We start from the raw sequence: 54,538 nt of genomic DNA on the forward strand, positions 1-54,538 counted from the left end.
GGTGCTGCACGAGCCACACCCAGCCCGAGCCGAACAGGCCCAGCGCGGTGCGGTTGAACTCCTCGCGCAGGCGCTGTGCGTCACCGAACTGGCGCTTCACCAGCTCGCCCAGCCGGCCCTGCGGTTCGCCGCCGCCGCGCGGGCGCAGGCACTGCCAGTAGAAACCATGGTTCCAGGCCTGGGCGGAGGCATCGAACAGCGAGCCCTGGGCGTGGCGCACGATCTCTTCCAGTGACGCTTCCTCCCACTCGGTGCCGAGGATGCCGGCGTTGACGGCATCCACATAGGCGCGATGGTGGTGGCCGTGATGCAGTTCCACGGTCTGTGCGGACAGGTGTGGCTGCAGGGAGCCGGGAAGGTAGGGCAGGGCGGGCAATTCGACGGGCATGGACAGGTTCGTGGCCAAGGGGACGGCGGCAGCCGGTTCCATCCGCTTACAATGGCGGCTACCGTGGGCAGTCTAGCCGACCATCACGGTCGGTTTGTCCGGCGAAGCAAGGAGTGTGGTTGTGGCGGTAATGCAGCAAATCCAGGCCGAGGTCGATCGTTACCCGCTCGTGCTGTTCATGAAGGGCACCCCGCAGTACCCGATGTGCGGCTTTTCCAGCCGCGCCGTGCAGGCGTTGATGGCCGCCGGCGCCGTCACCCTGCGCACCGTCAACGTGCTCGAGGAGCCGGAGATCCGCGCCAACCTGCCGCGCTTCTCCAACCTGCCGACCTTTCCGCAGCTGTTCATCAACGGTGAGTTGATCGGCGGCTGCGACATCGTCATGGAACTGTTTGAATCCGGCGAGCTCAAGCGCATCGTCGAAGAGGCGACCCAGGGATGAGTGCCTGGCCGTCGACGTCACCCACTGACGGGGCGCTCGATGGCCGTCCGTTGCAGGACCGCGTGGTGCTGGTCGCTGGCGCCGGGGGAGGGCTGGGCAGCGCTGCGGCGGTCGCCGCCGCAGCGGCCGGGGCCACCGTGGTCCTGCTGGGGCGCAAGCCGCGCCGGCTGGATCGGGTCTATGCCCAGGTCCAGGCGGTCGGCCCGGAACCCTTGCTGTACCCGCTGGACCTGGAAGGCGCCGGCCCGGATGACTATGCCGAACTGGCCCAGGCCGTCCAGCGCGAGCTGGGGCGGCTGGACGGCCTGCTGGTCTGCGCCGCGCATTTCCCCGGCCTGACCCCGTTCGAACTGGCCGATCCGGCAAGTTTCGCCCGCGCGCTCCATGTCACCCTGACCGCCCCGGCCTGGCTGGCCCAGGCCTGCCTGCCGCTGCTGCGGCAGCGCGAGGACGCCGCCCTGGTGTTCGCGGTCGATGCCCCCGAACGGGTGGGGCAGGCCTACTGGGGTGGGTACGGTGTGGCCCAGCATGGCCTGCGCGGTCTGATCGGCAGCCTGCACGATGAGCTGGGCCGCAGCCCGGTGCGGGTCAGTGGTCTGTACCCGGGTCCGCTGCGCACGGCGCTGCGGGCCCGTGCCTATTCCGTCGATCAGGATCCGGCTGCCCGAACGCCGGAAGCCGCGGCGGCGGCGGCGGTGACCCTGCTTTCCGCTGCCGGCAGCGACTGGCGGGGCCGCATCCTGGATGCGAGCGAGCCATCCGGCGACGCGTGAAGGCCGCCGTAAGGTGGAATGAAGATCCCGTCACGATTGCGTTGCGATCCCCTGCCGTTTGTCGCACAACCGTCACATTGATGGCGTAGCGTGTTAATCTAGTGTTAACCGTTATGGCTGCCTTCAGCCAAGCGGTAGGGAACCCCAGATAACTCTCCGAGCAGCCACCCGCAGGGCTGTTTGGATGCGCTTTTTTTCCGCCATCGCCAACTCGCATCGAGGCTACCGAAAAATGACCCACCCACTCCGGATGTCCAAGCTTACCCTTGGTCTCGTGGCTGCACTTGCCGCCGCTCCCGCCTTCGCCCAGAGCACCTCTGCCGGTGTCGGCGGCCAGGTGATGTCCGCCGCAGGCCAGCCTGTCGCCGGCGCTGAAGTCACCATCACCCACACCGAGTCGGGCACTGTTTCGCGTGCCACCACCGATGCGTCGGGCCGCTACAACGCGCGCGGCCTGCGCGTGGGTGGTCCGTACACCATCACCATCACCAAGTCCGGTGAAGGCACCAAGACCGAAGAAGGTGTCTACCTGAACCTGAACCAGGTCAACACCGTCAACGCCAGCCTGGGCGGTGACCTGGCTGCGACCAACCTGGACGCGGTGAACGTTGTCGCCACCGCCGGCGGCCTGGACCTGTTCAGCGCCAACAAGATGGGCACCGGTACCAACGTCACCCGCGAAACGATGGATGCGCTGCCGTCGGCCAACCGCAACATCCAGGACTACGTCCGTCTCGACCCGCGCATCTCGCAGGTCAGCAAGGCGGACGGCGCGATCTCGGCGGGCGGCCAGAACACCCGTTACAACGCCATCCGCATCGACGGCATCAGCGCCTCCGATCCGTTCGGCCTGGGCTCCAACAACCTGCCGACCGAGCGTCAGCCGGTGTCGATGGATGCCATCCAGGAAATCAACATTGACCTGGCCAACTACGACACCACCATCGCCGGTGGCACCGGTGCGGTGATCAATGCCGTGACCAAGTCGGGTACCAATGAATTCCACGGTACCGTGTACGGCTCCTACCGCGACAAGGACATGGTCCGTTCGCGCCTGGAAGGTGACCGCCAGGACTTCAACGGCTTCGAGGACGAGAAGACCTATGGCATGACCTTCGGCGGCCCGATCGTCAAGGACAAGCTGTTCTTCTTCACCAACTATGAAAAGTACGAGCGTTCGGCTGCGGGCGTCGCCCTGAGCGACACGCCGATCGGCCGTGGCACGATCACCCAGGATCAGATCACCAGCGTCCAGAACTTCCTGGGCAATCTGGGCTATGACCCGGGCAGCCTGTCGGCACCGAACAGCAAGACCGAGATCGAAGAGTACGCGGTCAAGCTGGACTGGAACATCAACGAGAACCACCGTGCCGCCCTGCGCTACAACAAGATGGAGCAGAACGTCGTTCGCTTCCCGCAGGTCAGCAGCAGCGCCATCTCGCTGAGCAACTTCTGGTACCAGCAGCCGACTGAATACGAAACCTGGATGGGCGAACTGTTCAGTGACTGGTCCGAGAACTTCTCGACCGAGTTCAAGGTCTCGCACAAGGACTACTCGGCCAACCGCGTTCCGCTGGTCGACATGCCGCAGATCCGCATCAAGTCGGGCAACGATTCCCTGTACGTCGGTACCGAGCAGAACACCCACGTCAACATCGTCGAGTCGAAGGAACTGAGCGCCTTTGGTGCCGGTACCTGGTACATCGGTGACCACACCGTCAAGTTCGGCTTCGATTACTCGAAGAATGACCTGATGAACTTCTACGGCCGCAACCTCAACGGCGTGTACGAATTCAACAGCGTCAACGATTTCCTGGCGGGCAATGCCTCGCGCTACCAGCTGCGTGCGCCGCGTGCCGATGGCAGCCGCAGCGACATCCCGGCTGACTTCACCCTGAAGAACACCGGCGTGTTCGTGCAGGACACCTGGGCGATCAACTACAACCTGAGCCTGATGTTCGGCGTCCGCGTCGACATGCCTGACTTCAGCAGCCAGCGCCTGTACAACCCGCGCATCGAGCAGCTGTACGGCTTCAACAACACCAAGCTGGTCGACAAGAACCTGGTGCAGCCGCGTGTTGGCTTCAACTACACCTTCGACAGCGAGCGTCCGACCCAGCTGCGCGGCGGCGTGGGCCTGTTCGGCGGCGCTGCCCCGAACGTGTGGCTGGCAGGTGCCTACCAGAACACCGGCCTGAACTACATCGAGTACGACGAGCGCAGCATCCCGGCCGGCGCCTTCACGCCGGACGGCAACAACCCGTACATCCCGGCCGGTGGCCCGGCGTCGGCCCGTCAGAACGTGGACATCATCGCGCCGGGCACCCGCCTGCCGTCGGTGTGGAAGGCCAACCTGGCCTTCGACCATGAGCTGCCGTGGTACGGCATCGTGGCGTCGGCCGAACTGCTGGTGACCAAGGTCAAGGACGGCATCTACTTCGACCGCCTGGACGTTGGCGCGCCGACCACGATCGGTCCGGATGGCCGTGCGATCTACTGGAATGCTGCCGGCCGCAATCCGGCCAATACCCGAGTCGACAAGGGCGTCGACTACGGCATGTCGACCGGTACCAATCGCGCTGGTGACCGTGCCAACCGCCCGAGCGACATCGGCGATGTGCTGGTCATGCGCAACACCGACAAGGGCCGCGGCACCCAGGCCACCTTCTCGCTGGCCAAGCCGCTGACCGAGAACTGGGGCTGGTCGCTGGGTTATACCTATACCCAGTCGAAGGAAGTCAGCCCGCTGTCCAGCTCGCAGAACACCTCGAACTGGAACAACACGCTGATCTTCAACTCCAACGAGGATGTGGCCTACAACTCGCGTTACGCGATCAAGGACCGCATCACCGGCACCCTGGAGTGGAAGCACAACTTCTTCGGTGACAACGCCACCCGCGTCGGCCTGTTCTATGAAGGTCGCTCGGGCCGTCCGTACAGCTACATCTTCTACAACGATGCCAACGGCGACGGTGCTGCCACCAACGACCTGTTCTACGTGCCGAAGGGTCCGGGCGACGTGCTGTTCAAGGGCGGTGCCGCGATGGAGAAGCAGTTCTTCGATTGGCTGGCGCAGAACCCGGAACTCGATGCCTACCGTGGCAGCGTGGTCCCGGCCAATCGCCACCGTGCTTCGTGGGTCAACAGCTTCGACGTCCGCGTCAGCCAGGAATTCCCGGGCTTCATGAAGGGTCACAAGGGTGAAGTTGCCCTGGACATCATGAATGTCGGCAACCTGCTGAACAAGAAGTGGGGCCTGATCGACGACTACGGCTTCTACTCGACCCGCCGCGTTGCCAACTACGCGGGTATCGATCCGGCCACCGGCAAGTACGTGTACTCGTTCACCGGTGCGACCGACAACTCGCAGATCCAGGAAAACAACAACGACAAGGGCAACACCGCCGTGTCGCGCTGGTCGATGCAGCTGACCCTGAAGTACAAGTTCTGATCCGTCAGAGCCTGAAGCAGTGAGTGAAAACGGCCGGGGAAACCCGGCCGTTTTCCGTTCAGGCGAAAGTCCTTGCAGGCCACTCTGCATCGGCGTAGCATCTTTGAACGTGCGCGGTGACAACGCCGCCGATGCGGTCCCGGAAAGGCGAACGCGGGCAGCACACATCCAACGGTCGGGCTTCCCGGCCGTTTTGCTTTTTAAGGGGGCGGCAGTACAGTCGGAAACCTTGAAGGAAGCGAAAAATTGGATATGACCACGAACGAAAAATCGGCCCGTGCACTGCCGGTGCAGGATGCGCGGATCTATCCGCGCGGTGGGCTGGATGTGCTGTCGCGGGCCGAGGTGGCACGCCTGCGCGATGCCTCCGCGGGCGGCATGCATGAGCTGCTGCGCCGCTGCGCGCTGGCCGTGCTGACCAGCGGCAGCGCCTCGGACGATCCGCGCGCCGCGCGCGATCTCTACCCTGATTTCGACATCCAGGTGGCGCAGCAGGACCGCGGCGTGCGCATCGACCTGGTCAACGCACCGGCGATGGCCTTCGTCGACGGCGAGATCATCCGCGGTGTCGCCGAACTGCTGTTCGCCGTTGTGCGTGACCTGGCCTACATGGCCATCGAGATGGGCCCGGCCTACGCGGCCGAGCTGGAATCGTCCGAGGGCATCACCAACGCGGTATTCGGCCTGCTGCGCAACGCGCGCATCCTCAACCCGGGCGACCCGAACCTGGTGGTGTGCTGGGGCGGACACTCGATCTCGCGCGACGAATACCTGTACACCAAGCAGGTCGGCTACGAGCTGGGCCTGCGCGGCCTGGACATCTGCACCGGCTGCGGCCCGGGTGCGATGAAGGGCCCGATGAAGGGTGCCACCATCGCCCATGCCAAGCAGCGCAAGACGGTCACCCGCTACATCGGCCTGACCGAGCCGGGCATCATCGCCGCCGAGTCGCCGAACCCCATCGTCAACCACCTGGTGATCATGCCGGACATCGAGAAGCGCCTCGAGGCCTTCGTCCGCATCGGTCACGGCATCATCGTGTTCGCCGGCGGCGTCGGCACCGCCGAAGAGATCCTGTACCTGCTGGGCATCCTGCTGCGCGAGGAGAACAAGGACCTGCCGTTCCCGCTGATCCTGACCGGCCCGACCGTGGCGGCGCCGTACTTCGAGCAGATCGACCGCTTCATCCGCCTGACCCTGGGCGACGAGGCCGCCGAGCGCTACGAGATCATCATCGGTGACCCGGTGGCGGTGGCCAGGAAAATGGCCAGCGGCATCAAGCGCGTTCGCGAGCATCGCCTGGCGCAGAAGGATTCGTTCTTCTTCAACTGGTCCATCGAGATACCGTGGGAGTACCAGCAGCCGTTCGTGCCGACCCATGAAGCGATGGCGGCGCTGGACCTGCACCACGGCCGCGCGCCGCACGCGCTGGCGGCCGACCTGCGCCGGGCGTTCTCGGGCATCGTGGCCGGCAACGTGAAGGAAGACGGCATGCGCCGCATCGAGCAGTTCGGGCCGTTCCAGATCCACGGTGACCCGGACATGATGCAGGCGCTGGATGCGCTGCTGCGCGCGTTCGTCGAGCAGCGCCGGATGAAGATCTCCGGCGAATACCAGCCCTGCTACCAGGTGCTGGCCTGAGTACGGGCCGGCGCGATGGGGATCGCGCCGGCACCGGCAGGGGAGGGTGGGTCGTCAAGCCTTTGACGCCCGTCGCCCCGGATTGACCGTTCATCCTGCCACCGCTTGCCGGTGGCGGGGCGATGGCCCATCGTGGCCACCAACACGCTGGGGAGCGTCCAATGTCTTTGCGCCGGCAAAACGGGTTCACACTGGTTGAACTGATGGTCACGCTGGCCGTCTTCGTGATCCTGGCGTCGATCGCCTATCCGAGTTTCCGCGGGATGATCCGCTCGAACCGGCTGGCGACCGCCAACAATGAACTGATCGCGCTGGCCAACCTGGCCCGCAGCGAAGGCATCCGCAACAGCAGCGGTGGCGGTGTCTGTGGCAGCGCCGATGGCAAGGCCTGTGATGGCGACTGGTCCAAGGGCGTACTGGCCTGGTCGGACCTTGATGGCGACGGCCAGATGGGCAGTAATGACGTCGCGCTGCGGTTTTCGCAGGGCAACCCGCAGCTCAGCGTGGTGGGTCCGCCGGGCGCGGTCATCGCCTTCGACGGGCGCGGCCGGCGCCGGGCGGTTGCTGACCAGACGCTGGTGCTGTCGCCGGATGCGTGCAAGGCCGGTGAATCGAAAAGCACGCTGACGATCAACCAATCCGGCCAGGTCCGGGTGACCAAGGGAACCTGCTCATGAGCCGCCGCAACCTGGCCCGCCCACGCTCTTCGCAGGGCGGCTTCAGCCTGATCGAAGTGATGGTGGCGGTACTGATCCTGGCATTCGGGCTGCTGGGCTTCGCCCTGCTGCAGACCACCAATGTCCGCTTCGTGCAGAGCGCGAACTACCGCACCCAGGCCACCAACCTGGCCAACGACCTGATCGAGCTGATGCGCGCCCAGCGTGCCGACACGCTGGCCGGTGGCGCCTATTCCTCGGCCTCGTTCTCCGCAGGCTCGGTGAAGCCCAGCGGCGCCTGCACCTGGCCGACCGGCGCCGCGGTGACGCCGAAGACGAACGTGGCACGCTGGCAATGCGAGGTTGCGCGGACGCTGGGTGAAAAGGCCAGTGCACAGGTGACCTTCGTGCAGAGTACCGGCCAGGTCACCGTTGCCATCAGCTGGGGTGACCAGCGCTGGGATCCGAAGGATCCCGACAGCCTTACCACCTTCGGCCTGACGACCTTCCTGTGAACGCGCCCATGAGTCCAATTTCGCGAGCCCGAGGCCTGTCGCTGATCGAACTGATGATCGCCATGGTCATCGGCCTGGTCCTGATGCTGGGCGTCACCCAGATCTTCATCGCCTCGCGTGCGGCGTCACGCCTGTCCGAAGGCGCGGCCCGTACCCAGGAGAACGCGCGCTTCGCGCTGGATTTCCTGCAGCATGACCTTCGCATGGCCGGCCACTTTGGCTGCGTCAACGACCAGGCCCACGTGGTCAAGAACACCGGCGATGTCGGCTACCACCTGGGCATCAGCTCGGGCAGTGGCGACCCGCAGGATTTCTCTGTTCCGGTGCAGGGATATGAGGCTGCAGGTACGGCGCCGGGCGCCACGCTGACGCTGGGCCGTGCGTGGAGCGCGGCGCAGTCGGTTCCAAAGAGCATCGCCAACCTCAAGCCGGCACCGTTGCCGGGCAGTGACATCCTGGTGCTGCGCGTGATGAGTCCGGAAGGGGCCGTCGTGACCGGCATATCCGTGGCCGCGGGTGCAACCACCCTGACCGTTTCCAATGAAGGCATGGCCCGACTGAAGGCCAACGCCGCAGGCACGCCGACGGTCTTCGGCGTGGCCGACTGCACCCGTGCCGACGTATTCCCCGCCACCATCACCGGTTCGACCGTGAAGGTCGACAAGGTCGACCTGAGCAACTATTCGATCAACAACGCGATGACCATGCTGTATCGCGCCGATGGCATGGCGTACTACATCGCGACCAATCCCAATGGCGAGCCGGCGCTTTACCGGGCGCGCGCCAATGGCGCCGGCGGCTACGCCGATGGCGAGGAGCTGGTGGAAGGCATCGAGAACATGCAGTTCCTGTACGGCCTGGATGCCACCACGAACATCGCCCTGCCCACGCCGCCGACCGGTCGTATCGTCGACCAGCGCGTGGCCAGTGCGGTCAGCACCGGCACCGATGCCGCCGCCGCAGGGCAGTGGCGGCGCGTGGGGATGGTGCAGGTGGGCCTGCTGGCGCGCAGTCCGCAGCGTGCGTCGGCCGAAGCACCGGGCAGTGCGGCCACCTATCCGGCCATCCTGGGGGTGGGCTTTGCCCCGGCCGATCCTTACGACCAGCGCCATCGTGGCGCCTATGAAGCGTCGGTTGCGCTTCGCAACCGCTTGTTCGGGAACTGACGACCATGCGCACTCATCCTTCCTCCCGACGCCGTCCCTTGGTTGCCCGGGCACGACAGCAGGGTGCCGTTCTCTATGTCGCGCTGATCATGCTGGTGCTGCTGGCCCTGCTGGGGGTGATCGGCATGCAGGTGGCCGGCATGCAGGAGCGCATGGCGGCTGGCTACCGGGCGACCAACATGGCATTCCAGAACGCCGAAGGCGCGGCACGCAGCGCCGAGAACGCGGTGGAGAACATCGCCAACCGGAAGGATGCCGGTAGCAATCCGGCCGTGGTGTCCTCCGACATCAGCCAGCAGTGCGATGACGGCTTCGATCCTTCGGCCTGGGTCGCGAAAACCAAGCTGGGCAGCAAGCCGGCGATCTATGTCCGCGAGATCCAGGGCTGCATCCAGGGGGAGGGTGCGCTGGACATGGGCAAGTCGGTGGAGAAGCCAACGCCGGTCTACCAGATCACAACCTATGCCGGTGATACCACCAGTGATGCGACGTCGCGTGCGGCGATCGATACCGTATTCAAGCTGTGAGGCTGGGGAGCCCATGAACACTCGCAACCGCAGGATCCTGGCAGGCGCAGGCCTTGCTGTCTTGGCCGCTGGCGGCTATCTGGCACATACCCTGTTTGCCGCACAGGCACAGGGCGTGCTGGCGCAGGAGCCGATGAACGTGCAGACACGCGCGACGCCGGCCTTCATCATGGCGGTGGACGATTCGGGTTCGATGAACTTCGAACGCATGTTCCCCGGTGGTGATGGCCGCATGCGCTGGAACAGCAGCACCGGCAGCTTCTTCAACAATAATGGGAGCTTCTTCAGCGTGGGCTCGGCGTGCGCCAACAACTCGCTGGACTGCTACCTGTACCTGTACCCGCACGCGGAGTTCAACAAGGAATATTCACCGGGCCGGGCCATCCCGCCGCTGGATATCTATGGCTTCGCCCGTTCGCATGTCTATAACGCCAGCTACTTCAACCCGGCAGTGACCTATCGGCCGTGGACCAATGCCGATGGCACGCTGTGGCCAAATGCGTCGATCACCCAGACCCGCGCCGATCCACGGTCCGACCAGCGCGGCTACAAGGCCGTGTACAACATGACCGTCAACCGTGCCGAGACGTCGGAGAAGTTCCAGTTCGTCAACGGCATGCGGATTCCCGACCTTTCCGGCAGCGGCAATGAGTACTACGTCGACAGCTGGTGGGATGGCGGGTGGAAGACCGCCGCGGTCAGCAACACCGGCAATACCACGTACTCCATCAGCTATTTCCCGGCGACCTTCTACCTGCCGGCCGCAGCGCCCGCACCGGACGGATACAAGACCGACGACGTCAATCGCCCGGTGATCAGCGGTGCCTGTGGTCCGGGCTGCAATCTGCGTCGTTACCAGATCAAGTCAGGCAACTATTCCAGCCCGGCCGCGTACAACGCCGCGATCCAGAATTTCGCCAACTGGTTCCAGTATCACCGCAACCGCGTGCTGGCCATCGTCGGCTCCTCGACCGCTGCACTGGTGAGCGTGGACACGATGCGCGTGGGCTACTTCACCATCAACAAGCTCAACAACGCGACCATGTATGACATGGTCACCAACCGTGCCGACCTCTACAAGCAGATCTATACGCTGACCGGTAATGGCGGCACGCCGAACCGACGTGCGGTGGAGTACCTGGTCGACCAGTTCCGACGTACCGACGCCGATGCGCCGGTTCAGCTGGCCTGCCAGCGCAACGGCGGCATGCTGTTCACCGATGGCTACACCAACTCCGGCAACACGGCGAACAACGGTTTCGGTGATGCCGACTCGGTGAACTCGACCCAACTGCCGTCCATTCCGTTCGCCGATGGCTACAGCAACACCATCGCCGACATCGCGGCCGCGGCTTATGCGGGCGCCCGCACCCCCTTGCGCACCGGGACCAGCTTCCCGGCCGGGCAGGTGCCGGTCAGTGACAAGTGCAGCACCCTGGACAAGAGCAGTCCGGACTGGAAGCGGTTGGACTGCCAGACCGACCTGCACATGAATTTCTACGGGGTGACCCTGGGCGCGCAGGGCAAGATCTATGGCGTCAACCAGGCAGCTACCGACGATCCCTACAAGAACCCGCCGAACTGGGCTGGCAACGGCAATCCGATAGATGTCGACGACGGTACCGTCATCGATGAACTGTGGCACGCGGCCGTCAACAGCCGTGGCGAGTTCATCAATGCGCAGACGCCGGCCGACGTCACCGAGGCCATGCGCCGGGTGTTGTCTTCGATCACCGGAGGTGCATCGCCGTCGGGAACGATCGGCATCAGCGGTGCACGCATCGGCACAGGCTCACTGGCGGTCACGCCGCGCTATGACATCACCAACAGTGGTACCGACTGGTCGAGTAAACTGACCGCGTCCAGCGTCAAGGTCAACGCCGATCAGGTGGCCGAGCTGACCGAGGTCTGGGAAGCCTCCAGCCGCCTGTCCTCGTCCGGCCGTCGCATCATCGCCAACAAGCTGGGTTCCCCGGTGGATTTCAACAGCGCCCGCATCAACCTGCAGGATCTGTGCAGCAAGCCGGACGGCAAGTACGCGTCGATGCTGGTCTGCTCCACCGACAAGCTGACGGCGATCAAGGCCGACCTGGCCAGTGCCATCAACTATCTCAGTGCCGACAGCTCGACCGAGGTCCGCAACGGCGGCAAGTATCGCGACCGGTCCACGCCGCTGGGCGACATCGTCAATTCGGCACCGGTGGTGAGCTCGCCGCTGGACGACTACGGCTACCGCCAGTTGGGCGGTACCTATGCCAAGAGCTACACGGACTACCTGGCCACCAAGGCCAAATCGCAGCGGTACATGGTGTACGTCGGCGCCAACGACGGCATGCTGCATGCCTTCGATGGTGGCATGAAGGCGGATGCCAAGCAGGATGGCACTGGCGGCACGGAGAGCTTCGCCTACATCCCGGCCACCGCGCTGGGCCATATGGCCAACCTGCTGTTCCCCTACAAGTCCGACACGGCTGACCAGACCTTCCGCCATCGCTACTACGTCGATGGTCCGGTAACGGTGGCCGATACCTTCAACGGCACCGCCTGGCAGACCAGCCTGGTGGGTACGACGGGTGCGGGCGGCCGTTCGGTGTTCGCACTCGACGTCACCACGCCGGGCAGCTTCGGCACCGGCAACGTGCTGTGGGAAATCAGCGACATCAACGCGTCGCTGCAGGACGAGGTGCGCAACAACATCGGCTTCGTGCTGGGCAAGCCGGTGATCGTGCCGGTGAAGAGTGGCACCGGCGTGGCCTGGAAGGCGATCTTCGGCAATGGCTACGGCAGCGCAAACGGCAAGGCCGTGTTGTTCGTGGTCGATATGGCCAGCGGCGACATCCGGATGATCGAAGCGGTTGAGGGCACCTCGGGTGCCGGCATCTCCGGGAGCAACGGATTGGGCAATGTGGTCGTGGTCGATCGCTGGACCGGCGCGAGCCAGGATGCGCGCGGCCGCGATGGACTGGCTGACACCGTCTACGCCGCTGATCAGCGCGGCGCCGTGTGGAAGTTCGACCTGACCAGCAGCGCGAACACCACGCTGACCGTACCGGTGTTCACCAGCCAGGCGGCCCAGGACTCTTCCAACAAGACCTACCGCCAGCCGATCACCGGTGGCATGACCGCCGCGACCGGGCCCTCGGGTGGCGTGATGCTTTATTTCGGCACCGGCAGCTTCTCGTTCACCAGTGACAAGGATGACAAGGCACAGCAGGCGCTGTACGCCGTGAACGATCTTTCGGGCAAGACGGTGGCCTCGACGGTGACCGCAGCGAACCTGGTTCCCTACACGGCAGCGGCCGCCGCTGCGGGAGCCCAGGAGCGCAAGATCACGGCGGGTACGGCTCCAGCCAATGCACGTGGCTGGATGATCCAGTTGCCTGCCGGTAACGGCGAGCGCGCAGTCGGGAATCCGATCCTGGTCAGTGGCATCGTCTTCATGCCGACGTACGTGCCCAACATGCAGTCGGTGGGGTGCTCGACCAGCGGTTCGAACTGGTTGTTCGGGTTGTCGTCGATCAGTGGCCTGCCGATGCTGGAGAACGTGCGCTACGGCTCGCCGACCGGTAGCCAGCCGGGGACCGGAACCGCAGCCATCGCGTTGAAGACCGGAGGAACCGCGCCGGTTCGTGACGTCTCGCTGTCAGTACTGCCGCGTCCGACGGACAAGGCGCCACCCGGAGGGAGTTCCTGCTGGATGGCCGTCGGCGCCGCCGGCAGCCAGTCGCTCTATCTGCCTTACCCGTGCGGTCGCCAGTCCTGGCGCCAGCTCAAGTAACCCCAAGTGCGAGGATCCATGCTCATGCTGCACACTCCCATGCCTCGCCGCGCGGCTGGCTTTACGCTGATCGAGCTGATGATCGTGGTGATCGTCATCGGCATCCTGGCGGCGATCGCCATTCCGTCCTATCAGGAATACGTGCGCCGATCGCATCGCGCCGTGGTGAAGGCGGACCTGGCCGAGTACGCACAGCGTGCCGAGCGCTACCACACCAGCAACAACTCCTACACGGGCTACGCGCTGCCGACCAAGGTGTCGCCCCGTGATGGCGGGACCGCGCGCTACAACCTGGACTACAAGGGGGATGGCACGAGCTTCACCATTACCGCCACCCCGCAGGGCACGCAGGCCAAGGACAGCTGCGGCAAGTTGAGCGTGGACCAGGCCAACCGCAAGACGGCCGACGGTGGAGTTGCCAGCTGCTGGTGAAACAGGTGTTGATCTTCCTGTGATCGACCAGTACAATGCGCCTCCCCGCCCGAATAGCTCAGCCGGTTAGAGCACTTGACTGTTAATCAGGGGGTCGTTGGTTCGAGTCCAACTTCGGGCGCCAGATACTGCAAAAGCCGCGAGAAATCGCGGCTTTTGCTTTTCTGCGCAAGCATTCAGCAGGGTGTATCGCGGTCTACGTGCTCACTTCGGACGCGGCCGCCATTGTTGACGATCAGCGCACCGTGCAGCCGATTGCCCGCGCAGATGCGCAGGCTCAGGTTGGCCCCCGGGCTGCGTCCATCTGCCTGGAAGAACAGTTGGGGGCGCCCGCTGCTGGCCTTGGCAAGGATCGAGATGTCCGGGCGCCCGGTATGGTGGATCAGGATCGCTTCCGGCGACGCCGGTTCCCCGCGCTGGTCGCCGCTGCGGTAGATGATCCAGCCGGCGCTCCAGTCGTCGCCGCAGTGCAGGCCGTCGACGCTGGCGCAGAGGCCGATCAGCTCGCGCCTGCGCAATGCCTCGCTGCGTGCGCCGGACAGGCTGGCGTGCAGGGTCAGTTGCAGTGCATCGGCGCGGTGCCTCAGCAGAAGGGGCCGCAGTGCCGGCCAGGTCGCGGCCAGCAGCACCGCCAGCACGGCGATGACCACCAGCAGTTCGGTCAGGTGCACGCCCCGCGCAGTGCGGGGGCCGTGGGGGCAGGGGGCGTGGGTCGGGTGCATGCATCCAGCCTCCGCGCCCGGCTGGGCAGCCGCCATCGGGATTCTCCGCGGCGGGCTGCCCGGCGACCCCTCAGCCAGCCGTCACCCCTTGCCCCGTATACTCAACCTTCCCGGGAACTGGCAACACCATGAGCGACAGTTTTGAACTTGTCTCGCCGTATTCGCCGGCGGGCGACCAGCCCGATGCCATCGCGAAGCTGACCAGCAACTTCGAGGCCGGCATCGCCAAGCAGACCCTGCTTGGCGTGACCGGCTCGGGCAAGACCTACACCATCGCCAACGTCATCCAGAACGTGCAGAAGCCGACGTTGATCATGGCGCCGAACAAGACGCTGGCGGCGCAGCTGTATGGCGAGTTCAAGGCATTCTTCCCGCACAACGCGGTGGAGTATTTCGTCAGCTACTACGACTACTACCAGCCCGAGGCCTACGTGCCGTCGTCGGACACCTTCATCGAGAAGGACAGTTCGATCAACGAGCACATCGAGCAGATGCGCCTGGCCGCGACCAAGACCTTGCTGTCGCGCCCGGATGCGATCGTGGTGGCGACGGTGTCGGCGATCTATGGCCTGGGTGCACCGGAAGACTACCTGTCACTGCGCCTGATCCTGTCCAAGGGCGAGCGCATCGACCAGCGCGACCTGATCAACCACCTGACCCAGCTGCAGTACACACGCAACGAGTACGAACTGCAGCGCGGTACGTTCCGCGTGCGCGGCGAAGTGATCGACGTGTTCCCGGCCGAGTCGGACAGCGAGGCGCTGCGCCTTGAGCTGTTCGATGGCGAGGTCGAGAAGATCACCCTGTTCGACCCGCTGACCGGCGAGACGCTGCGCAACATGCAGCGCTTCACGGTCTACCCGAAGACACACTATGCGACCACGCGCGAGCGCGTGCTGGCGGCGATCGAGACGATCAAGGTGGAGCTGAAGGAGCGGCTGGAGCAGCTGTACGCGCAGAACAAGCTGGTGGAGGCGCAGCGCCTGGCCCAGCGCACCCAGTTCGACCTGGAAATGATGGCTGAGGTCGGCTACTGCAATGGCATCGAGAACTACTCCCGGCACCTGACCGGCAAGAATGCCGGCGAGCCGCCGCCGACCCTGTTCGACTACCTGCCGGCCGATGCGCTGCTGGTGATCGACGAATCGCACGTGACCATTCCGCAGATCGGCGCGATGTTCAAGGGCGACCGTTCGCGCAAGGAAACCCTGGTCGAGTTCGGTTTCCGCCTGCCGTCGGCGCTGGACAACCGCCCGCTGCGCTTCGAGGAGTGGGAGGAGCGCTGCCCGCGCAGCATCTATGTGTCGGCAACGCCAGGGCCGTACGAATACCGCGAGGCCGGCGACGAGATCACCGAGCTGGTGGTGCGCCCGACCGGCCTGATCGACCCGGTGGTGGAGATCCGCCCGGTGGGGACCCAGGTCGACGACCTGATGAGCGAGGCCAACGAACGCATCAAGGCCGGCGACCGCGTGCTGGTCACCACGCTGACCAAGCGCATGGCCGAGAACCTCACCGAGTACCTCACCGAGCATGGTATCCGCGTGCGCTACCTGCACTCGGACGTGGACACGGTCGAGCGCGTGGAAATCATCCGCGACCTGCGTTTGGGCAAGTTCGATGTGCTGGTCGGCATCAACCTCCTGCGCGAAGGCCTGGACATGCCGGAAGTGTCGCTGGTGGCGATCCTCGACGCCGACAAGGAGGGCTTCCTGCGCTCGACCGGCTCGTTGATCCAGACCATCGGCCGCGCCGCCCGCAATGTGCGCGGCAAGGCGATCCTGTACGCGGACAAGGTGACCCGTTCGATGCAGGCGGCGATCGACGAGACCGACCGCCGCCGCGCCAAGCAGGTCGAGTACAACGCAGAACATGGCATCGTGCCGCGCTCGGTGGCGCGCCCGATCGTCGACGTCCTCGAGGGCGCGCGTTCGGATGCGGCGGAGAAGGAGGCGAAGAAGGGCAAGGGCAAGGGCCGGCCCGGCGTTGCCGAGGAAGGGAGCGACTATCGTTTGCTCAGCCCGGCCCAGCTGGCGTCCCGTCTCAAGGCGCTGGAACAGCAGATGTACCAGCATGCCAAGGACCTGGAGTTCGAAGATGCCGCACGCGTGCGTGACCAGATCCGGCAGCTGAAGGAAGCCAGTCTGGGCTGAACGCGGCAGTGCAGCATCATCTTCACAAAAGTGTTGCGCTTCCCCGCCGGCATACGTAATATACGCGGCCTGCACCGACGCAATCGCGGAAATGCAGAAGAAAAACGGGCGGTTAGCTCAGCGGTAGAGCACTACCTTGACATGGTAGGGGTCACAGGTTCGAACCCTGTACCGCCCACCACGAAGTTCTCGGAAGAGGGCTGTCGTGAACTGCAAAGCCCGGCCCTGGCGCCGGGTTTTTACGTAACAAGGCCAGCCTTCGGGTGGCAAGAACATGATGGGCGGTTAGCTCAGCGGTAGAGCACTACCTTGACATGGTAGGGGTCACAGGTTCGAACCCTGTACCGCCCACCACCTGCTCCCGGCATTGCCGGTGAAGTGGTGGAAACGATGGAAGCCGGCCACTGGGCCGGCTTTTTTCGTTCCGGGGCGGCCTCCCTTCTTCCCGCGAGGCCGCATCCCGATCGGTTCAGTGGCGTGAAATCAGCGGGTGATGCTGCCCGAACGTTGGATCCGCCACTGGCCATCGACGCGTTCCCACAGCTGCGCCACACCTGCCCGCACCAGCGCGGCCTGGGGGCGGCCCCTGTGGTCGTCTGGCAGCCGCTGGCAGCCCAATCGAAGTACGCGGTCCTGGCGCAGGTGATAGAGCTGCAGGGGCAGCACGTCATGCGTGTGCTGCGGGGCCTCGGCGCGCAGGATCTGGCTGCGCAGGGCATCGTCGGTGGGTCCGCTGGCGTCGCCGAACAGGCTGGAGAGCAGCAGGATCAGGGCAAGCATCGGCATGGCACGGTGCTCCGGCGGGAAAGTGCATGCAGGCTGGCATGGCCTGCCGGGCACCGCAGCCGGCCTGCGACGAAGGCAGGGATTGCGTCGCCAAAGGCAGGCAGATGCCGATGAATCCGGGCCGCGCAGGCGTAGACTCGGCGCTACCGCGCAACCGCGCCGACGCTGCAAGGAGCTGCCGCATGAGCGATCACGTACCCGAATCCAGGCCCAATCCGTTCCTGGAACGCCTGTTCGGCGGCAACATGCTGGAAGGCACGTTCAAGGCAGTAATCTGGGTCGCAATCCTGTGTGCGCTGCTGGCATGGACCACGCTGCGTTGAGCAACGCCATCGCGCCGGGCTTGCCTGTGTGCAGGCCCTGCCGAGGTAGTGGATGCGGGTGCCACCGCAAGGGGGCGGCGGCGATTTCCATGCGTGTACCGTCAGGCGCTGAAGGTCTGGCGCAGGCTGCGCAGGGTCGCCTGGCGATGTTCCCGGGCGGTCGGTTCGCCCATCTCAAGCTCCTGAAGACGCAGTCCGACCAGGGTCATCGACAACGCATAGCCGCGTGCGGCGTCTGCAACGCGTGACAGGCCCACTGCACGGCGGGCCAGTGCGTTCACGTGTTCAAGGTCGGGCATCAGCCCCAGATAGACGCGCTCGGCGCTGTCCAGGTCGGGTGCACGCAGGATCGCGTGGGCTTCGGTGACGGGGGAGACGGAGGCCATGGGGGGTCCTTGTCCGTAGGGGTGCGCGCTCAGAACGAGCGCATCAGGGAAACGAAGGCCGACGTCTGCGTGCCACGTCGCGCCATCGGGCTGTCCTTCACTGCATCACCGAACCACTGGTTGGACACCATGCCGGTGGCGCGCCATTTCGTGCCCAGTGGCGTGCTGACCGCGATCTGCAGGCTCGGCGACGTGGTACTGCCCGGGCGGTAAGTGGCAAGGCCAGAGCGCAGTGCTTCTTCGTCGCTGATGCCGTAGTAGTAGTCGAGCAGCCGAGCACTGGAATGCACCACCCCTGCCCGCGGAACCCAGGTGAAGCGGCCCGCCTGGATCGGATAGCTGTAATGCAGGCGCGACTCGATACCACCGCCATGGCCGGTGACTTCCCGCATCACGCTGGCCTCGACCATGCCCCAGTCGGCGCTGTACTCAGCGTTGATGCCCGCCATCGCCGACATCTGTCTGCTGTGCAGGCGGCGCAGCTGTGCGTCGTCCACATCGCCGGTCTTGAAGCGCAGCGTGTAGGGCGTGACCGCCGCTGACAGGCGCAGTCCCTGGCCCTTGTAGAGGTACATGCCCAGTGAGCCTGGGCTGGCGAAGAAGCGCTTGCCCTGCCAGGCAACGGCCGGTACCAGCAGCGGTTTGACGTCATAGTGCGCGTATGCACCGGAGGTCGCGCCAGCGCTGATGCCGGCCTGCACGCCAGGGTTCTGCTCGGCTGCGTGGGCGATCAACGGCACGCCGAAAACAGCGGTGAACAGCAGCGGGCGCAGCAGGGGCGGGGACAGCGACGGCATCGATCAGCCACTTTGCAGGAGATGGCTGCGCATGGTGACGGGGCAACATTGTCAGAACATTGCGCCCGCGCGTTCGGCATGCATGGGCGGAAAATCAGGGCGCCAGGCACTATGATCGGCAGCGTTTCCGGTTGACGAGTCCCTGATGCGCATCCTCCTGGTCGAAGACGATCCTGATCTGTCCCGTGCGCTGCAATCGGGCCTGGAGCGGCAGGGCGTGGTCGCCGACGTAGTTGGCAGCCTTGCCGAGGCCGCGCTCGCGTTGCGCGAACCGGTGCACCAGCTGCTGCTGCTCGACCGTCAGCTGCCCGATGGCGATGGCGCCGGATTTGTTGCGATGGCGCGTGCGCTGCGGCCGAGCCTGGCGGTGATCATGCTGACCGCCAAGGGCACGCTGTCGGACAAGGTTGAAGGCCTGGACGTCGGTGCCGATGACTATCTGGTCAAGCCCGTGGCGATCGAGGAGCTGATGGCGCGTATCCGTGCCGTATCGCGCAGGCCTTCGGCGATGGTGACGCCCAGCCTGCGGCTGGGGCGGCTCGAGTTCGATTTCGAATCACTGCAGGCACAGGTGGAGGGCCGGCCACTGGCATTGCCACGACGCCAGGTGCTGGTGCTGCAGGCATTGGCGATGCGGCAGGGGCGCACGGTCACCCGCAGTGCACTGGAGGCGGCGGTGTACGGCTTCGACGATGAGATCCAGTCCAATGCGCTGGATGCGCATATCTCCAAGCTGCGCAAGGCGCTGCAGCAGGCCGGGGCCGGGGTGGAGATCCATGTGATCCGCGGCGTTGGCTACCTGCTGGCGGAGGCCTGAGATGGCCCGTCCGATCCGTTCGATTACCCTTGGCCTGGCCTGGCGCCTGTTCCTGGCGCAGGCCTTCACCGTACTGTTCGCGGTGGTCGCGCTGATCCTGACCTGGGGGGACAAGGACTCCTGGGGCATGGACATGTTCGTTGCCGAGGCGGTGGCCAAGGCGGTTCACAGCGAAGGCGGCCGGCTGGTGCTGGACCAGGCGCGCTGGGACACACTCGATGCCGACGCCGGGGGAAACCTCTGGTTTGCCGCGGTGGACGACAAGGGCATGTGGCTGGAGCGCGGCACCATCCCTGCGATCCACGCGCCGCTGCTTGCGCGACTGCCGACCGTAGGTGCCACCGAACTGGGTTCGCTGGTGCCGCCCTACCTGGACGTGGCACGGGTGATGATCCGCAACGAGGATGGGCGCCGCATCACGGTGATGGTCGGTGGCGCACCCAAGGGCGGGCTGCTGGACGGCGCACTGATGGTGCTGCGCCTGATCGGCCTGTGGTTCTTCCTGCCACTGATCGTCGTCACCCTGCTGGTGATGCCGACCGTGATCCACCGGGCGATGCGGGGCGTGCGCCGTTCCGCGCAGCAGGCCAAGGAACTGGACATCGGCCAACCCGGTGCGCGGCTGGATGCGCAGCTGGTTTCAACGGAAGTGGCGCCGCTGGTGGAAGCATTCAACGATGCCATCGACAAGGTGCAGCAGGGCTATGCAGCGCGCGACAAGTTCCTTGCCGACGCGGCGCACGAGCTGCGCGTACCGATCGCCGTGGTGCAGGCGCGCCTGTCGCAGCTGCCGCAGGGGGAGCTGAAATCGCAATTGCTGACCGACGTGGCGCGGCTGGGCAATGTCGCCGAGCATTTGCTTGACCTGCAGCGGCTTGACCGCAACGTGGGTGCATTGCAGCGGCTGGACCTGGCCGTGCTGGTGCGTGAAGCAGCGGCGGACCTGGCGCCATTGGTGGTCGGCGCTGGTTATGGCTTCGAAGTGGATGCGCCGGAAGCGCCGGTGTGGATCCACGGCGACAGCCTGGCACTGGGGCGGGTGATCGCCAACCTGGTACACAACGCAATCGTGCATGGCGGTGGCCGTGGCACCATCTGCGTGCGGCTGGATACGCGCGGGTTGCTGGAAGTCAGCGACCAGGGCGCGGGCATTCCGGTGGGCGACCGTGAGGCGATCTTCGAGCCGTTCCATCGCCTGCGCGCGGCGGGCAGCGGCAGTGGCCTCGGCCTGCACCTGGTGAAGGAAATCGTGCAGCACCACGGTGGCTCGGTCAGTGTCGGCGAGGCCTCGGGAGGCGGCGCGAGCTTCCGGGTCAATTTCCATCGCGGTAGCGTTCGACGCTGACGCAACTGCGGGGCAAGTCCTGATAGGCAACCTGCTGCCGGCGGCGGCAGGCTGGCTTCATGGCCGATCAGCGTTCCCCGTCTCCCTTGCTGGGCAGCGGCTCCGCTGCGGCGCTGACGCTGGGCGCGCTGGCCTGCGTGCAGCTGCCGCTGCTGCCGCCGCTGTGGGTCTGTACGGTGATGTTCGTGCTCGGCAGCGCAGGGTGGGGGCTGCGCTGGCGTGGGCGTCTGCCCGCGGTCTTCCTGTTCGGTGCCGGCTGGACGGCGATGCACGGGCACTGGGCCTTGCAGCACCAGCTGCCGCCGGACCAGCCGGCACGGAATGTGCTGGTCAGTGGCCGGGTCATCGATCTGCCGGATCGCGGGGTCGCGCGCACCCGCTTCCTGCTGCAGGTCAATGAGAGCAGCGAACTGCCATCACTGCGTGGCAAGCGTCTGCAGGTCACCTGGAACGATGCCTGGCATGCCCGCACTGCCACCGGCGCTGAACCTGGGCGGCATCGGGTCCGGGCCGGTGCGCAGTGGCATCTGGCCCTGCGCGTGCGGGCGCCGCGTTCGCGGATCAATCCCGGTGGTTTCGACGGTGAGCGCCATGCGTTGCTGCGTGGCGTGTCCGGCAGCGGGACCGTGCGGGCGCCGGCCAACGCGCGTGAGCTGCAGGCCGCGCATGGCCTGCCAGCATGGCGTGAACGCACCAGTGCCGCCATCGCCGCGCAGGTGGCCCATCCGGCCGCACGCTTCGTGCAGGCGCTGGCACTGGGCGATACGCGTGGCCTGTCCGATACCGATTGGGATCAGCTGCGGGCACTGGGACTGACCCATCTGGTGGCCATTTCCGGGTTCCATGTCGGAGTGGTGGCGGGGCTGGGGGCGCTGCTGTGCCGGGGGCTGTGGTGGCTGTGCCCGCTGCTGGCATGCCGTTGGCCACGTCCGCAGGCGGCGGCCTGCGCCGCGGCCCTGGCCGCAGCAGGCTATGCAGTGCTGGCCGGCGGCGAGTTGCCGACCGTGCGCACGGCGCTGATGATCGGGTTGATCGCATTGGCGCGCAGCGGGCGGCGCCCGCTCGGTGCGATGCAGGGGCTTGCGTTGGCGGCGCTGGCGCTGTTGCTGCCGGCGCCCCTGTCGGTGCTGTCGGCGGGTTTCTGGCTCAGCTTCGGCGGCGTGTTGTGGCTGGTGTGGTGCCTGCCGCAGGGGCGTCCGCGCGGCATCGTCGCCAGCCTGCGCGGGTTCCTGGCCGCACAGGGTGTAGCCAGCGTTGGCTTGGTGCCGCTGGGCATCGCGCTGTTCGGTGGCACCGCCTGGCTGGGGCCGCTGGTGAACCTGCCGGTCATTCCCTGGTGGACCCTGCTGGTGGTTCCGCTGTCGCTGCTCGGTACCGGCCTGCAGGTGCTGTCCGACGGGGCCGGGCGCTGGGTGTGGAGCGCTGCGGCGTGGTTGTTCGAGATCAGCTGGCAGGCCCTGCAGCCACTGGCGGTGCATCCGCAGGCGATGTGGTGGCTGGCCGAGGCGCCGGCCTGGGCCGTGCCGGCGGCGCTGTTGGGCGTGTTCTGGTGGCTGCTGCCGCGCGGCGCCGGGGGCGGGCTGGCCGGCTTGCTGTTGTGCCTGCCACTGCTGTGGCCGTTGCGCGAGCGGCCGGCCGAGGGAGCGCTGGAGCTGCTGGTGCACGACGTCGGCCAGGGTACGGCGGTGTTGCTGCGCACCGCGCGGCATGCGCTCTGGTACGACGTGGGGCCGCCGAGCGGGGACGAGGGCAGCGAGCGGGTCCTGGTTCCAGCACTGCGTGCGCTGGGCCAGGCTCCGCCCGACCGGGTGCTGCTCAGCCACGACGACCTCGATCATGCCGGCAACCTGCCCAGCCTGCGCCTTCAGCTGCCGGGGCTGCCGCTGCTGGCGCCGCCGGGCAGTGCGATCACCGGCGCCCAGCGCTGCCAGCGGGGCCTGCGCTGGCACTGGGACGGGGTCGATTTCCAGGTGCTGCACCCGGATGCGGGCAGCCAGCGGGCCGAGAACGAAGACAGCTGCGTGCTGCGCGTGGCCAGCCCCCATGGCGTGGTCCTGTTGCCCGGGGACATCGGCCGTCCGGCCGAACAGGCGCTGTTGCGGGCGTCTCCGGCGGCGCTGAAGGCGGATGTGGTGCTGGTGCCGCACCATGGCAGCAGCGGCAGCTCCAGCGCGCCCTGGGTGGCGGCGGTGTCTCCACGGCTGGCGCTGGTCTCGGCCGGGCACCAGAATCGCTTCGGCCACCCGCGGCAGGACGTGGTCCGGCGCTGGCAGGCGCAGGGGGCCGAGGTGGTGTCCACCGCAGAGTCCGGTGCGATCCGCGTATGGCTTGGCGCACAAGGGCTGCAGCTGCGTGAACAGCGTATCCATGCATCCCGGTGGTGGGATGCCGCTGGGCGGGCGCGGTCGGCTGCTATCCTATCGCCGATCGAACAAGCGGCCGTTGGGCCGGAGGGTTGAAACGTGTGGGAACTGGTCAAGGCCGGTGGCTGGCCGATGGTGCCGCTGCTGCTGTTGGGCGTACTGGCTTTGGCGATCATCCTGGAGCGTTTCTGGTCCCTGCGGCGAACGGAAGTGCTGCCGCCCGGCCTCGGCCAGGAAGTGCGCAACTGGGCCGCACGCGGCAAGCTTGACCCGGCGCACCTGCAGACCCTGCGGGCCAACTCGCCGTTGGGCGCGCTGCTGGCCGCGGCGCTGGAAGCCCGCAACCGTCCACGCGACCAGATCCGCGAGCGCATCGAAGATACCGGCCGGCACCTGGTGCACCGCATGGAGCGTTTCCTCAACGCACTGGGCACCATTGCCTCGGCTGGCCCGCTGCTGGGCCTGCTGGGCACGGTGATCGGCATGATCCAGATGTTCCTGGGCATCCTCGACCATGGCGTGGGTGACGTGAACCAGCTGGCCGGCGGCATCGGCAAGGCGCTGGTGTGCACCGCCACCGGCATGATCGTGGCCATCCCGGCGCTGATGTTCCATCGCTACTTCAAGGGCCGCATCCACGGCTATGTGGTGGAGATGGAACAGGAAGCCAGCGCCCTGCTGGACACGCTCGACGGTCGCCCGGGGGTGATGAACCCGTCGCCGTCGGCGCGCCCGGCCAGCGCCGCCACGGCGAAGGCCTGATCGATGCGTATCGGCAATGACCGATCCCAGGATGAGCCGCATATCGATCTGGTTCCGTTGATCGATGTCATCCTGGTGCTGATCATCTTCTTCGTGGTCACCACCACCTTCGATGCGCGCTCGACGCTGCAGGTGCAGCTGCCGACCGCCAGCCAGCAGCCCAACAACGAGCCGCCGCGTTCGCTCAGCGTGCTGATCAACGCCGAAGGCCGCTATTTCATCAATGACCAGGAAGTGCTTCGCAACGATGTAGAGTCGGTCAAGCAGACCATCGCCGCCGTTGCCGGCAGTGATCGCAGCCAGCCCGTGCTGCTGCGCGCCGACGCGCGTACTCCCTACCAGGCCGTGGTGACTGCGCAGGACGCGCTCGGTCAGCTCGGGTTCCGTCGTATCGCCATTGCAACTGCGCCAGAGGTGCGTCCATGAGTTCCCATCACGCGCCGGTGTGGCCGATCTACAAACGTCTGCTGGGCTATACCCGCACCTACTGGGTGTTCATGGTGGGCGCGGTCATCGCCATGGTGGTCGAAGCCCTTGCCGGCTATCACTTCACCAAGCTGATGGAGCCGCTGGTCAACGAGGGTTTCGTCGATCCGCAGCCGCGCGCGGCCGTGGTGCTGCCGCTGACCATTCTTGGCCTGTTCCTGATGCGCAGCGTGGCCACCTGGGTCAGCGACTACACGCTGGCCAAGACCGGCCGCAGCGTGGTCCGCGACCTGCGTGAGCAGGTGCTGCAGAAGTACCTGCACCTGCCGTCGTCGCACTTCGATACCGAAGCGACACCGGTGATGGTCAGCCGCCTGAACTTCGATACCGAACAGGTCACCCAGGCCAGTGCCGATGCACTGAAGACCGTGGTGGCTGACACCCTTACCATCGTCGCGATGCTGGCGGTGATGCTGCAGATGAGCGTCAAGGTCACCCTGGCGATGCTGGTGGTGGTGCCGTTGATCGGCGTGATCGTGTCCTACGTCGGCAAGCGCTACCGGCGCATCAGCCGCGGCATCCAGGACGGCATGGGCACGATGGCGCAGACCGCCGAGCAGTCGCTGGCCGCGCAGCAGGAAGTGAAGGTGCATGGCACCCAGCAGCACGAGATCTCGCGCTACTCGCGCCTGGCCAACCGGATGCTGGCGCTGAACATGAAGGTCGAGATCACCCGCGCTGCCGCCTCCAGCGTTGTGCAGTTCCTGGCCGCACTGGCACTGGCGGTGATCGTATGGGTGTCGACCCGCGAAGCACTGGCGGGCCGCCTCAATGCCGGCCAGTTCATGGGCCTGATGACCTCGATGATGGCCATCATTCCCTCGCTGCGCCGCCTGACCAGCGTACAGACCTCGATTTCCCGCGGCGTTTCTGCGGCCGAGCGCCTGTTCGGCATCATCGACATGCCAGTGGAGCGTGACGAGGGCCGGCACCGCGTGCAGCGTGTGCGGGGTGAACTGGCGTTCGACCACGTCATGCTGCGCTACCGCGAAGACAGCGGCATCGCCCTGGACGACATCAGCTTCGTTGCCAGGCCGGGCACGGTGACGGCCATCGTCGGCCGTTCCGGCAGCGGCAAGACCAGCCTGATCCGGCTGGTACCGCGTTTCTACGAGCCCAGCGGCGGTGTCATCACCCTCGATGGCGTGGCCCTGGACGACTACCCGCTGGCCGACCTGCGCCGCCAGGTGGCGATGGTCGGCCAGAAGGTGATGCTGTTCGACGACACCATCGCCGCCAACATCGCCTATGGCATGGACGCGACCGACGAGCAGATCCGTGCGGCGGCCGAAGCCGCCAACGCCTGGGAGTTCATCGCACGCATGCCGCAGCAGCTGCAGACCCCGGTGGGCGAGAACGGCGCGCTGCTGTCCGGTGGCCAGCGCCAGCGCCTGGCCATTGCCCGCGCGATCCTGCGCGACGCTCCGATCCTGATCCTCGACGAAGCCACTGCGGCGCTGGACAACGAATCCGAGCGCCTGGTGCAGGATGCGCTGCAGCGCCTGATGCCGGAACGCACCACGCTGGTCATCGCGCACCGCTTGTCGACCATCGAGCATGCCGACCAGGTGCTGGTGATGGACCATGGCCGCATCGTTGAACGCGGTACCCACAAGGAGCTGCTCGAACTGGGCGGCCTGTACCAGCATCTGCACAGCATGCAGTTCCGCGAAAGGCAGGACTGATGGCCGGCAAGGGTACCCAGACCCCGCCGTACTGGTACGACGGCAGCCCGGTTCCTTGGACGATGCGCCTGCTGGCGCCCCTGTACGCCGGCGTCACCGCACTGCGCCGGCGGGCCTATCGGCGTGGCTGGCGCAAGCGCCACTCGCTGCCCGTGCCGGTCATCGTGGTCGGCAACATCACCGCCGGTGGTACCGGCAAGACGCCGCTGACCATCGCCCTGGTCGAGCGGCTTCGCGCGGCTGGCTGGAAGCCGGGCGTGGCCAGCCGCGGTTATGGCCGCGAAGAGACCGATAAACCGTTGTGGGTGCAGGCCGATACGCCGACTGCCAAGGGCGGTGACGAACCGGTGCTGATTGCCTGGAAGACCGGCGTGCCGGTGCGCGTGGACCGTGACCGCGTCGCCGCCGGCAAGGCGCTGGTCGAGGCCGGCTGCGATGTGATCGTCTGCGACGATGGCCTGCAGCACTACCGGCTGGCCCGCGACATCGAGATTGAAGTGGTCGATGCGCAGCGCCGCTACGGCAATGGCCGGATGATTCCGGCCGGGCCGTTGCGCGAGCCGGTCAGCCGTGCCAGTGAATGCGATTTCCGCGTGGTCAACCTCGGCCAGGCCGATGAGGAATCCGCGACCCAGGCCTGTGGCTTCGGCCAGTGGCCGATGGCGCTGCACATCGACAGTGCACAGCCGCTGGCCGGTGGCCGCGCCCGCCCGCTGGCGTACTTCAAGGGCCAGCGCGTGCATGCAGTGGCCGGCATTGCCCATCCCCAGCGCTTCTTCGACATGTTGCGCGCGCGTGGGATCGGCGTGGTGCCGCACGCATTCGCCGACCACCAGGCCTACCAGCCGCAGGACCTGTCCTTCGGTAGCCAGTTGCCGGTATTGATGACCGAGAAGGATGCGGTGAAATGCCGTGCGTTCGGCAACGACTGGCACTACGCGGTTCCGCTGCGCGCCGAGCTGCCTGCGGCGTTCTGGGTGGCGCTGACCGATCGCCTGGACAAGCTGCGACCGAACTGAGTGGCGCGGTGGCGCTTGCATTCACGCGCCGCTGGCCGCATTCCCGTTGTAACGAGCCTGCCGAGTACCGCCCGCATGACTGAATTCGTCGTCGCCATCCCGGCCCGCTATGCCGCCTCGCGGTTGCCGGGCAAGCCATTGCGCCCGCTGGGCGGCGAGCCGCTGGTGCTGCATGTGGCGCGCCGCGCGCTGCAGGCCGGTGCCCGCGAGGTCTGGGTGGCAACCGACGATCAGCGCATTGCCGATGCGCTGTCCGGGCTGGCCGAGGTGAAGGTGGCAATGACAGCGACCACGCACGCCTCCGGCACTGATCGGCTGGCCGAGTGCGCGCGCACCGCCGGCTGGGCCGATGACACGGTGGTGGTCAACCTGCAGGGCGACGAACCGTTCGCGCCGGCGGCCGGCATCCGCGCGGTGGCCGACGCACTGGTCGGTGGCAATGCGCCGATGTCGACCCTCGCCACGACCGTCGAGGACGCGCATACCCTGTTCGACCCGAACGTGGTGAAATTGGTGCGCAACGTGCGCAACGAGGCGATGTACTTCAGCCGCGCGCCGATCGCCTGGCACCGCGACGGTTTCGCACGCAGCCGAGACGCGCTGCCTGAAGGCCATGCCTGGCTGCGCCACATCGGCATCTACGGCTATCGTGCCGGCTTCCTGCAGCAGTTCGCGGCGATGCCGCCGGGCCAGCTGGAGCAGGTCGAATCGCTGGAGCAGCTGCGTGTGCTGGAAGCGGGCTACCCGATCAGCGTAGCGATCTCGCCCGAGCCGTTCCCGCCGGGCATCGACACGCCCGAGGACCTGGAGCGCGCCGAGGGGCTGCTGCAGGCGATGGCGGCGCGATGAGGCTGCTGGTCGTCTGCCTCGGCAACATCTGCCGTTCGCCGATGGCCGAAGGAGCGCTGCGCGCACGCCTGGATGCCTCGCCGCTGGCCGGGCAGGTGCAGGTTGATTCGGCTGGCACCGGCGACTGGCACGTGGGCGAGCCGCCGGACCGCCGCGCGGTCGCCTGCGCGGCCGGACACGGCGTGGACATCGGCGGCCTGCGCGCACGCCAGCTGCAGGCCGTGGATTTCGACCGTTTCGACTGGATCCTGTGCGCCGACGAGGCCAACCTGCGTGATGCCGGTCGCCTGGCGTCGGCGGCCCAGCGTGAACGGCTGGCGTTGTACCTGCCCTGGTCGGGCGGGCAGGGGCGGGTAGCGATCCCTGATCCCTACACCGGCGGCAGCGATCATTTCGAACAGGTCTGGTCGCTGGTCGACGATGCTGCAAAACGTGCGGTGGCACGACTGTTGCATGACGCCGACTCCGGCATAATCGGGTCATGAACGTCCAGCCCGTCCCGGACCTGCCCGAGTTCGCCACCTGGCTCAATGCCACCCCCTGTACCCTGACCGAACTGCGCGGCCGGCCGGTCGCGCTGCTGTTCGTCAATGCGGCCTCCGCCTGGAGTGCGCAACGCCTGGCCGAGTTCGGCCAGTGGCTGTCGCGCCACCCTGGCAAGCTGCAGCCGCTGGTGCTGCAGGTGCCGCGCTTCGATTTCGAGCGCGACGCCGGTGCCGCACTGAAGCTGTTGCGCCGCCAGGGCCTGGCCATGCCCGTGCTGCTCGATGCCGACTGGGATGGCTGGCGCCGCTTCGGCGTTACCGCCTGGCCGACCATGGTGCTGCTGGATGCGCAGGGCCGCGAACAGCAGCGGCTGGTCGGGCAGGGCGCACCCGGTGAACTGGAGCGCGCCTTGAATGCGCTGTGCCAAGGGGGCCCTTCGGCGCCGCCGCGCGGCGGCAGCGAACTGCATCCGGAGCCCCGACAGGCCCTGCGCTTCCCGCTGGGGCTGGCGGTCAGTACCGAGCGCCTTTACATCGCCGACAGTGGCCATCACCGCATCCTCGAATGCAGCCATGGTGGCCGCATCCTGCGCCAGTTCGGCCTCGGCACTGCTGATTTCATGGACGGCAACCTGGCCGAAGCGGCGTTCCACCGCCCGCAGGCGCTGGTGCTGGAACGCGATTCGCTGTACGTCGCCGACACCGGCAACCACGCCGTGCGCCGTATCAACCTGTTGACCGGCATCGTCGACACGCTGTGTGGCAACGGGCGCCCCGGTGCGCCGGTGGAAGGTCCGGTGGCGCAGGCGCGGCAGGTCTCGCTGGACCATCCGGTCGGACTGGCCATCGCTGACAACCAGCTGCACATCGCGATGGCCGGCGACAACCGCATCTGGAGTTACCACCTGGGCCAGCGCAGCCTGCAATGGCGCGCCGGCAGCGGCTCCATCGACGAGCGGGATGGCAGTGGCCATCTGGCCGCCTTTGCGCAGCCGACCGCGCTGGCCGTGGTGCAGCAGGTGCTGTACGTCGCCGATGCGTTGGGGTCCTCGATCCGCGCGCTGCAACTGCGCGGTGACCTGGTACAGACGCTGGTCGGGCAGGGGCCCTGGCGCTTCGGCAGTGAAGACGGCCCGCGCGCGCAGGCCAGCCTGCAGTTCCCGCAGGCAATCGCATTGAGCGCGGACGCTCCGCTGTTGTGGATTGCCGATACCGGCAACGGTCGCCTGCGCACGCTGCGTCTGGGCGGCGGTGAATTGACCACCCAGTCGTTGCCGCGCCGCCTGCATGGCCCGGCCGGCCTGGCGGTGGGCGCCGGTGCGGTGTGGATTGCCGAGACCGACGCCCATGCCGTGCTGCGATTCGACCCCGACAGCGGCGTGCTCAGCGAAGTCCCGATCAGCGAATGACCGACGTTCCAGCCCCGGCCTTCGACGGCAAGGCCTTCGCGGCACAGCTCAGCACCGCCCCCGGTGTGTATCGCATGTATGCGGCCGACGACACCCTGTTGTACGTGGGCAAGGCGCGCGCGCTGCGCAACCGTGTCGGAAGCTACTTCAACGGCAGCCCGAAGAATGCGCGGATCATGTCGATGATCTCGCAGATCACGCGCATGGATGTGACCGTGACGCGCTCGGAAGCCGAGGCGTTGCTGCTGGAAAACCAGCTGATCAAATCGTTGTCGCCCCGATACAACGTCTCGTTGCGCGATGACAAGACCTACCCGCATGTGCTGCTGACCCGCGAGGACTGGCCGCGCATCGCGCTGCATCGCGGCCCGCGCGCCATTCCTGGCCGCTACTTCGGGCCGTACCCCGGCGTTACCGCCGTGCGCGAAACGCTGAACCTGATGCACAAGCTGTTCAAGCTGCGCAGCTGCGAGGACAGCGTGTTCCGCAACCGTTCGCGGCCGTGCCTGCAGTACCAGATCGGCCGTTGCAGCGCACCCTGCGTGGAGCTGGTGCCGGCGCCGGACTATGCCGAATCGGTGCGCCGCGCCGCACTGTTCCTTGAAGGCAAGAGCGACGAGCTGACACGTGAGCTGGGCGAGCAGATGCAGGCCGCCAGCGAGGCGCTGGAGTTCGAGCAGGCTGCGCGCCTGCGGGATCTGATCTCCTCGTTGCGCAGCATGCAGACCCGCCAGTACGTGGACGGCCGCGCCGCCGACCTGGACGTGCTGGCGGTGGCCATGCAGGGCTCGCAGGCCTGCGTGCTGCTGCTGGCGTTCCGCGATGGCCGCAACCTCGGCACCCGCCCGTTCTTCCCCCGCACCAATGGCGAGGAGAGCCCGGAAGAAGTGCTGGCCGCCTTCGTCTCCCAGTACTACGTCGAATTCGAGCCGCCGCGCGAGATCCTGTTGGATCGCGAGATTCCCGATGCCGATCTGCTGGTCGCCGCGCTGTCGGCCTCGGCCGAGCGCAAGGTGCAGCTGAAGTGGAATGTGCGCGGCGAGCGCGCTGGCTATGTGGAGCTGGCCAGCCGCAACGCGCAGCTGACCCTGGCCACCGAACTCAACAGCCGCAATGCGCAGCACGCGCGCAGCGATGCGCTTCGCGACATGCTGGGCCTGGCCGAGCCGGTCAAGCGGGTCGAGTGCTTCGACATCAGCCATACGCTGGGCGAGGCCACCGTGGCCTCGTGCGTGGTGTTCGACGCCGCGGGCCCGGTGCGCGCGCAGTACCGCCGCTTCAACATCAGCGGCATCGAGCCGGGCGACGACTACGCCGCCATGCGCCAGGCCATCGACCGCCGTTTCCGCCGCGCGGTGGAAGAGCAGGGCGTGCTGCCGGACGTGCTGCTGATCGATGGCGGCGCGGGCCAGCTGGCGCAGGCGCAGGCCGCGCTGTCCGACCTGGGCGTGGAAGGCGTGCTGCTGGTGGGCGTGGCCAAGGGCGTGGAGCGCCGCGCCGGCCATGAGGCGCTGGTGATGCCCGATGGCCGCGAGCTGCGCCCGGGCGCGGCCAATCCGGCGCTGCAGTTCATCCAGCAGGTGCGCGACGAGGCGCACCGCTTCGCCATCACCGGCCACCGCGGCCGCCGCCAGAAGGCGCGGATGACCAGCAAGCTGGAGGACATTCCAGGAATTGGGCCGCGTCGCCGCGCCAGCCTGCTCAAGCATTTCGGCGGCCTGGTCGGCCTGAAAGCGGCCGGTGAAGCGGAAATCGCCAAGGTGGAAGGCATCAATGACGCCCTCGCGGCACGTATCTACGCTAACCTGCACGGGTTGGCCACGCCTGATGCGGCCGAGTAGAGAGAGAAGCACGCAAGCATGAAGTTGACCCTGCCCACCTGGCTGACGTTGTTGCGGATCGTGATGATCCCGGTGCTGGTGCTGGTGTTCTACCTGCCCTACACCTGGACCAACTTCGCTTCGGCGGCGATCTTCGGCCTGGCCGCGATCACCGACTGGCTCGACGGCTGGATCGCCCGCCGGTACCAGCTGGAGTCGGCCTTCGGTGCCTTCCTCGACCCGGTCGCGGACAAGCTGATGGTGGCGGTGGCGCTGTTCCTGATCGTGCAGGGTCACCCGACGCCGTGGATGGCGTTCTGGGCGGCGGTCATCGTCGGCCGCGAGATCGCGGTATCGGCGCTGCGCGAATGGATGGCCGAGCTGGGCCAGCGCGCCAAGGTGCGCGTGGCGATGATCGGCAAGGTCAAGACCACCGCGCAGATGGTCGCGCTGCTGTGCCTGCTGTATTCGGTGGCCCCGAACGTCCCGGTGGAAGACATCTGGATGGGCTGGCCGGTGTTCCACATCGGCGACTGGACCCTGGCGATTGCCGCCGTGCTGACCCTGTGGTCCGGCCTGCAGTACCTGCACGCCGCCTGGCCGAGCCTGCGTGATGACGAGCGCGCGGCACGCGAGCGTGCGCGGCAGAAGAAGCTGGGCAACTGAGCCCATTGGTGCACCCATCCACGCATGGCGTGGATCTACTGGAAATGTTGCATCCACGGATGATGCGGATCCAGCGGTTTGCACGGGTGCTGTAGTAGATCCACGCCATGCGTGGATACGCGGCGCCGGGCGCCTCACAGGCCCCGAAAAAAGCGCTTGACGCTATCCTTGGAATAGGTAGAATTTCGCCTCCCAAGCGGGAATAGCTCAGTTGGTAGAGCGCAACCTTGCCAAGGTTGAGGTCGCGAGTTCGAGTCTCGTTTCCCGCTCCAGATTCAAGAACAGCGCTCCCGCAAGGGGGCGTTTTTCGTTTGCGTCCAGCGCACTTCATCCCGGCTTCACCGCCACTCCATCGCCTCACCACGCGCGCTCGCGAAGCTGCGTCTCCGTTACAGCCCGGTGATCCCGCGATGCCTCATCAATCCTCTGCCTATGACCACGACGTGGTCATCGTCGGCGCCAGTTTCGCCGGTGCCGCCTGCGCGTTGGCCGCCGCCCAGTACGGCCTGCGGGTCTGCGTACTTGAACGCAAGGCCGACCCCGGCGAGCGCCTGCACACTACCGGCATCGTGGTGAAGGAGGCGATGGAGCAGGCCTGGTTGGGGCGCATGCCCGAACACCTCGTGCAACGCGTCGCGAATGTGCGCCTGTATGCGCCGAACCTGCGCAGCGTGTTGCTGGCCGCGCCGGGCTACTACTTCCTCACCACCGATACGCCGAACCTGATGCGCTGGTTGGCCAGCGAACTGCGCGCGAACGGTGTCGACCTTCGCCTGCAGCAGTCTTTCACTGATGCCCATCGCAGTGGTGACGGCTGGCAGGTGGATGGGGCAGGGCGATGCGCCTATCTGGTCGGCGCCGATGGCGCACGTTCGCGCGTGGCCCAGCGCACCGGACTCGGGCAGGTGCGCGACAACCTCTTCGGCGTCGAGCGTGAGTTTGCCGGCCGTCAATTGCCGCAGGGCGATGCGTTGCATTGCTTCGTCAGCAAGCGCTACGCGCCGGGCTATATCGGCTGGGTCGTGCAGAATCCAACCGGCCTGCAGGTCGGCTTGGCGCTGCGGCATGATCCGCAACAGGTACGGCCGCCGGATATTGATGGCTTCCTCGGCCACGTGCGCGATGTGGTCGGCATTCCGCCTTCAGCGCGTCCTTCGGCCACCCGCGCCGGCCTGGTGCCCTGCGGCCGGCCGGATGGGCCGATCACCGGCCATCGCCTGATCCTGACCGGTGACGCCGCCGGCATCGTCTCGCCGCTGTCGGCTGGCGGCATCCATTCCTCGTGGCGGCATGGCTGGGCGGTCGGAGAGGCGATTGCCCGCCATCTGCGCGGCCAAGGGCCGGACGCCGAACGGGTGGCGCGGCAGGCCGCCCCGGCCTTCCACGGCAAGCGCCTGCTGCGCTGGGCGATGGACCATCTGCAGGCCGACTGGCCGCTCAATGCACTGCTGCACACGGGCGCCACGCGGCGTATCGCCGAGCAGATCTACTTCCATCGCCGTGGCCTGCGCCCCTGAGGCCAGGGCCCAGGGCCTGAACGTCGCACCGCGATGCACCTGAAAATTCCTGTTGACGCCGTGCAGCAATATCGACACAATAGCGCTCCTTCGACGCAGGTCGAACGAAATCTGCGGGAATAGCTCAGTTGGTAGAGCGCAACCTTGCCAAGGTTGAGGTCGCGAGTTCGAGTCTCGTTTCCCGCTCCAGATTCAAGAAGAACGCTCCCGCAAGGGGGCGTTTTTCGTTTGTCACACGGGTTTCATCGCAGGGGGGGCGCTAGCGCGGCTTGCCGGGCAGGGGGCTGCACCAGGTCCGGGCGTCATGCTGGTCGAAGCCGGGGCAGCGGCTGTCCCGCGGGATGTAGACGTAGGGAACATCGTCTTCGTAGGTGAAATGGTAGTAGTAGGTCCGGTCCTTCCCGTACAGCCAGTAATTCGACGAGCCTTCATTGATGGCATACGGCTCGAAGGTGAGGATCGAGGATTCGGCAGGAATGAAGTTGCTGCGCTCCATCAGGAGCAGCAGGACGTTCGAGGCCAGTGGGGTGGTCAGCGCGACAACGAGCGCACCGGCGATCAGTGACGTAATCGAGGCAGTCAGTAGCCCGGCATGGGTACGATTCACGGGCAGGCAGCATCGAGGCAGGGCGACGCCGCAATGTGCAATACGCAGTGGAGGGCGTCCAGTGTTCCGTGCTGGGAACGCATTGAAAGCGTGGTGAAAGACTGGGGCAGCATTGCCTGAACCGAACGCCTGTTGTGACTGATTTTCGACCAGTTCTCCATGTTTGCTCCACAATCCCACGGTAGCCTTCATGCTCCTTCTACACGTTGGCGGGCTGGTGGTCAGGCGTATCAGTTCAGTGGCAGTGCCCAGGGCCGGGCACGGACTTTCCCTGCATCCAGTGCTCCGCCCCGCTGCGTTGTTGGCAAGCCTGGCCCTGGCCGGTTGCATGCCGGTGCCGGTGCCGGACCTGCCTGATCGCACGCCCAGCACCTGGACCCGGGTGCCGCAGGGCCAGGGCGTGGCCGTGGACGCCAAGCAGTGGTGGAAAGTGCTGGCCGACCCGGCGCTGGATGGACTGGTCGATCAGGCCATTGCCGGCAACCTCGACCTGCAGCAGGCCACGCTGCGCCTGCAGGCCGTGCGGATCGTCGCCGGCACGTCGGACTCGCGTTTCCTGCCCGAAATCTCGGCCAGCGCCAAGCAGGTGCAGGACGCCGCCGCGGTCGACACCTATTTCCACGCGGGTATCGAAGCGATCTGGGACCTGGGGCTGTTCGGCGCTGCCGAGAGCGCGCAGCTCAGCGCGCAGGCCTCGGCCGGGAATGCCGAGGCGCTGCGCAATGCCGCGCAGGTGGCGGTGATTGCCGACGTGGTGCGCAGCTATCTGGATCTGACCATGGCGCAGGCCCAGCAGGATCTGCTGGTGCGCCAACAGGCCGTGGACGATCGCGGCGAACAACTGGCGCTGGTCCGCCAGCGCCTGCGCCTGGATGAGCCCGGCGAACTTGATCGTCTGCGTGCACGCCAGGCCGCCACCCGTGCGGCGACGGCGCAGGCCCGCGAGACTGCGGACAACGCTGCCCGTGCGTTGGCCCTGTTGCTGGGACGTGATGGCCCGGACCCGGCGTGGCGAGCCTATCGCACGCCGCCGACGCTGGGCGCATTCTCGCTGCAGCAGGTCCCGGCCGATCTGCTGCGCCATCGGCCGCAGATCCTGCTGGCCGAATCGGAGGTGATGCAGGCCGCGGCCAGCAAGGGCTCGGCGCGCGCAGCGATGTATCCGCGGGTCAGCCTCGGCGGCTCCATCCTGTACGCGTACAACCTCACCCAGAACGCCCGTTCCAATTCCGATTCCAGTCCGTCGATCGGCCCGTACGTCGATATTCCGCTATGGGACTGGGGCCAGCGTCGCGCGCGCTTCCACGCCGATGAAAAGCAGCTGGATGCCGCGCTGCTTGGCTACCGCAAGGCGGTGCTCGAAGGTGTGAGCGAAGTGGAAGGCGCGCTGGGCAGCCTGGCGCGGCAGGAAAGCAGCATCCAGTCGCTGCGTGCGGCCGATGATGCCGCGGGCCAGCAGGTCAAGCGCCAGGCGCGGCAGGTGCAGCTTGGCCTGTCCAGCGAATTCGATGGGCTCGACACGCAGCGTGCCGCACTGGCCGCGCAGGCCGATCTGATCGGTGCGCAGGGCGCGCGCGTGCTCGCATTCGCCTCGCTGTACCGCGCCCTGGGCGGCGCGCCGCTGCCGGTCGAGCCTGAGGGCGGCTCGCAATGATCGCGCTGGCCCGCAAGACCCTGGCCTACGAGTGGCGCCGGTTCCTGCCGGTGGTGCTGGCGATGTGTTTCGCCGGCGTGCTGTTGATCGTGCAGGCGGCACTGGTGCTGGGTATCTTCGGTACCGCAGCGATCTACGTGAAGGCATCCTCCGCCGATATCTGGGCCGGTTTCCCTGGCACCCAGAGCGTCAATTACGGCCATGCCATCAGCGCGGATGTGGAAAGCCATCTGCGCATGGACCCGGACGTCACCCGCGTCGAACCCTACGAATGGGTCGATGGCGAGTGGCGTTCCAGCGCGCAGGGTACCGGCAACGTGTCGGTGTACCTGTCCGGCATCTCTACCCGGGACGACGCGATGATGTTCGCGCGCATCCTGCCTGCCGACCTGCGCGCGCAGCTGCGGGAGCCGGGTGCGGTGATCGTCGACAGCGCCGACCTGGACACGCTGGGTGTGGACCTGCAGAACAACCGTGCGTGGATCAACGGCAAGGCGGTGCGCGTGGTGGCTGCACAACCGGGCCTGCGTGGCCTTGGTGGTGTCAACGTGCTGGCGTCGCTGGATACCGCGCGCGCCATCGCGGGTACCGATCCGCACGAGGGCAGTACCTATTTCGTGGCGGGCCTGCGCTCGACGGACCTGGCCGACCGTGTGCGCGACCGCCTGGCCGCGTCGATGGGCCAGGCCACGCCGGTCGAGTTCTGGACCGCACCGGAGTTCGCCAGCCGTTCGCAGCAATACTGGCTGTTCGATACCGGCGCCGGCATCGCGGTGCTGTTCATGGCGGTCATCGTCTGCTTCGTCGGCGCGGTGATCACCAACCAGTCGTTTGCTTCCGTGGTGGCTGGGTCGGTACGCGAATACGCCACGCTCAACGCACTCGGTGCCGGGCGCTATGCACTGGCGCGGGTGGTGTTCGAGCAGGCATTGCTGATCGGCGGCGTGGGCATGTTGCTGGCGGCGGCGTTCAGCACCGTCGTGCTGTTGATCGCACAGACGCAGCGCGTGCCGGTGCAGCTGACGCCGATGGTCATCATCGGCTGCGTGGCGCTGGTGGCGGTGATGGCCATGCTGTCGAGCATCATGGCGGTACGCAGTGTCGTCCGCTCCGATCCATCGTTGCTGCTGCGTTGAGGGCCGGCCGATGATTTCTACACGCGCCGCCGCCCCGACCCTGCAGGCCGACGCACTGGAAAAGGGCTTCATGTCCGGCGACGTGCAGGTGCCGGTGCTGCGCGGCCTGTCGCTGGACATCTATCCCGGCGAGCTGACTCTGGTATCGGGCCCGTCCGGCTGCGGCAAGAGCACGCTGCTGTCGTTGCTGTCCGGCCTGTCTGCGCCCGATGGCGGCCGCGTGCACGCACTCGGCCAGGACGTGGGCCACATGACGCGCAGCGAAGTGGAGCGCTTCCGCCTGCACCATGTCGGCTTCGTGTTCCAGGGCTTCAATCTGTTCCCGGCGCTGACCGCGCTGGAACAGGTGCAGTTGCCGCTGGGCTACCGCGGGATGAGCAATCGCGAAAGTGAACCGCTGGCCCGCAGGGCGCTGGAAGAGGTGGGCCTCGGCCACCGCAGCCACATGCGCCCGGCGCAGTTGTCCGGCGGTGAGAAGCAGCGTGTGGCCGTTGCCCGCGCATTCGCCAAGTCGCCGACGCTGATCTTCGCCGACGAACCGACCAGCGCGCTGGACGCCGAGAACGGCCAGCGCGTGATCGACATCCTGCACCGCTACGCACGTGCACATGGCGCCACCGTGCTGTGCGTGAGCCACGATCCGCGCCTGATCCGGCATGCCGATCGGGTGATCGCCATGGAAGACGGCATGGTCCGTGATGACCGCCGCCAGAACGAAACTGTAGAGCCCGCCCCATGACCAAGATGTTGTACCTGCTCCCGCTCAGCCTGGCCCTGTCCGCAGCGTTGCTGCTGGGTGCCTGTTCCAGGGGCGTGCCTGCCCAGGCACCTGCAGCCAAAGCCAGCACTGCCACCGCAAGCAAGGTCGCGGTGGCGCGCGGCATCATCGACGTCGAGGGTGGCCTGATTGCGCTGGCGCCACCGGTGGATGGCTCGATCACCGCCGCGCCGGTGAAGGAGGGCGCCACGGTGAAGAAGGGGCAGCTGCTGCTGTCGCTGGACGGTGCACTGCTGCAGCAGGAAGTGGCGATGGCCGCCGCCGATCTGGCCCTGGCCAATGACCGCTTGAAGGGCACCCAGGCGCAGCTGCGCGAACTGGAGCGCAATGCCACGCGCCTGTCCACCGGCGCCAGCGAAGGTGTGTCGTCCAACCAGCAGGCCGATGCGGCCAAGCAGCAGCTGGCCGCTGTGCGCGCTGATGTCGACGTGGCCGGTGCGCAGGTTGACATGGCCCAGCACAAGCTGGAGCACGCGAAACTGAAACTGCAGCAGATGTCGCTCAGTGCGCCGGAAGCCGGCACTGTGGTCGGCCAGGTGCCGGGCCTTGGTGCGTTCGTGCAGGCTGGCAAGCCGGCGATTTCGCTGCTGCCGGCGCGCCCGCTGCAGGTGCGTGCAGAACTGAGCGCCGCCTATGCCGATGCCGTGCAGGTGGGCATGAAGGCCACCGTGGTGCCGGACAGCGATGGTGCCGAGAGCACCAGCGCACTGCCGCCCGCACGCGTGGTGCGCATCAGCCCGGTGTTCGCGCAGGCACGCCTGCCTGAAGATGCCGGGCGCGGCGTGGCCAAGGTCGTGGAGTGCGTGCTGGAATTCGACGGTGAGGCCAAGGTACGCTTCGGCCAGCACGTGCGGGTGGAGTTCCGGAAGTAGATTCGATCAGCCGTTGGGCCAGCGGCGTAGGCGCGGCCAGTACTGAACGGGGACGATGATGGCAAGGGTCAGCAACATGCCTGCGCTGAGCGCCTGCAGCCACTGGGAGTGCAGGCCGCGCACCGGGGGTTGATGGATGGCGGACACGCTCCATAGCAATGTCCAGGCGAGCAGCGGTACCAGCATGATCGTCAGCCGCAACCACAAGCGAAAGAGAGACCAGGGCCGGAGCAGCAACGCAACGACGACGATCTCTCCCAAGCAAAGCATCGAGAATCCAATGACGGCTTGCAGCGGATAGGTTGGTGTCGTGCTTCTTCCCAGGCGTATCTGCCAGTGATCGGGTTGGAAACCAGCGTGCACGAATCCGGCAACAAGCAGTAGCCAAAGCATGGCCAGGCACAAGCAGAACATCCGGGGAGGCCGAGGGAGGAGCGCGCGGGGCGACATTGACGCAGGCCCATTCGAAGGAGGGGCGACAAACTTCCCGCCGCTACCGGGGTTGCGTACATGCAATTGATACGAAATTCTGTGCGTGGCGGCCTGCAGGTGGATCCGTGTAGCGGCCATGCTCCCTGCCTAGGGTTGCGTTCCACGCCGCGCCCTGGCCACTGCCTTCGCTGCACTCACCGCCGATACCGCGCAAAGCGCCAGCAGCAGCCCCACGTCCAGCAGCAGCAACCACAGCAGATGCGTGCCATGCACCGGCGGCTGGTGCATCGCCGACAGCATCCACGGCACCGACCACACCACCAGCAACGCGAACGCGATCAGCAGGCGCAGCCACAGCCGCTTCAGTTTCCATGGGCGCACGATCAGTGCCGCCACCACCAGCTCGACGGCGCCCAGCAGCGCGAACACGATGACGGTGCTGGTCGGGTAGGGCAGCTCGGCGCCTTCCAGGTGGTGCAGCAGCCAGTAGTCCGGAGTGAAGCCGGCATTGACCAGTGCAGCGATCAGCGCCAGCCAGGTCAGTGCGACCAGCAGCCAGAACAGGCGGATGTAACATCTAGGCATCGGCGGTGTCCGTGGTCGGGCGGGAGGTCCCGCGCGACGAGTAGCGCAGGCTTGCCACGATGGCGGCCAGTGCCAGCAGGCTGGGCCCGGCGGTGAAGTAGAGCAGGCGCAGCGGGTGGTTGTGCATCAGCGTCCAGGTCGCGAAGGCCAAGGGAATCGCCAGCACCAGCAGCTTGGCGCAGAGCGGTCGCAACACCGCGATCATGGGCTGGGCGCCTAGGAACATCCAGAAAAGATGGAACTGGGCGATGCCCAGGCTGATGCCGCGACCGGAGGTGAAGCCGACATGGTCGCGATACCAGTTCATTCCCAGCGGAATCAGCGCCGAGTACAGCAGCGCCACCAGCAGATGCAACAGCAGGGCGATCAACAGGGGCTTGCCGCGAAGGAACATGGGCGAACGGGGCCGGGCGGGGCAGCGTACCCCAGTGCGGACGCCCATGACCGCATGATGTGAAGACTGTTGACGGCGTGAAGGAATTTGGACACAATAGCGCTCCTTCGACGCAGGTCGAAGAATCTGCGGGAATAGCTCAGTTGGTAGAGCGCAACCTTGCCAAGGTTGAGGTCGCGAGTTCGAGTCTCGTTTCCCGCTCCAGATTCTACAGGGCCCCGGTAGGGGCCTTGTTTTTCTCCCGCTGCGGCAAGGCGGGGCACGTTGGGCCACAAGGCTTTACGCGCAGTCAGAAAAGTGAAATCGCTGGTGTGTGTCCCGGATTTCCGGTACCATGTCGGCTTACGCGGGAATAGCTCAGTTGGTAGAGCGCAACCTTGCCAAGGTTGAGGTCGCGAGTTCGAGTCTCGTTTCCCGCTCCATGTTCCGACAGGCCCCATCTTGGGGTTTTGTCTTGTCAGGGCCCTGTTCCTGGCGCGCAGTACGTTGGCCTCATGGCAGAGTGGCTATGCACCGGATTGCAAATCCGTTTACAGCGGTTCGATTCCGCTTGAGGCCTCCAATTGAAAAGCCCTGACTCCGGTCAGGGCTTTTTCTTTGCCCGGCGTCTAGCGCCGAAGGCTAAAATCCCCTGATTCGCCCCCAAAATCATCGGTCTGCCACCCGTTTTCGGGTGGCAAACTCGCGTTCACATGTGCCGAGTGCGTTTACGCGAGTTTGAGCAGGGATGGCAACCAAGCGACGCCGGGGGACTTCTGGCAGTACATGATCAGGCGGGTGGGGCTGTTGCCCCAGTCGGTCTACCTGAGCTTTACCACGGAGGCGGAACGGGACGAGTACGTGAGTCGCCTTGAGGCGCTGCTCAACCGTGGGGTAGTGCCGGAGGAGCTGACCAACACCAAGGCGGCGGCGAAGGATCTGCGCAGCCAGGTAACCGAGTATCGGAGCGCGCAGCAGACCTCTGTCGATGACGAGCAGCTGCTGCCCGTCTTCCTCTCGCGGTTGCCTATCGGCATCACCTTGCCGCAGCTGACCTTTACTTGGGCGACCGAGTGGGTGACCACCATGAAGCCCGAGCAGAATCTTGCGCCTTCAACGATCCGACACTATGTGGGGGCGCTCTCCCGTGCCTTGGATTGGCTGGCCGCTCATGGCGCGCTGCCAATGAATCCTCTGCGACTCCTGCCTTGGGGTTACTCCACGTACACGGCTGATGACAAGATCGCTGTGAAGCGCATAGATGGGGACCCAACGCAACTGTCGCTGCTGAAGCCAACGGCGGGTGGCCCGCGCCAGTTTGAGGTATCTCTCAATGGACATGTGTGGACTGGCGTCATCGAGAGCTTCCAGAAGCAGCGAGAGTTTGGCGATGGGGGAGTCCGGCTCAGCGGCAGGTCGCGGACAGCCCTGCTTGCGGCGCCGTACGCGCCGGCAAGGGTCAAGGTTGCCAACGAGGACAGGAGCATGGCCCAGCTGGTGGCCGAAGAGCTGGCCGATACCGGATTCACCAGCCAGTACGAGACGGTTGATTGGACGGTGCCCGCTGGTGCTTGGTTCTATGACGCGAGCACGCCCCTCGATGCGATCAGTGCACTGGCCGAGGCGAGCGGGGCGGTTGTTCAATCTCATCCGCAAGACCTCTCGCTTCACGTCCGCGCGAGCTACCCAGTCAGCCCATGGCTCTGGCGCGACACTCAGCCAGCCCATGTTGTGCAAGAAGACATCGTGCTGACTGAGAGCTTGCAGATGCGGAGCGCGCCACTGTATGACGCCGTCGTGGTGACTGGCGAGATTTCGGGGAAAGGAGTCACCTGCAAGGTGCGTAAAGCTGGTGAGGCAGGGCAGCTTTACGCTCAGCAAGTGAGCAGCCCGCTGATCAGCGTCGCTGCGGCGGGTGCTGAGCGAGGACGCAACGTTCTGAGCGATCGCGGTGAGCAGGCAGCCGTTGACCTGACGGTTCCCCTCTTCCCGAAGCCGCTTAAGGCGGGGGAGGTGGGTGCCATCATGCCTTTGGATCTGGTGGAGGTCGTTGCTGCTGAGGGCACTTGGCACGGGCAATGCGAGTCCTTGCGCATCGAGGTTGTGATCGATCAGCAGGCCGTTGTGATTGAACAGACCGCTACTCTGGAGAGGCACTACACCGATGCGGACTGACCTCTGGGATCAATTTGGCGAGCTGGTGACCAGCAGCCCCCGATTGCTGGCGACCGTCACTGCGCACAACGGTGACGGAACCAGCACGCTGACCACTTATGACGGAGTGCAGATGCGGGCGCTTGGTCAGCTCCAGTTGCCAATCCCTTACAACGTGTGGGTTCGGGCTGGGCGCTTGGTGGAAGCTGCGCCCAACCTGCCGCTCATCGAAGTGACCGTCTAGCAAGACAAGACGCCGCCCGGGTGCCGGCAAGGATCCGAGCAGCGCCGCAACACAGGTGATCTCAGCACCTGGCATTGGCCGTGGCCATCGCGAGCGCGGTGGAATCGCCCGCCTTTTTTTCTTCCGACGCGATTGAGATAGTATCGATTGGGCTTTCGAGAGACAGAAGCCTCGATAGCTGATTGGTCTAACATGGAGAGAGACAATGCTGTTGAAATACGCTCTTGCTGGGATGCTCGGATTTGTTGGGTTTGGCGTTCTTGTCGCAGACGTGAATGCTGCCGCTGTACGATGCGAAACCTGTCGAATTGATGGTGACTATCGCGCTGAGGCCGTTCGTCAAGGACCCGGGACTCACCTGATTTTTAATGTCACTGCCAACCAGATTCAGCAGTACTACGTCGGTACAAGCTCCGGCGGCGGCGGTGGTGGCATTGAGCCAAGGGCCGCAGGACCTCTGGTTGTACGGGAGACGCCGCCGGCGGGTGCCGTTGAAGAGGTGAACCGAGCTCATCGCGTACAGGTCGTCGGTGGTGGCACGCTTCGTCCCACGTTCATCGTGCCCATCGCGACACTTGGGCTCAATCCGAGCGCAAGTGGCATGACGGCTTACGAGTACGTGTCGGACTACAACCTGCGTGCAATGGTCGAAACTGCGACGGGCAGCACAGAGGTCATTTCGAAAGTAGTCGGGGCTGACGTTTTCACGGCCATGGCCGACTTGCTGCAGCACGTTACGAACTACACAGGCCTGCGCGACCAAGCGCGGATCATAATGAAGGTCGTCTTTAAAGACGGCTCATCGGTTGTTGTTATCGTTAACCTCGAACATCAGAATGGTCAGTCCGAGGTCGGTAGCGAGCGAACGGCTGCAGGGCAGTTGATTCCGACCGATATTCAGCAGGTCAATGGTACTTGGACTGACTACGGCGGGGAGAATCTTGCACGGATGGTCACCCATCTCCAGGGGCTCGGTGCAACGATGTCGGCATCTGGCCCGTCTTCGACGGGGAGTGTCAAGGCAATCACCTGTAGTGGCGCCGGGGTCGCTAAGGTTTGCAACGTCGAGTATATGATCCGCTGACGGAGTGGTAGATCACCGTCTCTAGGACAAGGGGCCGCATTCGCGGCCCCTTCTTATTTGTGCTCTTGAAAGACGGTTCACTTCTTGCGGCGACTCAGGATGCTGAGCACTACCGCAATGATGCCAACCGGAATCAGGATGACCGCCAGTAGGATGATCCAATGCCAGATGCTGAAACCACCCATGCTTTATATCCCTATGAAGTGACGCTTGGATGGTAGCATCTCGAAGTCGATGCTTCTAAAGCGTGATTCGCATCGTATAAGGCCGATCAACCTCGCTGTGGCACGCTGGCAGGTAGCTCAACTGTGGTACTTGAGCCGCGCCGTGCGAAGGAGTTGAGTCAGGCTCGACCCGTGGGCGCCGATTCGCGTCCGCCGCAGTGACCTCCGTGCTGTTCAGCGTCGCCACGTTCAGCAACAGCGCCTTCACCACGGGCAGCCCGTTGCACGGCATGCATGCCATCGGCATCTTCTCGATCCTGACCCCGCTGCTGTTCCAGGTAGCGCTCGGTGCCGACGCGTCCCCGCGCATGGCCTGGGTGGCGCCGCCGACGTCGCTGATGGGGATGGCCTACCTGTGGCTGATGATGTCCGAGTTCAGTCCGCCGTCGTACCGCGGTCTGATCCAGCGCATCGAGCTGCTGCCGGCGTTCGGCTGGTACACCTTTGCCGTACTGGAGTTGCGCCGGATGCGTGAACGCCACTGAGGCGGGGCTGGTACGCTGGCTCCAGCACGGAAATGGTGGCAGGCACGCGACATGATCATCCGGCCACTGGGGCACGACGACGCGGACACGCTATGGGCGGCCCGCCTGCAGGCACTGCGTGAATCACCTGCTGCATTCCTGTCCACGCTCGCCGAGGCCGCCGGTGATACCGCACGGGTGATGCAGGCGCAGCTCGATGACCCTCATACCCGTTACTTCGGTGCCTTTGACCAGGCAACACTGGTGGGCTTCCTGCGCTATGTGCGTCCGGTGCGGCTGGCACGGCGGCACACGGCGGAGATCCACAGCGTCCATGTTGGTCCAGGCCATCGTGGTCACGGCATCGCCCGTCAACTGTTCCTTGCGGCATTCGCGGCGGCACGCACGGATGGCATCGAGTCGCTCACGCTTGCGGTGCTGGCAGACAATGCTGCCGCGCGAGGACTGTACAAGTCCCTGGGATTCACCGAATCCGGCGTCGAGCCGCGCGCGGTGAAGCGCGACGGTCGCTATGTGGACATGGTGTCGTACTGGATTCCAGTGACCGGCCACCCACCATCACCGGCACCTTGAATCACCGCTTCTACGCCGGTTCGTGTACCGGCGTCTGCGCGCGGAAGTTGCGCCCGACGGGTTCACCCACGCCCAGATAGTGGCGGAACAGGTAGATCAACGGTTTCCAGCGGGCGACATCGATGTGTTGGCTGCCTGGATGGGTGATCGCCTCATGCGCATGCACACAGCGGATGCACCCTTCGACGATCACGAAGTGCTGGCCATCGTCATCGCTGGGCGCGTGCATGGCCATCACCGTGACTTCCACCTGCAGCGGGCACTCGGCAATCGTGGCGGGTGCCACCTGTGCTGACGGTACGGCGGTGAAGCCGCCCAGCGCGAACTTGTCACGCACATGCACGTAGCCCATTGCCTGCTTGGCATCGGGTACCGGATCGCGGCCGGTCGAACGCGCGATGGCCTCGACCTCGGCCGCCTGCGCAGAGGATGGGAAATTCAGCACGCACTCGTTGCGCAGCTGCAGGTTGCGATAGCCCTGGCCCTGCGTGCCGAGCCCCAGCACCACCCGGTTGCCCAGTGCCCAGAAAGAAGAGAGCGGGCTGATGTTGCTGCTGCCGTCGGGATTGAGCGTAGTCATCAGCAGCACCGGCGTGCCCGGGTACAGCACCGAAGGGGTGATGCACCGACGCTGGATCGAAGGATTCGTCACTGTGGTTCTCGGAAGAGCGGGGCGCTGACTGTGCGCCGAGGCGGGCAGGCAATGCTTCGGTCTGCATCGAACTGTCGGCAGGTCCCTGCATGCCACAATGCCGGCATGGTCCACACCCCCGGTTCCCTTGTCAGTGTCGGTGCCCTGGTCGGTGACCAGGCGCGCGCCGCCATGTTGCTGCAGCTGATGGACGGCCGCGCCTACACCGCGATGGAGCTGGCGCGGGTGGCCGGGGTGACGCCGCAGACGGCGAGCACGCACCTGCGGCGCCTGATCGAAGGCGATCTGCTGGTGGTCATTCCGCAGGGGCGCCATCGATACCATCGGCTGGCGTCGATCGAGGTCGCGGACATGCTGGAGGGCATCCTGCGTGTGGCCGACCGCACGCCGTCATGCACCGCGGCCGCGTCACGCAAGCTGCCGGCGCTGCGCGAGGCTCGCTCGTGCTACCGGCACCTGGCCGGGGTGCATGGGGTAGCCATCACCGATCGCCTGCTGCAAGCCGGGCACCTTGTGCCGCGCGACGGCTATTGGCAGGTGAGCGTAGAAGGGGCGGCGTTCCTGCGGGAGCTCGGCCAGCCGCTGGCCGAGGTGCTGCAGCATCCGGCAACGGTCAGGCCCGCGCGCTATTGCCGGGGATGCCTGGACTGCACCGAGCGGCGCCCGCATCTGGCCGGGCTGGTCGGCGAGGCGTTGCTGGAAAGCTTCGTGAACAACGATTGGCTGCGGCGTGTTGAAGGCCGTCGCGAACTGCGGCTGACACCGCCGGGGCGCGAAGCGTTGTGGAAGCGGTTCGGCCTGGCGACCTGAGCGCTCCGGCCAGTCTCATTCACCCGCGACATGCGGAGGCGCTATGGTCAGGTTCCACGTCTCAGGGAGCTGCAATGGCGAGCAAGGACATGATGGACGACAGCACGCAGCCGGAATGCCGCCGATGAGCAAGTCCGCTGCGGAAGTACGCTGGTTGACGTTCCGGCTGATGAACGGCCAATCGATCGGGCCGGACCGGTTGAAGGATGGCTGGGTGATTGCCTCGGAGACCCGCCACTGTGGCGTGCGACGCGAGGCCATCGAAGGCGCGGGCGTGGTCTACGCGCTGTATGCACCAGCCAATCTGGCTTCACCGCGCCGCGCGGAAATGCGCATGCGCGAGTTCCTGATGAGTTCCGGCTACACCTTCACCATGGGCACGCTGGGCGGCTGATGCCGCCTGTTGCATCTACGGGCGCACCGTCAGCGCCTGGCCGAGCGTTCCGATTGGACCATGCGCATCGTGCAGCACGGTGCTGGTCAGTCCGATGCCCTGGCGGCCGAACGACACCGATGTGTCGAAGCCCAGCCACTCGCCCTCGGGCATGCCGAACAGGTGAGCGGTGAGGTCCAGGTTCGGGAAGGCGACCTCCTTCGGGTCGGCGCGTACCGCCATGCCGTTGGACAGGTCGAACAGCGTGGCGGCGCGCGCCAATGGGCTGACCACCTCACCGTCCAGCAGCGGCTGCGTTGCGCGGGCCCAGTAGGTTGCGCGGCCCGGCCCCTGATCGTGGCGACGGATCTCGATGCTCTGGATGAAGCCCCCGGGCCAGACCGTGCCCGGGTCCCACACCGGCATCGATTCTGGCGGAGCAATGCCGGCGATCGGCGTGCCGGCGATCGCCCCGGTATCGTTCGGGCGCATCAACCAGGCGCGCATGCGCAGCGCCGGACGGTCATCGTGCCGCAGTGTGGCCTCCACCAGTTCGATGGTGCGACCGCCGCGCAGCACCTGTACGTCGGCTTCCATCGCGTCGATCGGAACGGTGCCGAGGATGTCGTAGGACAGGCGCGCGATCAGGAAGCCATGGCCGCGCGCCGCGGCGTCACGTTCGAGGTGATGGGCCAGCAGGCCGATCGCTGGCGCGATGTGCTGCTCGCGGGTGTTCCAGGCGCCGCCGGTATGCTCGGTTGGCAGGTAGCGGGTTTCGCTCAGTCGTTCGAAGAAGGCCATCGGGTGTTGCTTCAGCGGGGAAAGAGGCGGCAGGGTGCTTGCCGGCCCCTGCATCCTAAGCGTTCGGCAATGGCATGCGCTGCGCCAATGCGGTCAATTGTGCCTGCGCGCGGGCCATGCCCTGCTCGATGCCATGTGGGCGGATGTCCATGCCTTCGGCGTAGACGAAATCAACCTCGGTGATGCCGATCAGGCCCAGCACCGATTGCAGGTAGGGCGTCACCGTGTCGGTGCCCTGGCCGACATGCACGCCGCCGCGCGGGCTGAACACCACCGCTTCCACGCCCTTGACCAGGCCTTGCGGCCAGGTCTCGGTGTAGCGGAAGGTCACGCGCGCGCGGGCGACCAGGTCGAACCAGTTTTTCAGCGGCGTCGGTACGTTGAGGTTGTACATCGGTGCGGCGATCAGCAGCAGGTCGCTGTCCATCAGTTCGCCGATCAGCGCATCGGACAGCGCGATGGCCTGTCGCGCACGCGGCCCCGGGTTCTCTGCGCCGCGCAGTGCGTGGAAGATCTCCTCATCCAGCACCGGCAGGTCCAGTGCGGCGAGGTCGCGCACGGTGACGGCGTCATCGAAACCCTGCGCTGCACGCTCGGCAAGGAAACGATTGATCAGGCCGGCGCTGCGCGAAGCGGTGCCGTTGAGGCTGGAATGGAGGACAAGCACCTTGTTCATGGCCGGAAGGCGATCTGCGTGGACGGGAAGGGTGCCCACTCTAGACTTTAAAATCTTCGCCAGTGGCGCTATTTTGTCTTTCCATTGGTTCCTGAGTGGATACATTGTGGCCCTGTCCGATCTGAACGGAATCGACGTGTTCGTGGCCACGGTGCAGGCCGGCAACTTCGCGCAGGCGGCCAACGCGCTGCAGGTCACCCGTTCGGCGGTGGCCAAGAGCATTGCGCGGCTGGAAGCACGGCTGGGCACGCAGCTGTTCCAGCGCACCACCCGCAGCCAGCAGTTGACCGAGGCGGGGGCGCTCTACTACCAGCATTGCCTGCGCGCGCTGGAGGAAATCCGTGCAGGCGAGGCTGCGCTCGAGGGCGGGCGCACCCAGGTTGCCGGTCGCCTGCGCGTGTCCCTGCCGGTGTTGTTCGGCCACCTGTGCATTGCACCGATCCTGCTGGAGCTGGCCCGGCAGCATCCGGCGCTGGCGCTGGATCTGCAGTTCAGCGATCGCGCCGTGGACGTGCGTGAGGAGGGGATCGACCTTGCGATCCGCATCGGCGCGTTGCCGGACAGCAGCGATCTCGTGGCGCGGCCGCTGGGCGAACACCGCATGGCGATCTGCGCCTCGCCGGCGTTCATGGCTGGGCGCGAGCTGCCGCACACCGTCGACGCACTGCGTGGGCTGGAGGCGGTGGCTTACAGCCGGCGCGGCCAGGTGATGGAATGGAAGATGCGGGTGGATGGCGAGCCGCAGGTGTTGAAGCCGGATGCGCGCGTGCTGATGGACGATCTGCAGGGCGTGGCCGATGCGGCCGCAGCGGGGCTGGGCGTGGCCTGGCTCCCGTACTGGCTGGTGCGCGATGCCTTGCAGCTGGGCCGATTGCAGGAGGTTTTCCCGGCTGCCTCCAGTGCCATTTATCCGATCCATGCGGTGTGGCCGCGTGTTCCCCACCTGCCGCTGAAGACACGGGTGGCGGTGGACGCATTGCTGGAACAGTTGCCGGCGCGCCTGCTTGAGGTGGAATCCGGGCACGCCGGCCGTCGCTGAGCCGGCTCCCGCAGGAGCCGGCCGGGGACGCCGGTCAGGGAGACGGGCAATCCGTTTCGCGGCACAGGCGGTACTCGGCCTCGCACTGCTGCGAGGTCTTGCCCAATGGCCCATGGGTTGCGCGCAGGCACTGTTCAAGCTTCAGCGTGCAGAAGTCGCAGGAATCTGCGGCGAAGGCCAGGCCAGTCACGGCCATGCCAAGGAGCATCACGGTCCTCAAGGTCGTCTTGATCATCACGTCAGTCCTTTGTTTGCCCGTCAATGGGCGGGGCTACCATAGCAGTCCTTTCATTGCGGCCTTGATGCACCGCGACACCCGTTGTTTTCACTGCTGTGCAGCCTTCAACGCTTCGACCACGTCTGCTTCAGAGAAGCCGCAATGTCCTTTGCCTGCCGCAGGCAGCACCCGCGGCAACGGCCGTGCGCCGGCATGCGCCGCCAGCTGCGGATACACCGTCTGCATGTGCGGCACGATGGTGGGGTCGTTGTTGTTGAACTGGATCACCAGCGGTCGTTTCAACGCGCCGCTCAGTGCCAGCCTGGCGCGGACATCGGCCTGTGCAGCGGGCACCGCGTCGACACGCTGCACGCCGGCATTGAACGCCGTGTCGTCACCGAAACCCCGGTAGACCACGCCCCTGTTACTCACCGGCATGCCGCCACTGCGTGCGGCCAGCTCGTGCAGGACCAGTGCATGCAGGCTGATCGTACCGGCCAGTGCATCCGGAGCAACCTGCAGCTGCCTGGCCAGCACCTCGGCATGCTGGCGATTCTGCTGCAGCGCGCTGGCGATGCCTTGATAGAGGGCTCCCTGCGGCAACGCGGCTGCTTCACGCGAGGCAAGTCCGGCGGCGGGCAGGCCTGCCGCGTTGGGGAAGAAGAAATCGAAGGCGACCAGCGTGGTCAGCAGGTCGGCGGCGATCTGTTCGCCACTGAGGTTGGCACCGCACAGCGAGACGCCACCGGCGTAGTGCTGCGGGTAGCGCTCGAGGCTGGCCAAGGTCACTGCGCCGCCCATCGAGAATCCGAGCAGCCAGGTCTGGCGCACGCGCTTGAGCTCGCCCAGCGCGTGCTGGCGCAGGCGTTCCATGTCGGTGATCGCATCGGCCACCGCCCAGCCCTGGCTGGCATACGCGCTCTGCGCGACGGCGTAGCCTGCGGCCAGCAGTGCTGCGGTGCTGTCATTGGCGGCCATCGGCGTAGTGCGTGGCACACCCACCGGCTCGTAGCCGTGCGCCAGCATCACCAGGTCGCCATTCCAGTCAGCCGGTACGTCCAGGCGCCAGGGCGTTCCCTGCAGCTCACCACTGAGCATGCGGGGTGCAGTGGCTGGCGCAGCCAACAACGATGCGGCAGGCAGCAGCAGGCCGAGGACGAGGGCGCATCGAAGCAAGGGGCGCATCGTGGTCATCCATGCGGGAATGGCGCCGAGCATAGATGCCTGCGAATTATTGCGCGCGCTGCACTGCCGCAGGGGATTGCCGGTCGGCCGTGCCGCGCTCTACGCTGGCGGCATGGCCCAGCACACTGCCGCGTCGATTATCCGCGTTCCCCACGGGAAGGCGGGATAGCGCGCGGTCGCCACGGCCATGCAACCCGCCCGGGAAGGCGGGTTGCATGCAGCGCTCTCCCGGGTACTGGAATCCACCGAGGAGAACGCAGATGCACCCTCTTTCATCAACCGGCAATGCCCCGACCCTGCACCTGGTGTGCGGCAAGATCGGCGCCGGCAAATCCACCCTGTCGCAGCAGTTGGTAGCGCAGCCGTGCCACGTGCTGATCAGCGAAGACACCTGGCTGGCGGCGCTGTATCCCGATCAGATCCATTCCGTCGCCGACTACCTGCGGCGCGCGTCAGCACTGCGCGCTGCGCTGACGCCGCATGTCCGCGCGATCCTGCAGGCTGGTGTCTCCGTCGTGCTCGACGTTCCGTTCAACACGCCCGCCGCCCGTGCCTGGGGCCGCGGACTGTTCGAGTCGGCCGGCGTTGCCCATCAGCTGCATTTTCTCGATGTTCCCGACGCCATCTGCAAGGCGCGGTTGCGTGCCCGCAACGCACGCGGTGAGCACCCGTTCCAGGCCAGCGATGACGCCTTCGAGCAGATCACCCGCCATTTCGTGGCACCTGCGCCGGAGGAGGGTTTCGTGGTGATCCGTCATGCACAGGAGGGGTGAGCGCCTGCGAACGGCGACGTTCAGTCGATCATTGTGATGGCGATTCCGATACGATGTGACGCATTGAACCCTATTCGCTTGATCTGGAGTCCCTCCGTGGTCGACCGTCTCGCCATCCTGCTCGAACGCTTCGCGGTCACCGCCTCGGTGTTCCATGCCGGCGCGCTATGCGGTATCAACACCCTGCAGGGGGAGGATGAGGCCGGCCAGCTGCATCTGGTGCGGCGGGGCCCGCTGCAGGTCAGTCATGGCCAGCAGACTGTGCAGGTCGAGGTGCCCAGCCTGCTGCTTTACCCACGGCCGATGCCGCACCGCTTCAGCACCGACCCGCAGCAGGGCGCCGACATGGCCTGCGCCAACCTGCATTTCGAGGGCGGCCGGCTCAATCCGATCAGCGCCGCGCTGCCTGATTTCATCTGCCTGCCGCTGGCCGATCTGTATGGCGGCAACGCGGCGCTGGAACTGCTGTTCGAAGAAGCCTTCGAGCAGCGCTGCGGGCGGGCGGCGATGGTCAACCGGCTGTTCGAGGTGGTGATGATCCAGGTGCTGCGCCAGCTGATGGAAGGCGGCCAGATGCGTGGCGGCCTGTTCGCCGGTCTCGGTCATCCGCGGCTGCGACTGGCGTTGGTGGCGATGCATGAAGCGCCGGCGCGGGCGTGGACGCTGGAAGACCTGGCCGACGTCGCCGGCATGTCGCGCAGTGTGTTCGCCGCCAGCTTCCGTGAGGCGATGGGTACCACGCCGGGCCAGTATCTGCAGGGCTGGCGGGTGGGCCTGGCACAGCAGGCGTTGCGGCAGGGCAGGCTGCTCAAGCGGATTGCCGACGACGTGGGGTACGGCAGCGAAGCGGCGCTGTCGCGTGCGTTCAAGGCGCATACCGGGCAGTCGCCGCGGGAGTGGCGCGGACAGGTCCGCGCGGGCGTGGCCTGAGCCTCAGCCCAGCACCAGCTGCGCCATTTTCATGCCGCCGAACAGGCCGACCAGGCCCAAAGCCACCGAGCCGCCGGCGTACAGCGCTGCCAGGCCATGCTGGCCGCGCTGCAGCAGCAGGCCGATTTCCAGCGCATAGGTGGAGAACGTGGTGTATCCGCCGAGAACGCCGGTGGCCAGCAGCAGGCGCAACTGCGGCGAGGCGCCATTGCGCAGGGCGAAGGCTTCGACCAGCACGCCCATCAGCAGTGCACCGCTGATGTTGATCAGGAAGGTCGACCAGGGCCACGGACTGCCGACCGCTACGCGCGCACCGATCAGGTTGCAGGCGTGGCGCAGGCAGGCACCGAGTCCGCCGCCGATGAAGACCAGCAAATAGTTGTTCAATGCGTGCATCACGTGCCTCGGGTAGGGGTTCGCTGATTCGATGGCGAACGCCGAGGGCGGGCACGGCCTGCCCTCGACGAACACCGGTTCGTCCTGGCAGGAGCCATCAGCCCTTTCAGGCGGTTATCGGGGGAGCCCCATCCCCATCGACGACCATGCTACCAGCGGCAGTGCATTCACGTCATCGAGGTCGTCAGTACCCGGATGACCTTGCTGCGGCTGAAGCCGTCCATCAGCAGTTCGAAGGCCAGCAGGTCCAATGCCGCGTGGCGGCGATGGTCGATCTCCAGACCCTTCTCTTCCACCAGATGGCTGACCAGTTCGTAGGCGTCCTGCCAGACGTCCAGGTGGGCCTGGCTGGGGATATAGGTATTGCCCCGCTCACCGACGCCAAGCCCGCTCACGCCATACAACAGTTCGCGCGCGTCCAGCTTGGCCGCATCGGCGATGCGGAACAGCTGTTCGGCCTTTACATGGGCGGGGCTGACATGGTCGTTGAGCCAGTTGCTGATGGTTGCCGTCGTCGAATCGGCGGCGCGGGCCAGATCGGCCGGGCGAGGGTGCCCGGCTTTCTTCATGGCAATGGCGAGTCGTTGGCCGAGAGTATTCATCTATGCAAGCCAGCTTAACGCGTGGATCGCAAAGTTCCCTTGTTCCAAGAATAAGTCTGGTTAACAGAAGGACCGACCGTGACCGAATTCTGGAGCAAGGGGCAGGTGCGCATCCGGCTGGGTTTCCGGACCGATGCCGAACTGGCGCGCTTCTTTGGCATAAGCCGATCTGCTGTGTCGCAATGGCCCAAGGACTTCCCGATTCCTGCGCTTCGCCAATACATCCTGCATCAGCGCTACCCCCATCTGTTCCCGGCGACTGAGGCCGCAGAGGCCCAAGAGGTCTGAACTGCGCCGCATTTTGTCGCATATAGCACTCTAAGCGTGGTTTGCTAAGTATGCTTAGCAATATAGGAAACTTCGATGGAACGGGGCTTGGCCATCGGTAGTGCCTACTGGAACAGGGGGGTGGGGGATCGGGTAGTGTGTCGGGTCCGCCCCATCCGGCGACCCTGTCATCCCGTATGTGGTTTCGTGAACGATTAATAATTTCGATCACGAAAGTCGCTGCATGTAATTGACCTGTCGTGAAATCTGTGACTAATTGGCATCAACCGGGCGTGAAGCCCGGGAGTCTTTCAGTAGCTCGCAAGTGAGTCGGTAGACCGTCAACGATGCAGAACAAGTCCAACGGAGGTCGTATGGAATACGGCATGCATGGCTTGGCTGAACGGGTACGCCGCGAACTGGAAGCCAGTTATCACAAACACGGATGCGGTCCGGC

Annotated in this window: 56 protein-coding genes, 8 tRNA genes and 1 riboswitch (2 of these 65 running past the window's edge); of the genes, 48 read left to right on the top strand and 16 right to left on the bottom strand. The window is 66.0% G+C overall.

All coding sequences use genetic code 11. From position 1 onward, the window contains the following. On the bottom strand, window positions 1-388 hold the 5' portion of the coding sequence (locus ACYKG1_RS07445) for a superoxide dismutase (RefSeq protein WP_478472269.1). It extends 191 nt beyond the left edge of the window; only the first 388 of its 579 coding nucleotides appear in the window; its start codon is at window positions 386-388; its stop codon lies beyond the left edge, outside the window. A gap of 121 nt (window positions 389-509) precedes the next feature. Between ACYKG1_RS07445 and grxD the strand changes: the two genes are divergently transcribed. The 11 genes from grxD to ACYKG1_RS07500 all read left to right on the top strand — a co-directional run bounded on the left by grxD (window position 510) and on the right by ACYKG1_RS07500 (window position 13,893). Beyond that, the gene (gene grxD, locus ACYKG1_RS07450) at window positions 510-830 is read left to right on the top strand and encodes a Grx4 family monothiol glutaredoxin (RefSeq protein WP_005415957.1); all 321 of its coding nucleotides are present in this window, start codon (window positions 510-512) and stop codon (window positions 828-830) included. Beyond that, entirely contained in the window at window positions 827-1,603 is a 777-nt protein-coding gene (locus ACYKG1_RS07455; protein ID WP_100471838.1) for an SDR family NAD(P)-dependent oxidoreductase, read from the top strand. Before grxD ends, ACYKG1_RS07455 begins: the two co-directional genes overlap by 4 nt. A gap of 232 nt (window positions 1,604-1,835) precedes the next feature. After that, window positions 1,836-5,054 (top strand): TonB-dependent receptor, encoded by a 3,219-nt coding sequence (locus ACYKG1_RS07460; RefSeq protein WP_478472270.1) that lies wholly within the window; start codon window positions 1,836-1,838, stop codon window positions 5,052-5,054. A gap of 252 nt (window positions 5,055-5,306) precedes the next feature. Next, entirely contained in the window at window positions 5,307-6,695 is a 1,389-nt protein-coding gene (ppnN, locus tag ACYKG1_RS07465; RefSeq protein WP_100471840.1) for a nucleotide 5'-monophosphate nucleosidase PpnN, read from the top strand. Window positions 6,696-6,856: 161 nt separating this feature from the next. Then, a complete protein-coding gene (locus ACYKG1_RS07470; RefSeq protein WP_100471841.1) occupies window positions 6,857-7,372 on the top strand; it encodes a pilus assembly FimT family protein in 516 nt (171 codons plus the stop codon). Beyond that, window positions 7,369-7,866 carry a type IV pilus modification protein PilV gene (gene pilV / locus ACYKG1_RS07475; RefSeq protein ID WP_100471842.1) on the top strand — a complete coding sequence of 166 codons (498 nt, stop codon included), beginning with the start codon at window positions 7,369-7,371 and terminating at the stop codon, window positions 7,864-7,866. The genes ACYKG1_RS07470 and pilV overlap by 4 nt, the downstream gene beginning before the upstream one ends. A gap of 8 nt (window positions 7,867-7,874) precedes the next feature. Next, a complete protein-coding gene (locus tag ACYKG1_RS07480) occupies window positions 7,875-9,032 on the top strand; it encodes a PilW family protein (protein WP_100471843.1) in 1,158 nt (385 codons plus the stop codon). A 5-nt stretch (window positions 9,033-9,037) separates the two neighbouring features. Beyond that, window positions 9,038-9,559 (top strand): pilus assembly PilX family protein, encoded by a 522-nt coding sequence (locus tag ACYKG1_RS07485; RefSeq protein WP_478472272.1) that lies wholly within the window; start codon window positions 9,038-9,040, stop codon window positions 9,557-9,559. A 13-nt stretch (window positions 9,560-9,572) separates the two neighbouring features. Further along, window positions 9,573-13,337, top strand: coding sequence for a pilus assembly protein (locus tag ACYKG1_RS07490; protein WP_478472273.1), 3,765 nt, complete (start codon window positions 9,573-9,575; stop codon window positions 13,335-13,337). Window positions 13,338-13,361: 24 nt separating this feature from the next. Beyond that, entirely contained in the window at window positions 13,362-13,769 is a 408-nt protein-coding gene (locus ACYKG1_RS07495; RefSeq protein ID WP_005415966.1) for a type IV pilin protein, read from the top strand. A 47-nt stretch (window positions 13,770-13,816) separates the two neighbouring features. After that, window positions 13,817-13,893 (top strand) — tRNA-Asn (locus tag ACYKG1_RS07500). 52 nt (window positions 13,894-13,945) lie between these two features. Here ACYKG1_RS07500 and ACYKG1_RS07505 read toward each other — a convergent pair. Next, on the bottom strand, window positions 13,946-14,491 hold the full coding sequence (locus ACYKG1_RS07505; protein WP_100471846.1) for a GspH/FimT family pseudopilin: 546 nt from the start codon (window positions 14,489-14,491) through the stop codon (window positions 13,946-13,948). 128 nt (window positions 14,492-14,619) lie between these two features. On the opposite strand from ACYKG1_RS07505, the gene uvrB reads away from it, so the two are divergent. The 3 genes from uvrB to ACYKG1_RS07520 all read left to right on the top strand — a co-directional run bounded on the left by uvrB (window position 14,620) and on the right by ACYKG1_RS07520 (window position 16,998). After that, window positions 14,620-16,644 carry an excinuclease ABC subunit UvrB gene (gene uvrB, locus ACYKG1_RS07510; protein WP_100471847.1) on the top strand — a complete coding sequence of 675 codons (2,025 nt, stop codon included), beginning with the start codon at window positions 14,620-14,622 and terminating at the stop codon, window positions 16,642-16,644. Between the two features lie 106 nt (window positions 16,645-16,750). Next, a tRNA-Val gene (locus tag ACYKG1_RS07515) sits at window positions 16,751-16,825 on the top strand. A gap of 98 nt (window positions 16,826-16,923) precedes the next feature. Next, window positions 16,924-16,998: transfer RNA gene (locus ACYKG1_RS07520), tRNA-Val, on the top strand. A 129-nt stretch (window positions 16,999-17,127) separates the two neighbouring features. On the opposite strand, the gene ACYKG1_RS07525 is transcribed toward ACYKG1_RS07520, so the two are convergent. Further along, a complete protein-coding gene (locus tag ACYKG1_RS07525; RefSeq protein ID WP_478472274.1) occupies window positions 17,128-17,430 on the bottom strand; it encodes a hypothetical protein in 303 nt (100 codons plus the stop codon). A gap of 182 nt (window positions 17,431-17,612) precedes the next feature. Between ACYKG1_RS07525 and ACYKG1_RS07530 the strand changes: the two genes are divergently transcribed. After that, window positions 17,613-17,753, top strand: a complete 141-nt coding sequence (locus tag ACYKG1_RS07530; protein WP_202908117.1) for a hypothetical protein — start codon at window positions 17,613-17,615, stop codon at window positions 17,751-17,753. 101 nt (window positions 17,754-17,854) lie between these two features. On the opposite strand, the gene ACYKG1_RS07535 is transcribed toward ACYKG1_RS07530, so the two are convergent. Next, window positions 17,855-18,139, bottom strand: a complete 285-nt coding sequence (locus tag ACYKG1_RS07535) for a hypothetical protein (protein WP_100471849.1) — start codon at window positions 18,137-18,139, stop codon at window positions 17,855-17,857. A 29-nt stretch (window positions 18,140-18,168) separates the two neighbouring features. Continuing rightward, window positions 18,169-18,936 (bottom strand): MipA/OmpV family protein, encoded by a 768-nt coding sequence (locus ACYKG1_RS07540; RefSeq protein ID WP_262084454.1) that lies wholly within the window; start codon window positions 18,934-18,936, stop codon window positions 18,169-18,171. A gap of 145 nt (window positions 18,937-19,081) precedes the next feature. On the opposite strand from ACYKG1_RS07540, the gene ACYKG1_RS07545 reads away from it, so the two are divergent. The 15 genes from ACYKG1_RS07545 to ACYKG1_RS07615 all read left to right on the top strand — a co-directional run bounded on the left by ACYKG1_RS07545 (window position 19,082) and on the right by ACYKG1_RS07615 (window position 34,348). Then, window positions 19,082-19,753, top strand: coding sequence for a response regulator transcription factor (locus ACYKG1_RS07545; protein WP_262084453.1), 672 nt, complete (start codon window positions 19,082-19,084; stop codon window positions 19,751-19,753). Window position 19,754: 1 nt separating this feature from the next. Next, window positions 19,755-21,098 (top strand): sensor histidine kinase, encoded by a 1,344-nt coding sequence (locus ACYKG1_RS07550; RefSeq protein ID WP_100471852.1) that lies wholly within the window; start codon window positions 19,755-19,757, stop codon window positions 21,096-21,098. A 59-nt stretch (window positions 21,099-21,157) separates the two neighbouring features. Further along, window positions 21,158-23,557: a DNA internalization-related competence protein ComEC/Rec2 gene (locus tag ACYKG1_RS07555; protein WP_100471853.1), complete on the top strand. Its 2,400-nt coding sequence runs from the start codon at window positions 21,158-21,160 to the stop codon at window positions 23,555-23,557. Window positions 23,558-23,560: 3 nt separating this feature from the next. Then, window positions 23,561-24,223: a MotA/TolQ/ExbB proton channel family protein gene (locus tag ACYKG1_RS07560; protein WP_100471854.1), complete on the top strand. Its 663-nt coding sequence runs from the start codon at window positions 23,561-23,563 to the stop codon at window positions 24,221-24,223. 3 nt (window positions 24,224-24,226) lie between these two features. Continuing rightward, a complete protein-coding gene (locus tag ACYKG1_RS07565; RefSeq protein WP_100471855.1) occupies window positions 24,227-24,649 on the top strand; it encodes an ExbD/TolR family protein in 423 nt (140 codons plus the stop codon). Continuing rightward, window positions 24,646-26,394 carry a lipid A export permease/ATP-binding protein MsbA gene (gene msbA, locus ACYKG1_RS07570; protein ID WP_100471856.1) on the top strand — a complete coding sequence of 583 codons (1,749 nt, stop codon included), beginning with the start codon at window positions 24,646-24,648 and terminating at the stop codon, window positions 26,392-26,394. The genes ACYKG1_RS07565 and msbA overlap by 4 nt, the downstream gene beginning before the upstream one ends. Further along, window positions 26,394-27,413 carry a tetraacyldisaccharide 4'-kinase gene (gene lpxK / locus ACYKG1_RS07575; RefSeq protein ID WP_478472275.1) on the top strand — a complete coding sequence of 340 codons (1,020 nt, stop codon included), beginning with the start codon at window positions 26,394-26,396 and terminating at the stop codon, window positions 27,411-27,413. Before msbA ends, lpxK begins: the two co-directional genes overlap by 1 nt. Window positions 27,414-27,488: 75 nt before the next feature. Beyond that, the gene (gene kdsB, locus ACYKG1_RS07580; protein ID WP_100471858.1) at window positions 27,489-28,262 is read left to right on the top strand and encodes a 3-deoxy-manno-octulosonate cytidylyltransferase; all 774 of its coding nucleotides are present in this window, start codon (window positions 27,489-27,491) and stop codon (window positions 28,260-28,262) included. Then, window positions 28,259-28,747 (top strand): low molecular weight protein-tyrosine-phosphatase, encoded by a 489-nt coding sequence (locus ACYKG1_RS07585; RefSeq protein WP_262084449.1) that lies wholly within the window; start codon window positions 28,259-28,261, stop codon window positions 28,745-28,747. The genes kdsB and ACYKG1_RS07585 overlap by 4 nt, the downstream gene beginning before the upstream one ends. Further along, window positions 28,744-30,156, top strand: a complete 1,413-nt coding sequence (locus ACYKG1_RS07590; RefSeq protein WP_100471860.1) for a hypothetical protein — start codon at window positions 28,744-28,746, stop codon at window positions 30,154-30,156. Before ACYKG1_RS07585 ends, ACYKG1_RS07590 begins: the two co-directional genes overlap by 4 nt. After that, on the top strand, window positions 30,153-31,997 hold the full coding sequence (gene uvrC, locus ACYKG1_RS07595; protein WP_100471861.1) for an excinuclease ABC subunit UvrC: 1,845 nt from the start codon (window positions 30,153-30,155) through the stop codon (window positions 31,995-31,997). The genes ACYKG1_RS07590 and uvrC overlap by 4 nt, the downstream gene beginning before the upstream one ends. An 18-nt stretch (window positions 31,998-32,015) precedes the next feature. After that, the gene (pgsA, locus tag ACYKG1_RS07600) at window positions 32,016-32,642 is read left to right on the top strand and encodes a CDP-diacylglycerol--glycerol-3-phosphate 3-phosphatidyltransferase (RefSeq protein ID WP_012510614.1); all 627 of its coding nucleotides are present in this window, start codon (window positions 32,016-32,018) and stop codon (window positions 32,640-32,642) included. A gap of 196 nt (window positions 32,643-32,838) precedes the next feature. After that, a tRNA-Gly gene (locus tag ACYKG1_RS07605) sits at window positions 32,839-32,914 on the top strand. 138 nt (window positions 32,915-33,052) lie between these two features. After that, entirely contained in the window at window positions 33,053-34,159 is a 1,107-nt protein-coding gene (locus tag ACYKG1_RS07610; protein ID WP_100471862.1) for an NAD(P)/FAD-dependent oxidoreductase, read from the top strand. Window positions 34,160-34,272: 113 nt separating this feature from the next. Next, window positions 34,273-34,348, top strand: a tRNA-Gly gene (locus tag ACYKG1_RS07615). 70 nt (window positions 34,349-34,418) lie between these two features. On the opposite strand, the gene ACYKG1_RS07620 is transcribed toward ACYKG1_RS07615, so the two are convergent. Continuing rightward, window positions 34,419-34,766, bottom strand: coding sequence for a hypothetical protein (locus ACYKG1_RS07620; RefSeq protein WP_478472277.1), 348 nt, complete (start codon window positions 34,764-34,766; stop codon window positions 34,419-34,421). A gap of 190 nt (window positions 34,767-34,956) precedes the next feature. Here ACYKG1_RS07620 and ACYKG1_RS07625 point away from each other — a divergent pair, with 190 nt between their 5' ends. The 4 genes from ACYKG1_RS07625 to ACYKG1_RS07640 are packed head-to-tail and all read left to right on the top strand — an operon-like array spanning window position 34,957 to window position 39,206. After that, window positions 34,957-36,420 carry a TolC family protein gene (locus tag ACYKG1_RS07625; protein WP_478472279.1) on the top strand — a complete coding sequence of 488 codons (1,464 nt, stop codon included), beginning with the start codon at window positions 34,957-34,959 and terminating at the stop codon, window positions 36,418-36,420. Then, the gene (locus ACYKG1_RS07630; RefSeq protein WP_100471864.1) at window positions 36,417-37,556 is read left to right on the top strand and encodes an ABC transporter permease; all 1,140 of its coding nucleotides are present in this window, start codon (window positions 36,417-36,419) and stop codon (window positions 37,554-37,556) included. Before ACYKG1_RS07625 ends, ACYKG1_RS07630 begins: the two co-directional genes overlap by 4 nt. Before the next feature lie 10 nt (window positions 37,557-37,566). Next, complete coding sequence (locus ACYKG1_RS07635) at window positions 37,567-38,295, top strand: ABC transporter ATP-binding protein (RefSeq protein WP_100471865.1); 729 nt, start codon at window positions 37,567-37,569, stop codon at window positions 38,293-38,295. Then, complete coding sequence (locus ACYKG1_RS07640; protein ID WP_478472281.1) at window positions 38,292-39,206, top strand: HlyD family secretion protein; 915 nt, start codon at window positions 38,292-38,294, stop codon at window positions 39,204-39,206. Before ACYKG1_RS07635 ends, ACYKG1_RS07640 begins: the two co-directional genes overlap by 4 nt. A 6-nt stretch (window positions 39,207-39,212) precedes the next feature. Here ACYKG1_RS07640 and ACYKG1_RS07645 read toward each other — a convergent pair whose 3' ends face one another. The 3 genes from ACYKG1_RS07645 to ACYKG1_RS07655 form a co-directional block, all read right to left on the bottom strand. After that, window positions 39,213-39,599: a hypothetical protein gene (locus ACYKG1_RS07645; RefSeq protein WP_157804595.1), complete on the bottom strand. Its 387-nt coding sequence runs from the start codon at window positions 39,597-39,599 to the stop codon at window positions 39,213-39,215. Between the two features lie 186 nt (window positions 39,600-39,785). Next, window positions 39,786-40,223: a hypothetical protein gene (locus tag ACYKG1_RS07650; RefSeq protein ID WP_478472282.1), complete on the bottom strand. Its 438-nt coding sequence runs from the start codon at window positions 40,221-40,223 to the stop codon at window positions 39,786-39,788. After that, window positions 40,216-40,617 carry a hypothetical protein gene (locus ACYKG1_RS07655; RefSeq protein WP_478472284.1) on the bottom strand — a complete coding sequence of 134 codons (402 nt, stop codon included), beginning with the start codon at window positions 40,615-40,617 and terminating at the stop codon, window positions 40,216-40,218. Before ACYKG1_RS07655 ends, ACYKG1_RS07650 begins: the two co-directional genes overlap by 8 nt. A gap of 128 nt (window positions 40,618-40,745) precedes the next feature. Here ACYKG1_RS07655 and ACYKG1_RS07660 point away from each other — a divergent pair. The 7 genes from ACYKG1_RS07660 to ACYKG1_RS07690 all read left to right on the top strand — a co-directional run bounded on the left by ACYKG1_RS07660 (window position 40,746) and on the right by ACYKG1_RS07690 (window position 45,360). After that, window positions 40,746-40,821 (top strand) — tRNA-Gly (locus ACYKG1_RS07660). A gap of 142 nt (window positions 40,822-40,963) precedes the next feature. Beyond that, window positions 40,964-41,039 (top strand) — tRNA-Gly (locus ACYKG1_RS07665). Window positions 41,040-41,105: 66 nt separating this feature from the next. Continuing rightward, window positions 41,106-41,179: transfer RNA gene (locus tag ACYKG1_RS07670), tRNA-Cys, on the top strand. A gap of 215 nt (window positions 41,180-41,394) precedes the next feature. Beyond that, window positions 41,395-42,771 carry a hypothetical protein gene (locus tag ACYKG1_RS07675; protein WP_478472286.1) on the top strand — a complete coding sequence of 459 codons (1,377 nt, stop codon included), beginning with the start codon at window positions 41,395-41,397 and terminating at the stop codon, window positions 42,769-42,771. A gap of 428 nt (window positions 42,772-43,199) precedes the next feature. Then, entirely contained in the window at window positions 43,200-44,078 is an 879-nt protein-coding gene (locus tag ACYKG1_RS07680; protein WP_478472287.1) for a hypothetical protein, read from the top strand. A gap of 391 nt (window positions 44,079-44,469) precedes the next feature. After that, window positions 44,470-44,787: a hypothetical protein gene (locus ACYKG1_RS07685; protein WP_478472288.1), complete on the top strand. Its 318-nt coding sequence runs from the start codon at window positions 44,470-44,472 to the stop codon at window positions 44,785-44,787. 51 nt (window positions 44,788-44,838) lie between these two features. Beyond that, on the top strand, window positions 44,839-45,360 hold the full coding sequence (locus tag ACYKG1_RS07690) for an N-acetyltransferase family protein (protein WP_478472289.1): 522 nt from the start codon (window positions 44,839-44,841) through the stop codon (window positions 45,358-45,360). A 10-nt stretch (window positions 45,361-45,370) separates the two neighbouring features. On the opposite strand, the gene ACYKG1_RS07695 is transcribed toward ACYKG1_RS07690, so the two are convergent. Continuing rightward, on the bottom strand, window positions 45,371-46,012 hold the full coding sequence (locus ACYKG1_RS07695; RefSeq protein WP_478472290.1) for a flavin reductase family protein: 642 nt from the start codon (window positions 46,010-46,012) through the stop codon (window positions 45,371-45,373). Between the two features lie 105 nt (window positions 46,013-46,117). Here ACYKG1_RS07695 and ACYKG1_RS07700 point away from each other — a divergent pair, with 105 nt between their 5' ends. Beyond that, complete coding sequence (locus tag ACYKG1_RS07700) at window positions 46,118-46,822, top strand: ArsR/SmtB family transcription factor (RefSeq protein ID WP_478472292.1); 705 nt, start codon at window positions 46,118-46,120, stop codon at window positions 46,820-46,822. 124 nt (window positions 46,823-46,946) lie between these two features. Beyond that, window positions 46,947-47,216: a hypothetical protein gene (locus ACYKG1_RS07705; protein ID WP_008267735.1), complete on the top strand. Its 270-nt coding sequence runs from the start codon at window positions 46,947-46,949 to the stop codon at window positions 47,214-47,216. 15 nt (window positions 47,217-47,231) lie between these two features. Here ACYKG1_RS07705 and ACYKG1_RS07710 read toward each other — a convergent pair whose 3' ends face one another. Together ACYKG1_RS07710 and ACYKG1_RS07715 are read right to left on the bottom strand one after the other, a co-directional pair. Beyond that, a complete protein-coding gene (locus ACYKG1_RS07710; RefSeq protein ID WP_478472293.1) occupies window positions 47,232-47,996 on the bottom strand; it encodes a thioesterase family protein in 765 nt (254 codons plus the stop codon). A gap of 55 nt (window positions 47,997-48,051) precedes the next feature. Then, window positions 48,052-48,672 carry an FMN-dependent NADH-azoreductase gene (locus tag ACYKG1_RS07715; RefSeq protein ID WP_262084437.1) on the bottom strand — a complete coding sequence of 207 codons (621 nt, stop codon included), beginning with the start codon at window positions 48,670-48,672 and terminating at the stop codon, window positions 48,052-48,054. A 106-nt stretch (window positions 48,673-48,778) separates the two neighbouring features. On the opposite strand from ACYKG1_RS07715, the gene ACYKG1_RS07720 reads away from it, so the two are divergent. Beyond that, window positions 48,779-49,711, top strand: coding sequence for a LysR family transcriptional regulator (locus ACYKG1_RS07720; protein WP_478472295.1), 933 nt, complete (start codon window positions 48,779-48,781; stop codon window positions 49,709-49,711). Window positions 49,712-49,745: 34 nt separating this feature from the next. Here the strand turns inward: ACYKG1_RS07720 and ACYKG1_RS07725 are convergent, their stop codons facing one another. After that, window positions 49,746-49,946 (bottom strand): hypothetical protein, encoded by a 201-nt coding sequence (locus tag ACYKG1_RS07725; RefSeq protein ID WP_100471878.1) that lies wholly within the window; start codon window positions 49,944-49,946, stop codon window positions 49,746-49,748. Window positions 49,947-50,036: 90 nt separating this feature from the next. Further along, on the bottom strand, window positions 50,037-51,113 hold the full coding sequence (locus tag ACYKG1_RS07730) for an alpha/beta hydrolase (RefSeq protein WP_478472297.1): 1,077 nt from the start codon (window positions 51,111-51,113) through the stop codon (window positions 50,037-50,039). A gap of 260 nt (window positions 51,114-51,373) precedes the next feature. Here ACYKG1_RS07730 and ACYKG1_RS07735 point away from each other — a divergent pair, with 260 nt between their 5' ends. Beyond that, window positions 51,374-51,886 carry a P-loop nucleotide/nucleoside kinase family protein gene (locus ACYKG1_RS07735; protein ID WP_262084434.1) on the top strand — a complete coding sequence of 171 codons (513 nt, stop codon included), beginning with the start codon at window positions 51,374-51,376 and terminating at the stop codon, window positions 51,884-51,886. A gap of 96 nt (window positions 51,887-51,982) precedes the next feature. Further along, a complete protein-coding gene (locus tag ACYKG1_RS07740; protein WP_262084433.1) occupies window positions 51,983-52,816 on the top strand; it encodes an AraC family transcriptional regulator in 834 nt (277 codons plus the stop codon). A 3-nt stretch (window positions 52,817-52,819) separates the two neighbouring features. Here ACYKG1_RS07740 and crcB read toward each other — a convergent pair whose 3' ends face one another. Both crcB and ACYKG1_RS07750 read right to left on the bottom strand, forming a co-directional pair. Next, complete coding sequence (gene crcB, locus ACYKG1_RS07745; RefSeq protein ID WP_478472298.1) at window positions 52,820-53,212, bottom strand: fluoride efflux transporter CrcB; 393 nt, start codon at window positions 53,210-53,212, stop codon at window positions 52,820-52,822. An 81-nt stretch (window positions 53,213-53,293) separates the two neighbouring features. Further along, window positions 53,294-53,357, bottom strand: a riboswitch (Fluoride riboswitch). A 22-nt stretch (window positions 53,358-53,379) separates the two neighbouring features. After that, complete coding sequence (locus tag ACYKG1_RS07750; RefSeq protein ID WP_005415999.1) at window positions 53,380-53,781, bottom strand: helix-turn-helix domain-containing protein; 402 nt, start codon at window positions 53,779-53,781, stop codon at window positions 53,380-53,382. A 111-nt stretch (window positions 53,782-53,892) separates the two neighbouring features. Between ACYKG1_RS07750 and ACYKG1_RS07755 the strand changes: the two genes are divergently transcribed. Next, window positions 53,893-54,102 (top strand): helix-turn-helix domain-containing protein, encoded by a 210-nt coding sequence (locus tag ACYKG1_RS07755; protein ID WP_478472299.1) that lies wholly within the window; start codon window positions 53,893-53,895, stop codon window positions 54,100-54,102. A 353-nt stretch (window positions 54,103-54,455) separates the two neighbouring features. After that, window positions 54,456-54,538: the 5' end (the start) of a hypothetical protein gene (locus ACYKG1_RS07760; protein ID WP_262084672.1), read on the top strand. The gene runs 154 nt beyond the window's last position; the window shows 83 of its 237 coding nt (coding positions 1-83); its start codon is at window positions 54,456-54,458; its stop codon lies beyond the right edge, outside the window.

It is taken from the genome of Stenotrophomonas sp. 85239_Sma, from assembly GCF_056481725.1.

Coding starts and splice junctions, on each gene's coding strand:
- ACYKG1_RS07610 (WP_100471862.1), top strand. CDS start 33,053: ATGCCTCATCAATCCTCTGCCTATGACCACGACGTGGTCATCGTCGGC.
- ACYKG1_RS07505 (WP_100471846.1), bottom strand. CDS start 14,491: ATGCACCCGACCCACGCCCCCTGCCCCCACGGCCCCCGCACTGCGCGG.
- msbA (WP_100471856.1), top strand. CDS start 24,646: ATGAGTTCCCATCACGCGCCGGTGTGGCCGATCTACAAACGTCTGCTG.
- ACYKG1_RS07555 (WP_100471853.1), top strand. CDS start 21,158: ATGGCCGATCAGCGTTCCCCGTCTCCCTTGCTGGGCAGCGGCTCCGCT.
- ACYKG1_RS07690 (WP_478472289.1), top strand. CDS start 44,839: ATGATCATCCGGCCACTGGGGCACGACGACGCGGACACGCTATGGGCG.
- ACYKG1_RS07625 (WP_478472279.1), top strand. CDS start 34,957: ATGCTCCTTCTACACGTTGGCGGGCTGGTGGTCAGGCGTATCAGTTCA.
- ACYKG1_RS07680 (WP_478472287.1), top strand. CDS start 43,200: ATGCTGTTGAAATACGCTCTTGCTGGGATGCTCGGATTTGTTGGGTTT.
- ACYKG1_RS07490 (WP_478472273.1), top strand. CDS start 9,573: ATGAACACTCGCAACCGCAGGATCCTGGCAGGCGCAGGCCTTGCTGTC.
- ACYKG1_RS07640 (WP_478472281.1), top strand. CDS start 38,292: ATGACCAAGATGTTGTACCTGCTCCCGCTCAGCCTGGCCCTGTCCGCA.
- ppnN (WP_100471840.1), top strand. CDS start 5,307: ATGACCACGAACGAAAAATCGGCCCGTGCACTGCCGGTGCAGGATGCG.
- ACYKG1_RS07750 (WP_005415999.1), bottom strand. CDS start 53,781: ATGAAGAAAGCCGGGCACCCTCGCCCGGCCGATCTGGCCCGCGCCGCC.
- ACYKG1_RS07590 (WP_100471860.1), top strand. CDS start 28,744: ATGAACGTCCAGCCCGTCCCGGACCTGCCCGAGTTCGCCACCTGGCTC.
- ACYKG1_RS07635 (WP_100471865.1), top strand. CDS start 37,567: ATGATTTCTACACGCGCCGCCGCCCCGACCCTGCAGGCCGACGCACTG.
- pilV (WP_100471842.1), top strand. CDS start 7,369: ATGAGCCGCCGCAACCTGGCCCGCCCACGCTCTTCGCAGGGCGGCTTC.
- ACYKG1_RS07700 (WP_478472292.1), top strand. CDS start 46,118: ATGGTCCACACCCCCGGTTCCCTTGTCAGTGTCGGTGCCCTGGTCGGT.
- ACYKG1_RS07460 (WP_478472270.1), top strand. CDS start 1,836: ATGACCCACCCACTCCGGATGTCCAAGCTTACCCTTGGTCTCGTGGCT.
- crcB (WP_478472298.1), bottom strand. CDS start 53,212: ATGCACGCATTGAACAACTATTTGCTGGTCTTCATCGGCGGCGGACTC.
- ACYKG1_RS07725 (WP_100471878.1), bottom strand. CDS start 49,946: ATGATCAAGACGACCTTGAGGACCGTGATGCTCCTTGGCATGGCCGTG.
- ACYKG1_RS07545 (WP_262084453.1), top strand. CDS start 19,082: ATGCGCATCCTCCTGGTCGAAGACGATCCTGATCTGTCCCGTGCGCTG.
- ACYKG1_RS07565 (WP_100471855.1), top strand. CDS start 24,227: ATGCGTATCGGCAATGACCGATCCCAGGATGAGCCGCATATCGATCTG.
- ACYKG1_RS07535 (WP_100471849.1), bottom strand. CDS start 18,139: ATGGCCTCCGTCTCCCCCGTCACCGAAGCCCACGCGATCCTGCGTGCA.
- uvrB (WP_100471847.1), top strand. CDS start 14,620: ATGAGCGACAGTTTTGAACTTGTCTCGCCGTATTCGCCGGCGGGCGAC.
- ACYKG1_RS07715 (WP_262084437.1), bottom strand. CDS start 48,672: ATGAACAAGGTGCTTGTCCTCCATTCCAGCCTCAACGGCACCGCTTCG.
- ACYKG1_RS07650 (WP_478472282.1), bottom strand. CDS start 40,223: ATGCCTAGATGTTACATCCGCCTGTTCTGGCTGCTGGTCGCACTGACC.
- kdsB (WP_100471858.1), top strand. CDS start 27,489: ATGACTGAATTCGTCGTCGCCATCCCGGCCCGCTATGCCGCCTCGCGG.
- ACYKG1_RS07585 (WP_262084449.1), top strand. CDS start 28,259: ATGAGGCTGCTGGTCGTCTGCCTCGGCAACATCTGCCGTTCGCCGATG.
- ACYKG1_RS07480 (WP_100471843.1), top strand. CDS start 7,875: ATGAGTCCAATTTCGCGAGCCCGAGGCCTGTCGCTGATCGAACTGATG.
- ACYKG1_RS07485 (WP_478472272.1), top strand. CDS start 9,038: ATGCGCACTCATCCTTCCTCCCGACGCCGTCCCTTGGTTGCCCGGGCA.
- ACYKG1_RS07495 (WP_005415966.1), top strand. CDS start 13,362: ATGCTGCACACTCCCATGCCTCGCCGCGCGGCTGGCTTTACGCTGATC.
- lpxK (WP_478472275.1), top strand. CDS start 26,394: ATGGCCGGCAAGGGTACCCAGACCCCGCCGTACTGGTACGACGGCAGC.
- ACYKG1_RS07470 (WP_100471841.1), top strand. CDS start 6,857: ATGTCTTTGCGCCGGCAAAACGGGTTCACACTGGTTGAACTGATGGTC.
- pgsA (WP_012510614.1), top strand. CDS start 32,016: ATGAAGTTGACCCTGCCCACCTGGCTGACGTTGTTGCGGATCGTGATG.
- ACYKG1_RS07525 (WP_478472274.1), bottom strand. CDS start 17,430: ATGCCGATGCTTGCCCTGATCCTGCTGCTCTCCAGCCTGTTCGGCGAC.
- ACYKG1_RS07735 (WP_262084434.1), top strand. CDS start 51,374: ATGCACCCTCTTTCATCAACCGGCAATGCCCCGACCCTGCACCTGGTG.
- ACYKG1_RS07730 (WP_478472297.1), bottom strand. CDS start 51,113: ATGCGCCCCTTGCTTCGATGCGCCCTCGTCCTCGGCCTGCTGCTGCCT.
- ACYKG1_RS07540 (WP_262084454.1), bottom strand. CDS start 18,936: ATGCCGTCGCTGTCCCCGCCCCTGCTGCGCCCGCTGCTGTTCACCGCT.
- ACYKG1_RS07705 (WP_008267735.1), top strand. CDS start 46,947: ATGAGCAAGTCCGCTGCGGAAGTACGCTGGTTGACGTTCCGGCTGATG.
- ACYKG1_RS07710 (WP_478472293.1), bottom strand. CDS start 47,996: ATGGCCTTCTTCGAACGACTGAGCGAAACCCGCTACCTGCCAACCGAG.
- ACYKG1_RS07645 (WP_157804595.1), bottom strand. CDS start 39,599: ATGCTTTGGCTACTGCTTGTTGCCGGATTCGTGCACGCTGGTTTCCAA.
- ACYKG1_RS07550 (WP_100471852.1), top strand. CDS start 19,755: ATGGCCCGTCCGATCCGTTCGATTACCCTTGGCCTGGCCTGGCGCCTG.
- ACYKG1_RS07655 (WP_478472284.1), bottom strand. CDS start 40,617: ATGTTCCTTCGCGGCAAGCCCCTGTTGATCGCCCTGCTGTTGCATCTG.
- uvrC (WP_100471861.1), top strand. CDS start 30,153: ATGACCGACGTTCCAGCCCCGGCCTTCGACGGCAAGGCCTTCGCGGCA.
- ACYKG1_RS07530 (WP_202908117.1), top strand. CDS start 17,613: ATGAGCGATCACGTACCCGAATCCAGGCCCAATCCGTTCCTGGAACGC.
- ACYKG1_RS07455 (WP_100471838.1), top strand. CDS start 827: ATGAGTGCCTGGCCGTCGACGTCACCCACTGACGGGGCGCTCGATGGC.
- ACYKG1_RS07630 (WP_100471864.1), top strand. CDS start 36,417: ATGATCGCGCTGGCCCGCAAGACCCTGGCCTACGAGTGGCGCCGGTTC.